Source organism: Enterococcus silesiacus, assembly GCF_001886225.1.
GTDB lineage: Bacteria > Bacillota > Bacilli > Lactobacillales > Enterococcaceae > Enterococcus_L > Enterococcus_L silesiacus.
Genome location: NZ_JXLC01000029.1, coordinates 1 through 55,426, shown reverse-complemented (window position 1 = coordinate 55,426; position 55,426 = coordinate 1). Strand labels below are relative to the sequence as shown.

The window sequence follows — 55,426 nt, the reverse complement described above, 5'->3', positions numbered from 1 at the left end:
TCAATTTTTCCTATTTTTCAGTCAGAGCTGGACGAGCCCATTACGCTTTTATATTATCTAGCTACACAGGCTAGTCTCTCGGAAAAAAGATAAATAATAAATGAGGCAAGAAGCACCTCAGTTATTATTTCCTATTTTTCAGTCGAGACTAAGCGAGCATGTTACGCTTTTATATTAAGGAGGAACCCCCATGACAATCAGTATCAAAATTCAACCCAATACCTACATTGATTCGGTATCATTAATGGCTTTATCAACAAAAGCGAATCAGTTAGCAGGTGTTGATCAAGCAATTATTGCAATGGCAACAGAGATGAATAAAGAAGTGATGAAAAATGTTGGCTTATATACAGATGAAATTGCCCACGCTCAAACGAGCGATTTAATTATCGCTTTAGATGCTAAAGACGAACAGGATTCAGTCGAATTGATTCGAAAAATCGAAACGCTGATGACAGAGAAAAAAGAAAAGTCTTCTAATCAAACGACTGAAAGCTATACCACGATCGAAACAGCAAAAAAGGCTATTCCGGAAGCAAATTTGGCTGTCATTTCTGTCAATGGACAATATGCCGCTCGTGAAGCAAGAAAAGCATTGAATAATGACCTACATGTAATGATGTTTAGTGACAACGTGAGTGTAGAAGAAGAAATCGAGTTAAAAGATTTAGCCCATGAAAAAGGCTTACTAATGATGGGACCAGATTGTGGAACGGCAATCATCAATAATGTTGGCTTATGTTTTGCGAATAATGTTCGCAAAGGGAGCATAGGGATTATTGGCGCTTCTGGAACAGGGAGTCAAGAAATCAGTGTTCGAATCCACGAGTTTGGCGAAGGCGTTTCTCAATTGATTGGGACCGGCGGACGAGATCTCAGTGAAGCGGTTGGTGGAAAAATGATGCTAGATGCAATTGATGCTCTAGAAGCAGATGAAGAGACCAAAGTGATTGTTTTGATTTCTAAACCACCAGCAAAAGTAGTGGAAGAAAAAATTCTTGCGAGAGTCAGAAAGGCGAATAAACCTATTGTTATCTGGTTCATTGGGAGTGAAACGAGAGAAAATGAAGACGGCATCTATTTTGAAAAAATGTCTAAAGCAGCGGCCTTGAGGGCTGTGACCTTAGCTGGTATCGAGCAAAATAGTTTAGATGTCCATCCCTTAAATCTACCTTTGATCGATGAAGTTCGGGGGAAATTAAATTCAGAACAAAAATACATTCGTGGGTTATTCACAGGTGGAACCCTCTGTGATGAAGCGATGTTTACTGCGAAAGAACGCTTTTCTGACGTGTATAGCAACATCGCAACTGATCAAGAACATCTTTTGCATTTCGGTGACGCAAGTAAAGCACACACTTTTATCGATTTTGGCGCAGATGAATTCACTAACGGTAAACCTCATCCAATGATCGATCCATCTAATCGAATCGCTCGTTTTACAGAAGAAGCAGAAGATCCCACAGTCGGCGTGATTCTAATGGACTTTGTATTAGGATATGGCGCTCATCAAGATCCAGTCGGTGTAATGGTGCCAGCGATGAAAGCAGCAAAGGAAAAAGCCGCTTCACTGGGGCGTCATTTGGAAATTATTGGGTATGTCTTAGGCACAGATTTAGATAAACAAAATATCAATGAACAAGTTGAAAAACTGACGTCGATCGGTGCAACCTATGCCAGCAGCAGCCAAAATGCTGGTTTGCTAGCAAGAGAATTTGTCGTGAAAGGAGCAGAACAATGAGCAAAATCACTGAACTATTTCAAGAAGAATCGGTTATTATCGACCTTGGTATTGAATCATTTCAAGAAGAATTAATCACACAACAGGTTAAAGCAACGTATTTAAATTGGGCCCCTCCCGGTCGAGGCAAAGCCAGTATTCTAGCTGCTTTAGAGAAAATTGAAACACCAGAAAATTTGGAAAAAATCAAAAAAGCGAATGAAGAGGCCGTACATCGTATCATTTCTTCTCAAATTTCGTTGATTGGCTATGATCAAGCAATTAATGTTGTACCAGGGATGACTAAAAATACGATTTTACATGCTGGACCGCCGATTACTTGGGACAAGATGAATGGTCCGATGAAAGGGGCTGTCAAAGGTGCATTGGTTTTTGAAGGGTTAGCGAAAGATTTGGATGATGCTGAAAAAGTTGCTGCATCAGGAGAAATCATATTCTCACCCTGCCATGAACATCAATGTGTCGGCTCAATGGCAGGTGTCACCTCTGCTTCTATGTATATGCATATCGTAGAAAATAAAACTTACGGCAATTTAGCTTTTACCAATTTAAGTGAACAGATGTCAAAAATCCTCAGAATGGGTGCCAATGATGAGAGTGTGATCGAACGCTTGATTTGGATGAGAGATGTTTTTGGTCCGATCTTACGTGATGCGATGAAATTGTGTACAGAAGGAATCGATTTAAAATATATGTTGGCTCAGGCTTTGCATATGGGAGATGAGTGTCATAACCGTAATAATGCAGGAACGACATTACTGATTCAAGCCTTGACACCTTATATCATTCAAACAGATCATTCTATTGAAGAAATGAAGGAAGTCTTTGATTTTGTCGCTAGTAGCGATTATTTCTCAGGACCTACGTGGATGGTAATGTGTAAAGCGGCTCTCGATTCGGCTGTTGGGATTCCATTTAGCACTGTGGTCACGACCATGGCTAGAAACGGAACGGAATTTGGGATTCATATTAGCGGTATCGAAGGAAATCCGTGGTTTGTTGGTCCATCTCAAAAGGTTATTGGCCCGATGTTTGCAGGATACAAACCAGAGGATGCAGGTCTTGATATCGGGGATAGTGCGATAACGGAAACTTATGGTATCGGAGGTTTTGCAATGGCAGCAGCGCCAGCGATCGTAGCATTAGTTGGCGGTACGATTGAAGATGCTTTACGTTTTTCTATGGAGATGCAAGGAATCACGACAGCGGAAAATCCGAATATCACGATTCCTACATTAGATTTTATGGGGATTCCATCAGGGATCGATAGCTTAAAAGTGATACAAACGAATACACTGCCGATCATTAATACCGCCATTGCCCATAAAGAAGCTGGGATCGGAATGATCGGAGCGGGTATCACTCATCCACCGATGGAAGCTTTTGAAAAAGCCATAATTGCGTTTAGTGAACAACTATAACAAGTAGAAAGGAGTAAAATCATGGATACAGTAAAAGTAGATCAAAGTCTGTTCGAAGCGATCAAATCGGGGCAAGTAGAACATATTCAGCGATTATTAAACGAAGGACATGATGTGCTGACGACTGATGAATTGGGACGTTCGCCATTAATGCTGGCGGTTCAGTGTAATCATTTGCCTGTGGTCAAAGCATTGCTGAGTTTTGGTGCAGATGTAAATCAGCGTGATAATACACTACTTACGCCGTTCATTTGTGCTGCTGCTAATGGATTTGATGACATCGTTAGTGAGATTATTCAATCAGGACGAGCGGATTTAGCCTCAGTCAATCGCTTTGGCGGAACAGCGTTGCTTCCATCCAGTGAAAAAGGCTATTTAAGAACAGTTCAGCTGTGCTTGGCCGCAGGTGTTCCAGTCAATCATGTCAATCGTTTAGGTTGGTCAGCATTGTTAGAAGCTGTGATTCTAGGAGATGGGGGATTCTTATATCAAGATGTGATCCGCGAACTCGTTCAGCAGCAAGCAGATATCGCTCAGGTAGACGATACTGGTAAAAATGCTCTGGATTATGCGAAAGTAACAGCTGATGAAGCGTTGGTTGCAATACTAGAGAAACAAGAAGTCGAGGAATCAATCTTTCGTGAGGTACGAAGCTTTTTGAGAAAAGGAGAATTGAACCGGGCTCTTAAGACACTGGCAGCACAAGATCAAACTAATCTAGAGGTATTATACTATTTAGGCTATACGTATCAACGATTAAAAGAGTATCCAACCGCAATTTCTTACTATAGAAAAGGTTGGGAAACGAGCGATCAATTTGCTTTCTATGTCGGAAATAGTTATCGTATGATGGGGGACATAGATCGTGCATTACAAATCTATGATCAAGCCATAATAACAGATAGAAGCTTCTTTTATCGCTATCATAAATCGAATTTATTAAGAGAATTAGGGCGTCATGAAGAAGCAGTCAAAATGATGGATGACTTGTTGGAAGACTATCCTGAACGAGTTGATTTCTACTTTCATAAAGCGAATAGCTTACGTAGTTTGAATCGGCATCAAGAAGCTGTCAAAGCGATGGATCGTGCCATTCAACTCAATCCAGAAAATCCATTATTTTCAGAACACCGTGCACAATCACTTCAGTTAGTAAAAAACTAAAGAAATGTATTGGAGGAAAATACGATGGAATCAGTAGAAAAACAAGTCATCACCGACTCACCGACCTATTCTGCAGAATTATTGCCAAAAACTGGGACAGATAAAAATTGGGGTATTTTTAATTATGTGACTTTATGGATGGGAGCGGTGCATAATATTCTATCTTATATGACTGTAGCGGGCTTTTTCTTACTAGGGTTAAATACCAAACAAGTCTTGGCGGCTGTTATGTTGTCTGCTGTGATCGTTTCGATTTTTTATGTTTTGAATGGTGTTGCATCGGCTAAGTATGGCTTGCCATTTCCGATGTTGCTACGTTCGGTGTTTGGCGTAAAAGGTGCAATCATTCCATCGCTCTGTCGTGGCTTGATTGCAGGGGTTGTTTTCTTTGGAACTCAAAGTGTAGTAAGTGCCCAGTCCTTAGATGTTTTATTTAGTCGGATCTTTCCTAATTATATGAATATTGGCGGTGGTATGACGATTCTAGGGATGCCTGCGCCAACAATGCTGAGCTACTTGCTCGTGTGGTGTGTAACTGTTGCTTTATTCTTAGGTGGGACGAAAGTTTTGGATAAATTTGGTAACTGGTCTTCACCAATTGTTTATGTCTTTATTATTGGAGCGGCTGTTTGGACAATTCAAATTGCTGGTGGTTTTGGTCCAATCTTAGCGTATTCACCTGCCAATGCGACAACTAGTCCGATTGTTTTTATTGCCTGTGTCAGTGCATTGGTTTCTAATTGGGCTGGACCAATCGTTAATATTGGTGATTTTACGCAAAAAGCGAAAACACCGAAAGCGATGATTATTGGCTTGCCACTTGGATTTATTCTTTCTTATATTTTGTTTGCGGTTACATGTGTTGGTTTGATTGCAGGAACTCAAATTGCCTTTGGTGAACCGATTTTTAATATTGTCAATGCCTTTGATAAAATCGATAATACGTTTGCGGTTTTCGTCTTGATCCTAGCCTTGAATATGGGCGCATTAGCCTTCGTAGTGTTCGGTAATTTATTCCCGGCAGGTTTGCAAATGTCATCGTTATTTCCTAAAGTTTTAGATGTGAAAAAAGCGGGCGTTTTAACGGCTATTATTGGTACGATGATTTTACCATGGAAGTTAGTAGAAAATGCATCAACACTATTTTATTTCTATAGTTTTATCGGTTCAATGTTTGGTCCGATTGCAGGCATCATGTTAGCTAGTTTTTATATTGAACATAAACAAGTGATCAAGTTAGAGGATATTTATGTTGAAGACGGTGATCTAGGTGCATTTAAATCAGGCTATAACACAAAAGCCATGATTACCTTAGCGACTAGTTTTGTGATCACGATGTCGGGTGCTTTTTTACAATCCGTTTCATTATTGAAAACAATCAATGACTTTGCGTTCTTTTCAGGATTGATCTTTTCGTTTGTTGTATATAGTGTTTTAAGTAAAGTAATGAAGGGGGAAAAATCATGAATTATATGAAAATGGCAGCAGATGCAACCGTTTTCGGGATGGAAAAGAAGTTTGGCGGACCTTTTGGTGCAACCTTAGTTAGAAATGGCGAAGTGATCGTTTCAGTCAGTAATACGATGATGAGAGACACGGATCCATCAGCACATGCCGAAATGGTTGCAGTGCGTGAAGCCTGTAAAAAGTTAGATACGATGGATTTATCTGACTGCGAAATTTATGCCACTTGTGAACCTTGTCCGATGTGTGTGGGGGCGATTTTATGGGCTGGGATCAAAACAGTTTATTATTCCAATACTAGAGAAGATGCTGCAAAACATGGCTTTTCAGATATGCATTTGCGCAACTATCTAGATGGAACAGATCAGTCACCACTTGCGATGATTCATACTGGAGGATGTCCTGAGTGTGATTCTTTATGGCAAACATTTGCTGAAATCAATTCAAACGGTGCCGAGAAAGTGGGCGGCAAATGAAACGTGTAGTCGTAGCATTAGGTGGAAATGCCATCTTAGAAACAGATCCGACAGCCACAGCACAGAAAAAAATCGTTCAAGATACAGCGGAATCGCTAGCAGACTTATTGACTGATGAAATGGAATTAGTGATTGTTCATGGAAATGGTCCCCAAGTTGGAAACCTCGCATTGCAACAAGCTGAATCAGATTCAGTCGAGAATCCCGCGATGCCTTTAGATACCTGCGTGGCAATGACTGAAGGCAGCATTGGTTATTGGTTAGTCAATGCGCTAACAAATGCATTTGAAAAAAGAAAAATCAAGAGAAATGCGGCAGCGATCATAACTCAAGTTGAAGTGTCACTAAGCGATGAAGGGTTTACCCACCCAAGCAAACCGATCGGCCCCTTTTTGACAGAAGCTGAAGCACAAGCGCGAATGAAGGGCTCAGATGTTTTGTATGTGGAAGATGCGGGACGAGGGTTTCGTAAAGTTGTTCCATCGCCAAAACCGATAACAATCAAAGAGAGTAAAACAATTCAATTACTTTTGGAAAATGGTGTCGTAACAGTTGCAGGAGGCGGTGGCGGGATCCCGGTTGTACGTTCAGAAAACGAGCTAAAAGGAATCGAAGCGGTTATCGATAAAGACCTTGCTGCAGAAAAATTGGCAGAGTTGATTGAAGCAGACACGTTGATTATTTTAACTGGCGTAGCGAATGTATGTGTCAATTATAACCAGCCAAATCAAAAGGCTCTGGAAGCGGTCAGCGTTTCCGAAGTGGAACAATATATCAAGGAAGGACAATTTGCCCCAGGTAGTATGTTGCCAAAAGTTGAGGCAGCGGTTCAATTTGTTAAGAACAAGCCAACGAATAAAGCAGTGATCACATCACTAGATAATCTGAAAAATCTAATGGATGATGGAGCAGGAACGGTCGTTGTCCAAAAAGAGCAGGTTACTGTTCGTTAATATACTGTGACTCGGAAAATTGCCTTTGCCATTGTCATTCGAATTTTATAGGACTGAGACGTAACTCTTCGAGCGATGTCTTAGTCCTTTCGTTGCTTTTTTTATGAGGTTTTACAAGAGTTTGCCACAAAAAAATGAATCCAAGCAACGTATTCTCTAGAATATCGCCTTGTAATCTGCTACAATGATTGAGAAGAATTTTTTTAAGAAGTACCTCTAATCTGGAGGTACTACACTAACGTTTCGATCAGACTTTGCGGTCGAACCTTAAAGAAAGAGGAGAAAATAACATGATAGCAGTAAGCGATCTTAAAGCAGGTATGACTTTTGAACAAGACGGTAAATTAATCCGTGTAATGGAAGCTAGCCACCACAAACCTGGTAAAGGAAATACCGTTATGCGTATGAAATTAAAAGACGTTCGTACAGGAACAACGACGGATACTACCATGCGTCCCGATGACAAAGTAAAAAAAGCATTTATCGAAAATAAACCTGTACAATACCTATACAGCCAAGATGATACAGCCAATTTCATGGATCTAGAAACCTATGAACAATATGAAATTCCAACGTCTGTAATCGAATATGAATTAAAATATCTTCTAGAAAATATGGAAGTTAAAATTCAATTTTACGGATCTGAAGTAATTGGGATCACATTGCCAACAACAGTTGTCTTAAAAGTAAAAGAAACACAACCATCAATCAAAGGCGCAACAGTTTCTGGTTCAGGCAAACCAGCGATCATGGAAACAGGCTTAGTTGTCAATGTTCCTGATTTTATTGAAGCGGATGAGTCATTAGAAATCAATACACAAGAAGGTACGTATTTAAAACGTGCTTCAAAATAATCAATGTAAATGAGCTGGCAGGTAGTAAGTGACCTGCCAGTTTTTTGTTATGCTTATAGTGTACTAATCTTTTCGTAACGACTAAATCTAGTTACCATGGTACAATGAGATATATGTTTTTTACAGTAGAAAGGGAGAGAAATATGGGTTTTTTATTAACATTGTGTCTGGTCTTATTATTCACTAAACTTGCTGGGCATTTTTGTAATCGCGTGGGCATTCCTTCTGTGATCGGAGAATTATTAGTAGGAATTTTAATTGGGCCAGCAATCCTCGGATGGATTAAGCCAGATGATTTTATGCATTATTTTTCTGAAATTGGTGTTATTATTTTAATGTTTATCGCAGGTCTGGAAAGTGATTTGGAATTATTAAAAAAATATTGGCGGCCAGCCTTATCGGTTGCGCTTTTAGGGATTATATTTCCTGCGGCAATGGGTTTTGGTGTAGGAGAGGCTTTTCATTTTTCCGTACAGAATTCAATTTTTTTAGGCGTTTTATTTAGTGCAACATCTGTCAGTATTTCTGTACAAGTGCTAAAGGATCTAAAGAAAATAGATAGTGAAGAAGGCGCAACGATCCTCGGTGCAGCGGTTGTCGATGACATCGTTGTGGTATTGATTTTAGGGATCATGTTGAGTTTGATGAACCGGTCTACGCCAGGTGAAGGTTTACCAATGTGGGAAGTGTTACTGTTGAAGGTCTTCTTTTTTATTGTGATCTTTGCGGCCAGCAAATGGTTGGTACCTTGGTTATTGAATATGAGTAAAAAGTTGATTGCGATTGAAGCTGTTTCAGCTATTTCCTTAGTTATTTGTTTAGGCTTTGCCTATTTTGCAGAAATGCTGGATATGGGTGCGATTATCGGGGCCTTTTTTGCTGGAGTAGCAATTGCGCAGACGGATTATCGTAAGCGCGTAGACGAGAAATTGGAGACGATTGGTTATACCGTATTTATTCCGATGTTTTTTGTTTCTATTGGGTTAAATATGACATTCGCTGGTATGTCTAAACATTTTCTATTTATCATTGTTTTAACTGTAGTTGCAGTATTATCGAAATTACTAGGCGGAGCTTTAGGGGCACGTGTAACTGGATTCAAAGGTATTTCTACGTTGATCATTGGCTCAGGAATGATTTCTAGAGGTGAAATGGCCTTGATCATTGCTCAAGTAGGACTCACCTCAAGTTTCCTTTCAGAAGAGTATTATTCTTCTGTGATCATTGTGATTATTGCGACAACAATCATTGCGCCATTGTTGTTAAAAGCGACGATCATGAAGCAAGAAAAACAACTTCAATACTAGAATAAAAAAACAGTTTCCACTAAAGCTGAATGAAATATGCTTTGGTAGAAACTGTTTTATTTTAGTGAATAGCTCCCATTAATTTTTTGATTGGATTTTTAGACAAAATTAAAATAATACCAGTAATAACAGCAACCATTCCTACGATTCCAAAGTACGCTGCTTCTGTTTGGGGAGTGTAGAATCTTGCAATTTGAGCATTGATTGCTTGTCCAGCCGCATCTGCTAAGAGCCAAATTGCGACTGTTTGTGATTCAAAAGCTCTAGGGGCAAGCTTTGTAGTAATCGATAGACCAACTGGAGAAATACACATTTCGCCAACGATCATAATGAAAAAGCTAAAGAATAACCACAAAGGACTAACTTTTACATCGGTGCCGTATAGTAAGCCTGGCAGCATTAAAAGCATAAAAGAAAGACCAGCAAAGACTAACCCTAATGAAAATTTGACAACGGTCGAAGGTTGTCTTCTTCCTAATTTGGTCCATAAAGTAACGAAGATAGGTGTTAAAAAAACGACGAAAATTGGGTTTAATGATTGGAACCAACTTGGTGCAATCGATAGACCAAATAACGTATCATTCGTCCGTTCATTCGCAAATAATGCCAAAATAGAAGAACCTTGTTCTTCGAGTGACCAAAAAACGATTCCAGCTAGGAATAACGGAATATAACCAAGCACTCTAGGTTTTTCTTCGTCGGTTACGTTTTTAGAAGTCAGCATCTTAATAAAATAGTAAACAGGTAATAGAATGCCAAGCCAACTCACGCTATTGATAAAGAAACTAATCGTTAAATGACCTAAAATAAATGCACCACCAAAAAGAGCAATCACAAAAATTAGAACGATTAATAATGAACGGATGAATTTTTTTCGTTCTTCGATACCAATCGGATTCGTTGGTTTTAAGCCGATACTTGCTAATGATTTTTTTCCTTGTAAGTAATATTGCACTAAGCCGAAAAACATACCGAACGCAGCTACAGAGAAGCCGACATGATAGTTATAGGTCTGGCCTAATGTTCCGACGATAAATGGGGCCAATAGTGCGCCCATGTTGATTCCCATGTAGAAAATGGAAAACCCCGCATCACGGCGTGTATCTGTTTTTGAATAAAGATGTCCGACCATACCAGAGACATTTGGTTTTAACATCCCTGTACCGATTACGATCAGCAAAATAGAAAGGAATAATGCTGAGATCCCAAACGGTGTCGCCAAAACGATATGCCCGACCATGATGAACACTCCGCCTAAGAAGACTGTTTTTCTTGCTCCTAGAACGCGATCAGAAATCCAACCACCGACAATACTGGACATAAAAACTAGAGATCCATAAATCGACATGATCGCTAAAGCAGTTTCTTTTGGTAAAGCTAACCCACCGTTTGCAACTGTATCATAGATATAATACAGTAAAATGGCCCGCATACCGTAATAACTAAATCGTTCCCACATCTCCGTAAAGAAGAGTGTAGACAATCCCTTTGGCTGACCCAAAAATGACTTGTCTAACTGCTGCTCGTCCATAAAAAATAACCTCAATTCTTTTTAATATTCAGAAAATTTATTTAATCTAGTATTTCTGAAAAAAGTATATTGAGTAATTGTATACTGTTACTCTTTTAAATATCATAAATTTCCATGGATAGAGTATAAGAAAAAAAGGGTTTATATTCATTTTTATTTCATATTTAATATGAAATAGGTATAATTTGCAATAAATATTTCAGAAAAGAAAAGAGGGGTTTTTTGGGAAAAACAACAGAAAGGCAACAAGAGTGGGTAGCGCTCAAGTATTTGATTTTATCAAAATCTCAATCAGATTATAGAATGATTGGGAAATTATGTGCAGATAATGAATGGGATGAAGAGAAAGAACAACAATTTCGAAGCTATCTACAACACGCATTAGCTGAACCGCCTAAAAAAGGCAATCTTCTAAACGCGTATCAACATGTTTGGGGATATTTTAAACATAAAGCGACAAAGGTAGAGCGAGAAAAGTATGAAGAATTGATCAAAACATTTTCATTGGAGCAAGATGAATTAGCGCCTTTTTTAAAAGAATTAACGTTAAACTATCAAGAACAATATCTATTACAGTCAAGATTACTCTTTCCTAAAGAAGAGCAATAACTGAATAACTAAAAAAAGGTGATCCAAACAATATACGAATACTTTTATATCACCGTTTATGCAGATTTAGAGCGTGAAACAAAACGGATCTTTAGTTTTGTTCCACGCTCTTGGTTTTATTTTGAGAGGTAAGTTCCAATCGGCTTTTGATAGTTCTCCCAATTATTGTTGCCTTCATTGAAATAGTTGGCTAAAAGAAAACCGATATAAGGTCCAGTTGTCAGGCCTGAGGAACCTAAGCCACTGGCTACGACAGCCGTGGGATTATCCGGTAAATAATTGAAAAAAGGCGCAAAATCGGATGTATAAGCACGAGTTCCTACGCGATAGGCAGCGGGATAGGTGTCAAAAAAAGTCGATTCAGCTAGAAAAGGAACTGTTTTTTCTTTTAGTAGAGAAAAAGCTTCTTTTGTTGGTGTTAAATCAAAGCCACCTTCATTTTCATGTGTTGCGCCCACCAGAATCTGTCCATCTTCAAAAGGAATCAAATCACTTTCGCCATCCAACATTGCAACCGGCCAACTGCCGCTGTTTTTGAAGGATGTTTCAAATGCTAATAGTTGTCCTTTTTGTGCTCTAATATCGGTTGTGTAACCTAGAGGTTCTAACAATGAAGGTAATCCTGGTCCAGCACATAGAGCAACCGCATCAAATTGCTCTGTTTCGTCAGAGGTCTGAACAAGCCATTGATCATGTATCCGACTGAGCTTCGCTGTATCAGTTTTTATGGTGATCATTTTTGTTAGTGCCCGTTGCCTTAATGTTTCTAAGTAGCTCGCACCATCTAATTTCCCGCCGCCTGTGATAAATAAGGCAGGTTGGGCTTGTAATAAAGGCAGCTTTTCTGTGACTTGTTCTGCCGTCAATAACTGGATATTTCCAATTTCAGGTGCGCTCTGTTTTCTTTCTTCTGCAAGTTGCATAAGCGACCCAAGATCTCCATCTTTTCGCAAGATCAGAGTACCGGTCTGTTGATAAACTGTATGAGGTAAAGAGAAGTCCTGAACTAATTTAGGGTAAAATGCGGCTCCGTCTTTCGCTAGTTGATACCATTTTTTATTGCGGCGTTTTGAAAGCCAAGGTGAGATGATGCCAGCGCTAGCTTTAGTAGCTTGTCCAACAGGATTATCAAACACTGTTACATTATATTTGGTTAAATCAAGGTAGTTGGCGAGGGTCAAACCGATGATTCCGCCGCCGATGATTGCTAATTTTTTCATGGATAACTCCTTTTATTTCCTTATAAAATCAAGTAATTCATTTTCACATAAGTTTGTAGCGGATGCAAGAAATTTTGTGGGTTGAACGAGTCCCACTTCATAAAAGTGTGTTTTTAGAAAAATAAAATTTGGTAAAAGAATAACATGAATTTAATGAGAAAACACTTATTTTTATGGTATGATAATGAGTGTTATATTTTTAAAAATTCCAATCATATAGGAGGTTACTAAATGAAAAATACAACTTTAGGGTATTTGTTAACTGCAGCAAGCTGTATCATTTTACTTAGCGGATGTGGTGCTAGTAATGAAAAGACTGGCGAAACCAATCAAAAATCAGCAAAAAATGAACAGACATTTTCAGTTGTTGCCAAACAAGAAATTCCATCAATCGACGCATCTGTCACAAATGATGTTGTCGGCTGGGGTGTTCTGAAAAATACAGGTGAAGGGTTATTCCGTTCAGATAAAAAAGGGAAACTGATTCCAGCAGGTGCGGCGGAAATGCCTAAAATCAGTGAAGATGGTCTGACCTATACGTTTAAATTACGGGAAGATGCTGTCTGGTCAAATGGCGATCCTGTTGTCGCACAAGATTATGTGTACGGTTGGCAGCGGACAGTTGAACCAAAAACGGCTTCAGAAGTGTCTTATTTGTTTGAACCAATCAAAAATTATCAAGCAATCATGGATGGTAAGATACCAGCAAAAGAGCTAGAGGTCAAAGCATTGGGCGATCATGAATTGGAAGTGACATTGGAATCACCCGTGCCATATATGGAATCGTTACTTTCATTACCACCCTTTTTCCCGCAAAATGAAAAAACAATCAGCGAAAATGGCGAAAAATATGCTAGCTCAAGTGACCATATGGTGTACAATGGTCCGTTTGTATTGAGTGAGTTTGATGGTGCTGGAACTGATACAAAATGGGCGTATTTAAAAAATGAGAAATATTGGGATCAAGACAATGTCACGATGGCAAAGATCAATTTTGATGTCGTGAAAGAAGATGCGACGGCATTGAATCTATTTCAAGATGGTCAAACAGATGACATCGTTGTAACGGGTGAACTAGCTCAGCAAATGGTAGATGATCCGGCCTTCTTTTCACAAGACATGTCAAATGCGACGTATGTAGAATACAATCAAGCCAAAAAAGAATTTCAAAATGAACATCTCAGAAAAGCAATTTCTTACGCTTTAGATCGTCAAACGTTAGTTGATCAAGTCTTAGGTGATGGATCGATCGCAGCCACAGGATTAGTACCGAAAAACATGTCATTTAATCCAGAAACAGAAGCTGATTTTGTAAAAGATTCTGGGAATCATTTGAAATATGATCCAGAAAAGGCCAAAGAATACTGGGCAAAAGCTAAAACAGAATTAGGGATTGATAGCCTTAAAATTAATTTACTGTCGTCAGATGCTGATTCTGCTAAAAAAGTGGTAGAATACATGCAAGGAGCAATTCAAGGAACCTTGAAAGGCGTGACAGTCGAAGTTTCATCTGTACCGCTTTCCGTTCGTTTAGAACGTGGGAATAAAGGCGATTTTGATATGATTTTAGTGGGCTGGGGTGCAGAATACAACGATCCGAGTGTGTTTCTAGAATTATTTGCATCAGATAATATCAATAATAGTGGTAAATATACGAACAAAGAATTTGATCAATACTTGAAAGCCTCTGCTACAACGAATGCTAGTGATCCAAAAGCTCGTTGGAATGATTTGATTGAAGCGGAAGATGTTTTAATGAATACGATGGGTGTTTGCCCAGTCTATCAAAAGGCTGAAGCACATTTACGTAATCCAAAAGTCAAAGGGATAGTACCATCTGGTCCGGAATATGATTATAAATGGACATCCATTGAAAAGTAACTGAACGTAGAAAAGGTGGGAATTAAATGATTCATCGCTATATAGAAGTAACAGGATCAGCATTTGAACGGGGAGTCAAGATCGGCGAAGTGTTAAAAATGCAAATCGAAACAAACTTATCCAGTCAAAAATTATTTTATAAAGATCCAGCAGATATCATGGCTAAATGGTTAACAAAAGCACAGACATATCTTAAATTTACAGAAAAATTTGCACCAGATGTAGTCGCTGAAATGCGGGGTGTTGCTAAAGGAAGCGGATTGGATTTTCAAGAGATTTTGTATCTCTATACTGTTTATGAGCGCTCTTTTTTTGACGAATTGATCAGCGATAAATGTACCTCATTTGCAGCGAAAGGGAATGCCACCTTTGATGGTTCCGTGATTTGTGGGCAAACTAATGATGAACGTCTGGATGAATATCGTTCAGAGGTTGATTGTGTTGTGCATCATCGTGATAGCGAATCTGATTTTGAATCATTGATTTATAGCCATCCGGGTATTCCAGCTTATATGGGAATGAATAATTATGGCTTAGCTGTGATGTGGACGTATATCGATAATGGTCAGCGCAAAGAGGGCGTTCCAACAGCAGGAATTATTAGAGAACTGATCAATAAGAAAAGTTTAAAAGAAGCACGGGATTATCTTTATAGTGTCCCTCATGCAGTGCCGAATCAATTTAGTTTATCCCATGCGACAGAAGGGATTGCCAGTTTTGAATGTTTTCCAAATAAGATTTATGAACACGAGCCAGCAGATGTGATGATCCATGCGAATCATAATAGTATTGCGTTAGAAGAACCAGAGGAAGGTGGCTCTAAAACCTCTCATTCTCGTTTTGAGGCGATGGAAGCGATCGTTAGTGAAAATTATGGCATCATTGATGCAGGCTTAGGGAAACAATTTCTAGCCAATCATCGTAATTTTCCAAAAAGTGTCTGCAATCATCCATCACCAGAACATCCATTATCAAAATCATTAGCTTCGATGGTTTTTGATTTAGGCAAAGGCGAAATGCATTTAGCCTTTGGAAATGCTTGTGAGCAGCCATTTCATACGTATCGATTCAAACAATGGTTTGGATAATCAAAGAGGTCAAGACAAAAGCTTATTTCCGAAGCCTTCAACTCTTAGTGCTTTAGCACTTAGAATTTGATGTGATCGAAGCGGAGCGTAGTAGCTGCTCTTTTCTCGCCGTTTATTCAGATTTAGAGCCTGAGATAAAACTGATTTTTAGTTTTGTTTCAGGCTCTTTTTTTTACTTTTCTTCTTCAAATCTGTCAATAATCGTGCTAGGTGTATCAATAACCCAGCGTAATCAGCTTCTTTAGGTTTTCTGCGGCCATACAAAGTTTGCTCATACAATTCAGTCAGCTGAATAAAACTACCGTGAAATTGCGAATAATTATGTTCAAATCGTTTCGCATAAATAGTTAAAGGTTCATTGGCTTGGCGACACAAAATATGCTCTGCTTTGCGTAATAATATAGTATAGGCTTTGCCAAACTGCCTAGGATGAACGTTTAGATACAAACTGAATCGAAGTAAGAAAAAGTATTTTTTCAAAAAGAAACTGCAGATCGCAAGTAAAACAATCAGTAAAAGCGATACGATATTGCGTAAAACTGGCCGCCATTGATTTAGTATAGAATCCTGTGTATCTTCTTTAGTTGAACTTTCTGGGCTGCTTGACGTAATTGCTGTCGTTTCTTTTGATTCAGTAGGAGTACTTGTTTCAGTGTTGGTGTTTGCAATCGTGTTTTCTGTTGTGGAATTGTGGGTAACTGCAGGCTGACTAACATCATTTGTAAAACTAGGCGTCGGTTCAAAAGGAATCCAACCATACCCTTCAAAATAAACTTCTGGCCAAGAGTGAGCATCGCTATTTCTAACGGTATATTCTTGATAGTCCGAGTTATTGTTACTCGTAATCTCACCAGGAGCGAATCCTTTGGCCCAACGACTGGAAATACCAATCGAGCGAAGTAAAATCGTCATGGCACTGGAGAAATTATCACAGTAACCGATCTTTGACTCAAAAAGAAAATAATCTACGTAATCTTCATTTTGTGGTGTAAAAGGGGTATCCGTTTTTGAGTAGCGATAATCACCATCATCTTTTAAATAACGTTCAATCGCTTTGACCTTACCATAAAGTGTTTCCTGGTTTTCCGTTAATGAAAGAGCTAATTCGTGAACCCGTTTTGGTGTAGTCATAGGGACTTGGGTCATTGGCGCATCTTGAGAAACCCGATAAGGAACCTGCTGTAGTACTTCTGGTGTAAAACTAGGCTTTTGCCACGTGAGCTTTATAGTGTCAGGGGCAGCCAAAAGATTGATCCGCTGTTTATCTTTGATGTGTCCTGTTTGGCCAACCTCACTAACTGGAATTGAGACTTGGCCATAAGGATAAGGTAAATATTCTTTTTGATTGTTGAATGATAATGTAATTGTAGTTTCAGCACCCGTTGTGTCTTGATATTCTGGATTGGTTGAAATGGTTAGAAGCGGTTCATTAGAAATAGAAACAGCTTCTGACGTATTTTTCCACCCTTTTCCAGTGAAATAATTCTTCGTTTCTACCCGCCAATAATGTTCGCTTGTTTGTTTTGCTGTAAAAAGAATCATTTGATTATCTGACATGGGACCACCTAATTGTTTATCGTTATCACTAAAACCCGATTTCGAAAGACCATTCGAACCATAGGCCTCAATTTGTTGATAAATCCCTTGCTGATTCACATAATTACGAATGTTTGCAGTTTGTGTAAATAAAAAATTCTGGGATTGAGGCAATACAATAGGAAAAAAATAAGAACCTCCTGCAAGCAAAAATAAAACAAAACCACTTAATAGGAACAATGTGCTTTTTTCTTTTCCAACGAGCGTCCGTGCAGTCTGCTTCAATCCATAAAATAGAATCGCAAAACTCGTGATCAAAATTACCTGAACACCTAAATTTAGATGATTAAAAACCGACAGCATAAGCAAATAAGTAATGAGTAGCAAACATCCGAATGTCCAACGTTCGTAAAGAATAAAAAGAACGCTTAATAGGAGCAATAAAAATAAAATAATAGACAAAGCAAAATAATCAGGTAGATAATTGATTTCACCACTGAGCATTTTCGGATAAGTCTGCAGTATTTTCTGTAAAAAGCTGCCAAGCCAGGTAAATCCAAACAGATGCCCCGATGGGAAATAATAATAGAGCGTAAATAAGTAACTAAGAAAATAAAATGGAAAAATAATTAGATGATTCTTGAAAAGCAAGGTCATAAAACAAACAGAGGCTAACATTCCAATAAAAAAAAGTGTGTTCGCTGGGGCTAAATCATAGACTTTTAAAAAAGGTAGACTAGCAGTTGTTAGTATAAAAAAACTCAGAAGTGCAAAGGGCCATTTCCCTTTTATTCTATTTACCAAGAATAGGACCTCCTATATGGATAGCGCTGACTTGATCATTCCACTGTAGACAGAGCGTTCCATCAATAAATGTGATCAAAAAAATCTCATTTTTCTGCTTTAAATCATTTAGTTGTTCAGACAGCTGATCGGTTTTATTTGGAGTGAAAATCACTAATTTTTTATTGGAAAAAGCAGGTACATAACATTCTTTTGACAACGGAGTTACCGCCGCTAGTGCATATTCTTTTGGTATAGCATCAGGAATCTCAGCGAGAATCGTTTGCTGAAAAGCCAATTTAGTTTCAACTAAACGGATAAATGAATAGTAAATAGAAAGAAGCTCTTCAAAGTTTTCATGGGATAGACCATAAAATACGAAATGAGTCTCTGATTCCATCTCATGCTCATATTCTTTAATAATCAATTCATTCCTTTTACCAGATTGTTTCCAGTCAACGGAGTTTAATGAATCTCCTGCCTGATATTGACGGAAATTACGAACTGAGAATGTCTGGTTACCAAAAGAGGAAGTGAAATTTGGCATAGATTTCAGTAATTGCTGGTAAATCAGCTCCGCTAAATCCAATTGTAGTGTAGGCATGATCACGAATGGTCCTGTTACTGCTAGTTCTGACTGCTTAGAGAACAAGTGGAACAAATCAGTACTACTCAGCACAAATGAGAGCCGCTGGAAGATTCCTCTTTGTACAGGATTCCATTCAAAAGTCACTTCCCTTTTCTGCCCTGAATAAAGTGAGAGGTATTCTTTTTTGGTGAATGAATTATTTTTGAGATTAATCATCAGTAGGGGAATTTTCAGTAAAGTTGGACGATAACGAAAAATTTCCATTTTGATGTTATTCGGGCGGTTTGCTTCATAAATTGTGCTCTCAGTTAATTGAATCTGGATTTTACTTAAGGATGGAATCATTGTGAGAAAATCTGATAACAATAAAAACGTCAAAAAGAAAAAGAATAGCCAACCTGTTGACGTATTAAAAATGATCGTATACAGAAAAACTGCAACATAAAAAATAGAAATACCTAGAGTTCGTATAAAGTTATTGAGCATGTATCGTTTCATCGCTATTTCCTGACCGGAACGGGCACTTGTCTAAGAATCTGGGCAAAAATTTCTTGTAATTGTTCGAACGATGCCAGATGTCCGCCTTTTAATAACAAACGATGACCAAATGTTGCTGGTAAAATCTGCTGTAGATCACTCGGTGTGACGTAATTTCTTCCTTCAGTCAAAGCAAAAGCCTTAGCTGCTCGAACGAAAGCTACTGATCCGCGTGGACTGATACCAAGAGCAATTCCGTCATGATTTCGAGTCGCATGAACCAATTGCAACGCATATCTAGCAACAGCCGAATCAACATAAATATCTTCAACAATTCTTTTTAATTGAGCGATTTCAGAAGCATTTAAGATTTGCTGTATTGAATTTAATTCTTGACCTGTTTGATTCAATATCAAGTTTAGTTCATCCGTAAATTCAGGATAACCGATATGAAGCTTAAATAAAAAACGATCTAGTTGCGCTTCTGGCAGAGGATAAGTTCCTTCATATTCGAGTGGATTTTGCGTGGCCAATACAAAAAAGTGTTCATCCAATGGATAAGTATGATTATCGATTGTCACATGCCCTTCAGACATTGCCTCTAATAGAGCGGCCTGTGTTCTCGGTGTGGTTCGATTGATTTCATCAGCTAGTAAAACCGTTGTAAAGATAGGGCCGTGATGAAATTCAAATTGTTGAGAAGCTATATTGTAAATTGAAACACCTAAAATATCGCTGGGAAGCAGATCCGGTGTAAATTGAACTCTGTTAAATGTACCGTGAGTGGCTTTAGCTAAGGTTTTGACCATCATTGTTTTTCCCACTCCGGGGATATCTTCAAATAAGACGTGTCCGCCGGCTAAAAAAGCGGTAACAGTTAATTGAAGTACTTCGCGTTTGCCTAAAATGACTGTTTCCATTTCATCAATTAGTGCGTTGATTTGTTTGTGTGCCGATTCGAGCATATAAAGTGTTGCCTCCTTATTGTTAAAACTGAATTCTGTCGTTAGAACAAGGGATTCAGTGATGATTCGTTTTTTAGATAACGAGTGTATTTATTTTATTGTATAGATAACTCCATTTCAGCACAAGGTATCCTAAGTATTTCTTAAGATAGCTTTAAAAATTTTGGTTGATGGGCGTAATTGTTTTAACTGAATTTCGTTGGAAAAAATATATTCGCTGGTCAGACATTATCTAAAAAAAACAGGTGACGTTGCTAGTTTTTAAAGCAAGGGCTTACAATTTTGATTGTAAAAATGTGGTGAAATAATTATAAATTTCTCATTTTTTTTGAGAATCGAGAAATTAAATGAGAATTTTTTTATTCATTTTGTGCTATGCTTAAAGTCAATATTTTTTGAAAGAAGGATGAAAAATGAAAAAATCATTAAAAGGGATTGTTTTAGCTTCATTGATCAGTACTCAAGTGTTAACTGCACCACTTTCAGCCTGGGCAACCAATGTTGAAACACCGGAAATAACTGAAAATAGTGAACAAGTTGGGTTACAGCATCTGGACGAGGAAGATCTGGATCCAAAAATAAACGAAGAAAAAACAGAAACACCAACTAGTGCGGAGACAACAGATCAAGGAGAAGCGGTTGAGTCTCCCTTAGAAAGTGAAGCGGAAACACCTATACCAGAACCATTACCAGAAGCGCCAGAAACCCCAGAAACTCCGATAGAAGAAATGCCAACAACAACCGCTAGTGAAGCTAAAATACAAGAGGTCAAAGATGCTGTTGTTAAAGCGCAAGCAATACTGGATGAAGGGACGTACTTAGCTGAAACAACACTTCCGCTAAAAATGGCCATGTCCGCAGCAACGACGCTGATAAACCAAGCTGGTGTGACAGATGAACAGTTGGACAACGTAATCACCGATATTAACGAGAAAGTTTTAGGGTTAATCAAAGCTGAGGTTGAATTAAGTTTTGTAGTTAATTTAATTACGGCAATCGATGAAGCGACCCAAATCATCAACAACACAGATAAGTTTAAAGATATTTATACACCAGCCTCTGTAGCGGCTAAAAAAGTTGCGATACAAACAGCTGTGGATGCTGGAAAAATGATTTTAGCAGGAGTTATTGATGCACAAGGCAAGTTTGATCCAGAAGCATCAGTTACTAACAGAGCAGCCATCATTGCAGCAGCAGATGCAATTATTACTGCGATTAATGACGGTAATGGTTTAGTTCGTAGAGATCATTTGGTAGATATTTTGATCGAAGCTAATGGCTTAGAAGGAGCGAAAGTTGCTTCAGATGAAAATACAACGGACTTTGAAAATGCTGTTGAAAATGCAATTAAAGCGCTAGATAATGCTTTGACTGATGCTGAGGCAGATGCTGCGGTGAGCGCATTGAGAGCTGCGATGGATAAATTGCATTTAGTAGTTGTTGTATCTGCAGTCGATGAAGCGGGAAATTTAATTGTGGATCAGACAACTACATCATTAAGTGGATTATACAAGACGGCTTGGAGTGTTGAACCACCAGTTGTTGAAGGATATGAATATGTTTCTTCAAACAATCAGCCAGTTACGTTTGCCAGAACTTCTGGCCAAGTCGTGTCAGGAACCTTCGGTGATGGGACAAATGATGTCACTTTCGTCTACAAAAAAGCTGTAGACCAATTTGAACCACCTTATGAAGCACCTGAAGTTCCTACATCTAAAGCTCCTGTTGACAATTTACTGAAACAACCAGCTGTGATTGGGTTGACAAACGATCCGGTGAGTAATACAACGAATAGTAACAATACGTACTACTCAAAGAAAAAATTACCTCAAACAGGGGAACAAACAAGTGCAATGACTAGCTTTGGCTTGATGGCGATAGCCGTAGGTACATTGGCATTTTTCAAAAAAAGAAAAATCAAAGAGTAAATGACTTGATCAAAAATAAACTGATCTAGAAATAAGAGGGGACTACTCTCGCTCCAACCGTTTATTTGGATTTTTTGAGGCTAGAATATGACTCGTAGAGTGATGTTCTAGCTTCTTTTTTGAGTATAAGGCAAATCAATTTCAATCTTAAAAGATTAGGTTCATACTAATTAATAAAGAACGAAAAGGTGGGAAAACGAATGCATACAGATAAACAAATGAAAGCTGCCGGTTTTTTTGAAGGACTACCGATTACAAATGAAGCCAGTTTTTTAGACGAAAGTACATTGATCCCAAGCCCAAACCCGCATGATATTCTTGTGAAAATCAAGGCAGTTTCTGTAAATCCAGTCGATTTGAAGTTAAGAACGAGTACTAAAAAACAAAATCAGTTAAACGTTCTAGGTTTTGATGCGATTGGAGAAGTGGCTTCAATTGGTGCAGAGGTTAAAAAATTTACCGTTGGGGATCGCGTTTTTTATGCAGGAACAACCAAACGCGCGGGTGCTAACCAAGAGTATCAATTAGTAGATGAAGCGATTGCGGCTATCGCTCCTAAAAATCTAAGTGATGAAGCGGCAGCAGCATTACCGTTAACCTCATTGACAGCGTATGAATTATTATTTGATAAATTTGGTTTGAAAGCACAAGAAAATGCCAACCAAGGGAAAACAATTTTAGTGATCAATGGGGCCGGCGGTGTTGGGTCGATGTTAACCCAGCTTGCTCATTGGGCGGGATTAACCGTTTATGCCACGGCTAGTCCTAATAATTTTGACTGGTTAAAAAGAAATGGAGTCGATCATCGGCTTGACTACCATCAAGACCTTAAACGTAGTTTGGAAGAATTAGGAATTCAGACAGTTGATTATGTAGCGGTTTTGTTTGATATCGTTCCATACTTTGATGCTGTAGCTGAATTGATCAAACCTTTTGGCCATATAGGGACTATTGTTGGTTTAGATGAAGCACTGGATATCAGTCGTCTGAAAAATAAGTCCGTCAGTTTTGATTGGGAATATATGTTTGCTAAAACAGATTTTAATTATCAAATGGAGACGCAAGGAGCGGCCTTAGCTTTAATCGCCCAACTTGCAGAAGAGGGGAAAATAACGACAACTGTGAGTAAAGTTTATAGAAATGGGATTAATGCTGCAAATATAAAGAAAGCCTCAACAGATGTTGAAGCAGGTCATATGAGAGGAAAAGTTGTAGTAAGCGGTCCTTTTAATGGAGAAATAAAAGAGGTGAAGTGATCAAAAGCCGCCTTGTGAGGCAGTTGGAAATGTCAAAATTAAGATCAAAGCAAAATTTTAATGGTCTAAGTTCATCTGAATAATAAAAAAAGCTGAGTAAAAGTATAAAAATGCTTTTTGCTCAGCTTATGTTTTTTTCAATAATGAGTTATTTTTCTTGTCTTACTCTCTTCAATACATATTTATACTGAACAAATCCGATGAGAACTAGGCCAAGGAATACCCATGCGTAGCTTGACTGTTCACCAGTAGCAGGAAGTTTCTTTTTAGCCGATACATTCGCTTTTGCCTCCGCCTGTGATACTTGTCTATGGCTAGAAGAGGTTGTTGTTTGATCAGTCGAATGGCTCGTTTCTTTGCTAGTTGTTGTTTTTTCAGTGTTAGAAGTGGTTGTTTCAGTCGTTTCGGAAGAATCAGTAGAAGAAGTAGGCCCCGTTTTATCTTCATCTTTGGTATAAACATAAGTTACTTTCTGATCTTCTTTAGTAAATGTGCCTGCTGTACTGCCTTTGACTTCTTTAAATGTGTACCCTTTAAATTCAAGTTGTTCTGTAGTAAAAGTTTTTCCAATGGTGTCAGTATATGGTATTGGCTCTCTAAGCTTCACACCAGTTGTATCTACATAATAAGCGATTACTGTTCCTTCTAAATCAACGATTGGTGCAGTAATTTTTTTGTACACAAAAGTTACAGTTTGTGCTTGATCGGAGTAGTTGCCGGTTGCATTGCTAGGCATTTCTGTTAACTCATACTCAGGAATTACAGGAGCTGGAATTTCAAACGTTTGACCAACTAAACCTGAGCGCGTTTCGCTAGCTAATAATGTTGTTCCGTCTGTATCTTGATAATGGATCGTTACAGTTTGACCGTCATCAAGGACGTTGAATTGGTGTAAATAGGTTCCACCTGAAATAGCATAAAACGTAAAACCAGGTGGTTGTTCGTAAGACCCTGCTAAATTATCTAAACGAGCATTGTATTCAAAACGAGCAAGATGCTTAAATTCCTCTTCCGTTACACCTGAAACGGTGATTCCTTGAGCTGTGATTTGTAACCGACTCGCCGGTAATTGAATATCATTAAAATCTAAGTAAGTATTACTAGCAGAATTTGATGTTGTAAATGGCGGAACATGGCCGTCAAAGTTTGTCATCCGATTTGGCATCATGGAAAATGGCAAGAATAATGTTTGCTTATCAAAATCATAATCTAAGGAAGAACGGCCAATAGTAGTTGGCGCATCTTTTCGTCCAGTATTTTGCCCAAAAGCAGCTAAATCACTAAGGACAGGAAATTCGTTGATTACAGTAAAGTCCGTGATTCCACAAAACTGAGTGGAAAGTGATGTTAGATTAGGTAATGATTTTAAAGGAGTAATCGTCGTAATCGTCAGATTTGAATCCATATAGATTCTTTTTAAAGAGGTTAGTTGAACAATTTTAGGAAAGATATCATTATCAATACTAGTAGAGCCTAAACCAAGATTAGTGAGCCCGGTATTTTTGCTCAGATCTGGGAAGTTAGCACTAGTTAAGCTTTTTGTTTGAAGTGTCACATATGTTAACGAAGAGAGTTGCTCTAATGGGCTAAAGTCGGTTACGTTATTATTTGTATTGATATAAATCGAACTTAAGTTTATTGCATGTTCTAGCCCAGAAAGACTACTAAGCTGGGCAGAGTTGATCGAAAGATTGGTTACGCGTTCCAGGTCTGCTTGAGCTAGCTCACTTCCAGCAGGTAAGCCTAAAGTGGTTAGAATCGCTTGTTTTAAAATCGGATCTGCAATAGTAATAGTATCGCCTCTAGGAGCAATCACAGCTCGGACCGTTTCTTCAGTCATTGTAGAATTGGTTGTCGAAATAGTCGGTTCGTTTTCTCTTGGAATTTCGTTTGATGCCCCAGTTTCTGCAGCAGTAGAACTCTCTACAGTTGCAGAAGATTCAAGAGTTGATTCTGTTGTATCTGTGCTTTCTTGTGGTTCTGAAAGAGTCGTTTGTTCAGTAGCAGGCAAGGTATCTTCAGCGAAAACAAAAGATGTCGAAAGGAAAGTCGGAGCTAAAAGAGTAAGTAGCATCAGAGTATGGATCGTTTTTTTCTTATGTGTTGGTAGAATAAACTTGTTTTTCATATGTATTTCCTCCGTAATTCAAGATAAAATGCGTATTAATGATAAAATAATATTATCACAAACCATTTTATCATAAAAATACTATTAAAATTCGTTAATTTTTAAAATAAAGATATGTTTTTGTTATAAAAATGCGTTTATCTTTGTTTTAAAGGCTTTGCGAGATTTTTTGTGATTAAAAAATGATTAAAAAAATATTTATTTGAGGGTGAATAGTAAGTTTAGATCAAAATTAAAAAGATGACAAAATTTTGTTAGGTAGATTATAATGAGGTGATCTGTTGAATAAAGAAATGAATGAGCTTGTATAGCATTTAAAATGATCTAGCTTCACAGAACAGATTCCTCAGCAAATAGATAAATCACTTGAAAGTCTAAAAGCGACTTTAAAGTGATTTCCTAATTTGCTCGGAAACTGGGCGGTTCTGTTCAGCTTTTAAATAAGGAGTATACGCAATGACATTAAAAGAAAAAATTATAGCGGAAAGTAAACGTTTGGGGATCGATAAGATTGGTTTTGCTTCGGCGGAGCCTTTTTTTGAATTGGAGGATTCCTTGAAAGAGCAAAGAGAACGTGGGTTTAATTCTGGGTTTGAGCATCAGGTGATTGAAGAACGGATTTATCCTGAAAAAACTTTCGAAAATCCTAAAACGATTATCGCCATTGCGCTGGCCTATCCAACTAAAATTGAGGGGAAAGTACCACGTGATGAAAAGAGAGGGATGTTTGCTCGAGCGTCTTGGGGGATTGATTATCATGATGTTTTACGCGATCGATTGTCAAAGTTGATCGACTTTATTCAATCACAGACCCAGAATTTAGAAGAAACTGAAAGCTGGCGTTTTGCTCCGCAAGTGGATACTGGAGAATTAGTGGATGTAGCGGTTGCCCAACGTGCTGGTTTAGGGTTTATCGGCAGAAATGGGTTGTTGATCACTGAAGAATTTGGTTCATTTGTTTATTTGGGCGAAATCGTCACAAATATTGATTTCGAAGTGGATCAACCTGTTCCATTTGGCTGTGGTGACTGTACAAGGTGTGTTACAGCTTGCCCCACACAAGCACTTTTAGGAAATGGCAGTATGAATGCCAAAAAATGTTTGTCTTATCAAACGCAAACTAAAGGGATGATGCCGGAAGAATATCGAAAAAAAATGCATAATGTCATCTATGGCTGTGATATCTGTCAGCTAGTTTGTCCGTATAATCGAGGCAAGGATTTTCATTTTCATAAAGAAATGGAACCAGAAGTCGATACTGTTTACCCTAAATTAAAGCCGATGCTCAGCATTTCTAATAAAGATTTTAAAGAAACGTTTGGGCATCTTTCAGGTTCTTGGAGAGGTAAAAAGCCACTACAAAGAAATGCCTTGATCGCATTAGCGAATTTAGGTGACCGCAGTGCGTTACCAGAAATCTTTGTTTGTGCAACGGAAGACGTGCGCCCTGTCATCAGGGGAACGGCGGTCTGGGCAATCGGAAAATTAGGAAATAAGGAAGCGGAAAAATGGTTAGATGTTTTACGCGAATTGTTAGAGGTAGAACCAGAGGAAGAGGTGCTTGAAGAAATCAGAAATGCCATCAAGCGATTAGAAAAATAAATAGTAATTATATAGGAAAGAGGTTGACAAAAAAAACAGCATCTTCGGAAAATAAACCGAAGGAGCTGCTTTTTTGCCACCATTTATATGGATTTTAATAGGCTGAGATGTAACTCTTCGAGTTGTATCTCAGCCTATTGATAGTCAATGAATAAAATTAAGCTTTTGCAGCTTCTTTTGGTTCGCGGCCCAAAATAGCTTGTAAGACTGTTAAGACACCATATGAAGCTAGAATTGTGTAAATCAAGCTTGAATAAGTTGTAATATCGAAATCCCACGTTTTGTAAATAACTAAAACAATTGCTAAAACAATAGCTGCAAGCACGTTGAAGAATGCGAACGCCCATAGATTTCCATTTTCTTTACGTGAAAGATAATAGATTGAAAACCATAAACTTAATACGCCCCAAGCGATACAGACTAAAATAGCTGCCCAATAAATAATAAATGCTACCACGAAGTTTCACCTCACTTTTGTACATTAGTATTCTATCACGTTCTCTTTTGTTTGTCATGAAAAGACAGTGAAAAAGCTTGGTATAGGTATCCGGTAAACTAGCTATTTGTCAGACCTCATGTATTCAACAGTGAGTCACTCTAACTGGTTAAGCAGATTTTTTCCAGTTTTGTGTAAAGGACTTCTTAACAATAAAATAAAACTAGAATAACCAGTTGCAGATCAAGGTAGCAGCTAGGATATTCTAGTTTTATTTTCGTTTGATCCGAATAATTTTTTCTATCTGATGGTTATTTAGGCTATAATAAACCTAGCGGGAGATGAAATGATGCAAACGATTGATGAGAAAAAAGCCATAGACCTGATCGAGCAAGCACAGAAAATCGTATTTTTAACGGGAGCAGGTGTTTCGACAGCTTCTGGTATACCGGATTATCGTTCGTTATCTGGTATTTATCATGGCATTGAACGGCCTGAATATTTGCTAAGTCAGACTTGCATGAGGGAAGAACCAGAGAAATTTTATTCATTTGTCAAAACAATGTATCATCCAAAGGCAAAACCAAATAGGATTCATTTGAAAATAGCGGAATTAGAAAAAGTTAAAGATGTCGGGGTCATTTCTCAAAATATAGATGGCCTTCATAAGGCAGCGGGCACTCAGCATTTAGTCAATTTTCATGGAGATTTATATGATTGCTACTGTCGGAAATGCGGGCAAACTATTTCTGCAAAATCGTATTTATTATCTGATCAACACGCTCAGTGCGGGGGGCAAATTCGTCCAAATATTGTTTTATATGAAGAAGGATTGGATGAACAAGTGATAGCAACAGCGATTAAAGCTATTGCGGCAGCAGAGTTGATTGTAATTGTTGGAACGAGTTTTCAAGTGCATCCATTTTGCGACTTGATTCACTACGCTTCAAGTCAGGCAGAAATCCTAGTGATTAATCAAACGCCTATCCCATTAAATCAACAAGCCTATTTTCTAAAAGAAGATGCACTTCGGGTTTTTGAAAATCTAATGATAGAGGAGCTTTAATATGGAAGAAATTAAATCAGAGCGACAAAAAATGATCGACGGGGAGTTGTATTTTGCAGCGGATCCAGAATTAACCACTGCACGGAAGTTTGCCCGTGAACAAATGAAGTTAATCAATAAGGAAGAAGATCGATTGATTCGTAAACAATTAGTTGAAGAAACCTTTGGGACAGCTGGCACTGGTAGTTACATCGAACCGACAATCAGCTTTGATTATGGCTTTAATATTCATGTAGGGAAAAACTTCTATGCCAATTTCAATAGTATTTTCCTAGATATTTGCCCAATCACAATTGGGGATAATTGTATGTTCGGACCGAATGCGCAATTATATACAGCAACGCACCCGTTACACCCCGTTAAAAGAAATAGTGGGTTAGAGTATGGTAAACCGATTACTTTAGGAAACAATGTCTGGCTTGGCGGCGGTGTCGTAATCACTCCTGGCGTAACTTTAGGCGATAATGTCGTTGTGGCAGCTGGCGCTGTGGTGACAAAATCATTTCCAGATAATTGTGTGATTGGCGGTAACCCAGCAAAAATCATCAAAGAAATCGAGTTAGACGAAAAACGCTCACCACTAACAATTCAGCGGGATAAAATCAATGCACTGGATAAACAGATCGTGACTTTATTAGAAGAACGTCTAAGCGTTGTTGACGCGATTGTAGGGATCAAAAAAGCAACAGAGAAACCAATCTTGGATACAGCAAGAGAACAAGAAGTTCTAGAGACGATCAGTGACTATGTTGGAAACGATCGCTACAAAGAAGCTATCAAAGAAACTTATCAAGGAATTATGGATGTGTCAAAACAGTTTCAACAACAGCAGACAGATTAAGCTTGCAGGGGGAAAATGAATGGACGGAGAACAAAGACGGACCTTGATTTTACTTGAGTTAGAAACGGCTGAAAAACCAGTCAGTGCCAGTCGTTTTGCTGAAAAGTTCAATGTCAGTCGCCAGATTATTGTCGGCGATGTGGCGCTTTTAAGGGCATCAGGTCGTGAAATTATCGCAACAGCCAGAGGCTATTTACTGGAAACAGAGCAAGCACGGCAAGGTATCATTAGGAAAATTGCTTGCCAGCATGCACCAGAACAAACCGCTGACGAAATGCAGACAATTATCTCTTTAGGCGGAGAAATCATTGATGTTGTAGTGGAACATCCAATCTATGGTGAGTTAACAGGCGGACTACATATTCGCACAGAAAAAGAAGTAGAGGAATTTATCAAAGCTTATCAAAATAGCCATGCTTCGTTATTATCTGAGTTAACAGCTGGGATTCACTTACACACGATTCGTTGCGAAAATGAACAGATGGTAGCAACTATCAAAAAAGCATTGGAACAAAAAGCTATTTTATATAAAGGTTAAAACAGCGCTAGACACGGACAAACTTTTAGGTTGTCTGTGTCTAGCGCTGTTTTTGCAGTGTAGTCTTATTTAATTATGAGAACGGTTAAACAAATGTTTTTTTGAATATCTCCTTTTGAATAGAATAAAACAAGGCGTTCCAATTGCTTTCTTCAAATATGTTCTCAATATAAATTATATTTTCATTACTTGCTGAAGGTTCAGCAAAATCTGCAATAACAATATCTGCTTCTGCAGTCTTTTGGACAAAGGTGATTAGCTCTTCATTGTAAATCTTCCTGATTTTATTTTGGATGAACAATTCTGAAAGTGTATCTTTGGAAAAATGAATGGCGATTTTCAATCGGTTATCGTTTGCATAGTCAATAATATAGTGAATCCATGAATAGGCGATATAATGGTATTTTTTGTCAAAAGCTAATTCTGCTGCTTCTTGGGGGTATTTCTTTTTAAATAAGGTATGAAATTTTTTGATGTCCTGACTCCGTTCTTCTAGTACGTAAGTTGGAAAAGTGACTTTTGTGAAATTTTCGGAATAATTAAACGCCTCGTAAAAGCTAATTCCCACGTAACGGATAAAAATCATCACAATAGTCGCTCGGTAAAGCAAAGTGTAGTAATCACTGTCGGATAAGTGCAATTTCCAATGATCAAGAATAGCATCAATAAATTGTTGGCTAAGTCTAATTAATGGAAGTTTAGTTTCTATAAACTTTTTAGCCAAGAAAATTTGTTCTTCAGGTGTTTCAATTGCTAAAAAGGTTCGTAAAATAAAATTTAAAAAAAGATTTTCATTAGTCAAAGTAATTTTTAAATCAGGAGAAAAGTTATCCACTTGGTAGATTGAAAGGTCATTTGTTTGTTCTAACAATTGAGCGAATGTAACGAATTGTTCATCTAATTCGATTTTTCGTTTCTTTTCAATCGTGTGATAAATACTATAAGAAATATAATGACGCAAATGTTCTTGCTTAGAAGTGGAGCTAATATAAGGATCAAGCTTATACAGCATGACTTTAGATTCATCTAAGGAACTACGATGTAATGGCGATTCCTTTGTCTTGAAAGAAGACCAATAAAAAGAAAAAATAAAGTAGCTTAGAGAAATTTCGTCAGCTAGGAAATTTGATTCATCTAAGTTTTGTGTAAATACCAGTTTAATTCCTAAAGGATTAAGTATTTTATTTAATCGAGTTAGTTGTTTGTAAACATAAGAAGAGGTCAAGTGCAGATCACCAGCCAATTCGTCTATAGAATAATAGTTTTTTTTAAATAGTGCTCGAAGAATCTCAAAAGCTGTTGTTTCCTTTAAATAATAAAGCTTCGTTATTTCCAGTACATGAATACTATCTAGTCCAGGAGCTAATACTAATTGATAATCTTCTGATACTTTAACGATTTGAGCATCATCTTTAAAGATTACGTATAAATCCTCATTCAATATAGAGATTTGTTTTTTTAGTTTATGATTGTCAATTTTTAACTCCTCTGTTAGTTTTTTTTGATTACGAGTTGTTGAGCAGGTGGAAAAGCGACTAAGTATTTGTAATTTGAACAAGTTGTTTTTTTTAAGTAAGATATTCATTTTTTATACCTCCTGTTTAAAATGTATAGATATATTCAAAGCAGTTCATTAAAAATAGATTTGTAAAAAATGGATTTTTATATTTTTCTGTCTGAGTGAACTAATAATAATAATAAATTATATTTATTATTATTTTATACAGTTTATAAAAAGAAGAGATAAAATAAGAATTAATGCCAGTTTTTAAAGGGTTTTTCCAATAGAGAAAAACCAGCTAGTGATTTTGTTATCAATGTTATTATTTGTTAATTATACACAATTTATTTTAATTATTCTCTTTTTTATCGGGAAAATAGGAATAAAAAAGAAAAAATGGAAGGTTGAAAATCCTAATATTGCCATCTATACTGAATCACGTACTAAAAACACGTTGGATGTTACTGATTGTTTTTTTCTGTGTAGCAATTTAAGGATTTTGAAAATAGCAGCAAGGAACGTATGAATGGTTAAAAAAATTACTGCTATATATTTTTCTTTCAGGACATATTTTTTCTATACATATATCATTTCATTCTGTTTAAGCGGATGAGCTGCAACTGTATTTGGCTTAGGAAACGGGACAGATGCTGGTAAAAAGAGTAATATTTTGATGCCGTTCAATAGCTACAATAAAGTAGCAACAACCTTTATGCTACTGATAGATGACTGTTGATGGTGTAAAAGAAGCAGCAATTACTGTAAGGAAATTATAATTATCAGAATGTTGGGACGATTTTCGGGGAACAAATTATCTTCAATAATGATTGTGAACCTAAAAGAACTGGCGTTCTTCATTGATGCTAGCATATAGAGTGGCGATAAGATACAGGCTTATTGTTTGAACTATTTCCAGGATCATACTTAGGAACAGAGCAGGGGGAGTTTGGCTAGGCTAGCAGATGTTCCTAGCAATAACTGAAAAAAATGCGTATTACAAGGAGACTGTTACTGAGTAAGAAGTAATCAAGCTGCCTTGTTTTATATATAACTTATTTGGAAAAGAGGAAGAAAAAATGAAAAAGATCATTTTTGGAACATTATTATCAACTGTTTTATTAACTGGTGGAGTAGTTGTTCATGCAGAGGGGCAAACGGAGGGACAAGACTGGACAACAACTACAGGAACTCCAGACGGAAAAGGCGCAACGTCTCATGCGCATATGACATTACAACCAGGGGATGGAACAACTGACCCGACTGACCCGATCGACCCGAGTGAACCAGGTGGGGAAACTGGAAACAAAGGACCATTGACAATCGACAACGTAACACCTCTAGAATTTGGTGAACATAAATTAGCTGGTGGAGAATCAATCTACTCTTCAACAAGTGAGCACCCTAATGTACAAATTACAGATAGTCGTGGAGAAGGGAAAGGTTGGACTCTGCAAATCACCTCTTCTCAATTTACAGATATAAAAGATGCTAAAAAAACACTAAAAGGTGCCGTGTTGACGTTGCCTGCAGGTGAATTGAAAACAATTGATGGTAACGTATCTGGCAAACCAACAACGAAAGAAATCCACTTAGCAACTGACCAGCCAACTGCCGAAGTGTTAATGGTAGCGAAAGATAAAACAGGTATGGGTACTTGGGAAGATCTATTCAACGAAGAAAACGTAACAGTTAAAGTACCAGCAGGTAACTTTTCTGGTGAATATGTATCAACCTTAACATGGACAATGTTAGATACGCCAAAAGCGTAATTATGAGTGAAGTAGAAAACTTAGGAGGAATCATTTTGAAAAAATTAAATCTATTATCAGTAGCAGCAATTTTAAGCATGAGTCTATTTACCGCTACAACAACTTTTGCTGAAGAAGTAGAGCCGCCAGTAGATGACGCAAAAAAAGCTGAGTCTCACGTAAAAGTTGGCATCGAACCTGGAGATGATAAAGAACCGACTAATCCGATCGATCCAGAAGATCCTGATAATCCAGGAGAAGGCGGTACAGGTCAAACTGGTAATTTAACAATCGATATGGTTACAAATCTTGATTTTGGTGCGTTTAAATTAAGCTCTGAAGCGACTACACTTACTGCCAATAAAGAAAACAAAGCTAACCCGACAGCCCAAGTGACCGATAAACGTGGGACAGGAGCTGGTTGGACTTTAGGCGTAGAGATGTCAGATTTCAAAAGTGCAGATGAACATATTTTAAAAGGTGCTCAATTAAGCATTCCTAAAGGGGAACTAAAAACAAACAATACTGACAAAACATTAGCCCCAGAAAACTTTGCTTTAGTTGTTAATAAAGAACAACAAGTGATCATGACTGCTAACAAAGATAAAGGTTTAGGAACATGGGCGGATAGCTATGATAAAGAACAAACAAAACTAGCAATTCCAGCAGGAAACTATGTTGGTGAATATGCTTCTACATTAACATGGACGTTAAGTAACGCACCTAAATAAACAGCGTAAATAAAGAACGAAAGAGGATTGAATAATGAGAGCATCTAAAATAGTAAGTACAATCGTATTAGCAAGTATTTTTTCATTAAATGGAGTTGTAACATTTGCAGCAGAGGATACAAAACCTCTAGGAGCGAAATCTAAAACACATATCTCATTTACAGCAAGTGAAGAGCCAACAGGTCCTGTTGACCCAACAGACCCAAATAAACCAGTTGACCCTGATCAACCGATTGATCCAACTGACCCAGAAAATCCAGGTACTGGTAACGAAGGTGCGTTGGCAATTGATTATGTATCAAATATTGTATTCGGCGAAAAAGAAATCGAATCTGGCGATACTATCTATAACGCTATGAATGAAAACCCATTTGTACAAGTTACTGATAAACGTGGGACAGGCGCTGGCTGGACTTTAAGTGCCCAAACAAATGGATTCAAAACAGAAGCAGGCAAACAATTAAAAGGTGCTGAGTTAAGTTTCAAAAATGGACATGTAAAAACAAGAACCGATAATGTATCTACAGCACCAATCGGAAATGATGTAGTATTCAGTAACGCAGATGCTAAAGTAATTATGTCTGCTAAAAAAGATGCAGGTCGTGGTACTTGGCTGGATGTCTTTTCTGGTGAAGCGGACAACAATGAAAATGTTCAACTAAAAGTCTTAGAAGGTTCAGCAGATGCCAACATTGAGTATTCAGCAGAAATTAACTGGACATTAGCAAACGCACCAAAATAATCAAGACAAATCCAACTATTACTATGAAATAAGGTTAAGAAAAATATAGAAACAATCGAATAAGGCCCCCACCTTGTTCGATTGTTTTGAAACTCGGAGGAAAATTGTGAAGAAAAAATATTTATTCCCTTTATTTACGATTGTCGTTGCCCTGTTTTTCTCAGTTGACACTAACGTTTTTGCAAGCGATATGAATTTTTCAGTTGAAGCAAACATTCCAGAGAACCAAGTGGATAAATCACAGACTTATTTTGATTTAAGAATGAAACCTGAACAAGAACAAGATATCTCAATTACGATTAAAAATGGTTCAGACGAACAAGCGACATTTATAGTAGAGCCTCATATTGCCGTTACGAATCAAAATGGTGTGATTGATTATAGTAAAGATCTACCGAAGGATTCGTCTTTGAAGCACAGTTTGACTGAGGTTATTTCTGGTGAAACGAAATATACACTTAAAGGAAAAGAGACAAAGAAAGCGGTCTTTCATTTAAAGATGCCTAAAGAATCTTTTGACGGAATTATTTTAGGCGGGTTCCAGATTCACAAAGAACAAAAAGATACTGAAAAAGATGAGAAACAAGCGGTTCAAATCAAAAATCAGTATGCGTATGTTATTGGTGTGAAGCTGAGCGAAAAAGATCAATCAGCGACGCCGGAACTTGTTTTGAATAAGGTTAAACCTGGGTTGCAAAACTACCGAACAGTTGTTACAGCCAACTTGCAAAATACTCAGCCTATCATTATCAATGGCCTAAAAGTTGATGCGAAAATCAGTAAAAAAGCTGGCGGACAAGTGTTGCATACGACAGCGAAACAAGATATGAGCATGGCGCCAAATTCTAACTTTGATTTTCCAATTTCTTGGGATAATCAAGAATTAAAAGCAGGTACATACCACCTTGCAGTAGTTGCCGAAGATGATAAAGGGAACAAATGGGAGCTGGAAAAAGACTTTGATATCAAAGGAAAAGAAACCAAAACTTTAAACAAAGACGCGGTTGAACTTGAAAAAGATTACACGATGTGGATCATTATCGGTGTTATCGGGATTATTGTACTGCTGATCATTGTCTGGTTCATTGTCAAAAAAAGAAATGAGAAAGCAGAAAAAATCCGTAAACAATCGCAAGCAAGAAAGAAAAAAGCTCTTCTAAGAGAAAAGAAAATAGCAAGAAAAAGAAAAAAACAAGCAGTAAGTGATGTAAGCTAGAATTCCCCTAAAAAGTACAGATAATAAAGGCTAAGGATTATCGCGCAATTACACACTCGAAAAAACATGCCTACGTTATATTTCGAGAGTCAAAATCGACGGGATTGGGTTTAGAGGAGGGATAAAGATGTTCAAAAAATCAAAATATTTATGGCTTCTGTTGTGTGTAGTGAATGCTTTCGTTTGTTCTTCGGTTGCTGTCTATGCGGATGAGGCGAGTCAAGCGACTTCAAAAGCAGGAATCAAATTTGTTGATAGAAGACCGCATGATGAAACTGATTTTAGTTCAGGTCCGACTGATAATGAACAAGAGTCAGGTAAAGTGACAAACAAATATCCCAAAGACCTTCCTAGCACAAATGAGAAACCAGCAGTATATGCAACTATCTTGGGCGTAGTAATCGTTACTGGTTCTGTGGCGATTTGGCTGAAGCGCAACAAAGATGAGGATAAAAAATGCTGAATATATAGCTACTATTAAGGAAACAGATCGGTTGCTCAAATCCCTAAAAATCGACCCATACACAATTTTACTGAGCTTACTTACCTTAACTATTCATAGTAAATAGTGGAATTTGAGGCAAAAAGAAATTTTTTGTTGGTAGTTGTCAATCTTCTGACAGAATTTTTGCTTCTATTCTCATCATTTATCTGGATTTCATTAGTTTGGCGTGTGACTTTCGAGTTATGCACCAGACTTTTTTTATATATACCAATTGTGACCGTTTTAAAATTTCTTATAAAATATCCAACTTCTATTTACTTTTTTGTTTTTAAAGATATAATGTAAGCGTAACCAGAAAAGAAGGGGTGGTTTTTTTAGTGAGTAGATCAATCAATATTTACAACACGACGGATGACACTTACCAATTGTACATTGACGGTAACTGGACAAAAGGCTCAGGAGATCGTCTGATCACCAGTTACAATCCCAGCAATGGTGAAAAACTGGCTGATTTTATTGATGCAACTCATGCGGATGTTGATCAAGCAATCAAAGCAGCACAAGTTGCCTTTGAGACCTGGAAAGATGTAGATGTTATGACGCGCAGTAGACTATTGTTAGATATAGCTGATTTGATCGATGCAAACACAGAACATTTAGCCTTAGTTGAAACGTTGGATAACGGCAAACCGTTGCGTGAAACGTTATCGATTGATGTTCCAGCCACAGCTGATCATTTCCGTTACTTTGCTGGTGTGATTCGCGGGGAAGAAGGTACAGTGAAAGACTTTGATCAGGATACACTATCTCTGGTAATCAAAGAACCAATTGGTGTTGTGGGGCAGATTATTCCGTGGAATTTTCCGTTACTGATGGGAGCTTGGAAGCTAGCGCCGGCTATCGCAGCTGGCAATACTGTGGTGATCCATCCTTCTTCAACAACGTCTCTAAGTCTACTTGAATTATTCAAACTACTGGATCAAGTTTTGCCGAAAGGTGTTGTAAATTTGATCACAGGTAGAGGATCTGATTCAGGAAACTATATGCTGGAACATCAGGGATTTGATAAATTAGCCTTTACAGGATCGACAGAAGTCGGTTATACAGTTGCAAAGGCGGCAGCAGACAAATTAATTCCGGCAACTTTGGAATTAGGTGGAAAATCAGCGAATATTATTTTTGATGATGCAAATTGGGAACGTGCGTTAGAAGGGGTTCAATTAGGTATTTTATTCAATCAGGGACAAGTTTGCTGTGCAGGTTCTCGTGTCTTTGTTCAAGAAGGAATTTATGACAACTTTGTTGCGGCACTCAAAGAGCGTTTTGAAAAAATAAAAGTAGGCCTACCTTGGGAAGAGGGCATACAAATGGGCGCTCAAATCAATGAAAAACAATTAAAAGACATCTTAAAATATGTCGAAATTGGGACAAAAGAAGGAGCTAAGTTGATTACAGGTGGACATAAAATTACTATAGATGGACTGGATAAAGGCGCTTTTTTAGAGCCGACATTATTGGCTGATGCCAATAATGCGATGTGTATTGCCCAAGAAGAAATATTTGGACCCGTAGCAACAGTTATGAAGTTTAAAACGGAAGAGGAAGTAATTGCCTTGGCAAATCAATCTGATTATGGCTTAGGCGGAGCTGTCTTTTCACAGGATATCAATACCGCGCTGCGTGTGGCGCGTAAAGTGAGAACTGGACGGATGTGGGTTAATACGTATAATCAACTACCTGCTGGCGCGCCATTTGGCGGCTATAAAAAATCTGGTATTGGGCGCGAAACCCATAAGTCGATGCTGGATGCCTATACTCAAATGAAGAACATTTATATTGTGACAAAAGAGGAACCGGATGGTTTGTATAATTAACGAAAAAAGAATCGCAACCGATTGGCTGCGATTCTTTTTTTAGTTAATTATTTTCAGCTTCAAATTTCTCGAAAGCGGATTTGATAACTTCCTTCAACGCATTTGCAGAAGCATTCATACGATCTTTTTCGGAATCTGTCAACGGAATTTCAATGACTTGTTTGATTCCTTGGCGATTGATGACAGCAGGTGCACCGATATAAATATCATTTTGACCATACTCACCATCTAAGTAAACAGAAAGTGGGAAAACAGAATCTTCATCATCTAAAATCGCTTTGGTGATTCGAGCTAAGGCCGCTGCGATTCCGTAGAATGTAGCACCTTTTTTCTCAATGATTGAATAAGCCGCATCTCTTACATTGAAGAACAAATTGACCATCGCTTCTTCATCAACATCTGGATTGTTTTTAACCCATTCATAAATTTGTAAACCAGCAACATTAGCATGAGACCAAACTGGAAATTCAGTATCGCCGTGTTCACCTAGAATGTAAGCATGGACGTTACGAGCATCTACGTCAACTAATTCAGCGATTGCTTGACGGAAACGAGCAGAATCAAGTGAGGTGCCTGAACCGATAACGCGTTCCTTTGGAAATCCTGAGAATTTCCATGTAGAATAAGTTAAAATATCAACTGGATTAGCAGCGACTAAGAAAATACCGCTAAAGCCAGAATCAACGATTGCAGTCACGATTTGTTTATTGATTTTCAAGTTTTTATGCACCAAATCAATTCTTGTTTCGCCAGGTTTTTGTGCGGCACCAGCTGTTAATACAACCAGATCAGCATCATGACAATCGTCATAAGTAGCGGCATAAATCTTTTTAGGAGAAGTGAAAGCTAATGCATGAGATAAATCAGCGGCATCTCCTTCGGTTTTCTTTGTATCTATATCAATAATACCAACTTCTTGGGCAATATTTTGAGTAACTAAGGCAAAAGCATAACTAGATCCGACAGCGCCATCTCCAACTAAAATTACTTTTTGGTGGTCTTTGTTTCCTACTGCTGCAGTCATGTGTATCATTCCTTTCAGATAATTGTTTTATCACAATGATAATACCACCGTTTGTGAGGTTTGTCACGTTTTTTGTTTGTTAAAATAATACAGTTTTTAGAGGTGTTTCATAAGAAAACTCTTTCATGTGCGGTATTTCACTATTTCTTGTTTTTATGAATTTTTTTCTTTTTAATTGAATAAATGAAGCTTACGGCTTTTTTAAGAATTTAAATGAGCCGGAAATCGCTTATTTTATGGTATAATTATAAAAAACTGGGCAAGGGATACTCCTGCCCAGATATTTTGTGTTGGAGAATGAATAAATGGTGGTAAAATAGCACCTCTTATTAAGGAGAATATAAATAGATGAAAATGATTGTCGGATTAGGTAATCCAGGAAGTAAATATCAGGAAACAAAACATAATATCGGCTTTATTACTGTAGATGAAATCGCTCACCGATACAATGCAACCTTTAATAGAAGCCAATTTGAAGCAGATATTGCTGAATTTTTTATAGGAACAGAAAAAATTATGTTGGTCAAGCCACTTACATTTATGAATGAGTCCGGCCGTTCAGTGGGTCCTTTGATGACCTATTATGGTGTAGAGGAAAAAGACTTGATCGTTATTTATGATGATCTAGATTTAGAAATCGGTAAAATCCGTTTACGTGAAAAAGGCAGTGCTGGCGGACATAATGGCATAAAAAGCTTGATAGCACATTTAGGAACAAATGTGTTTCCGAGAATCAAAATCGGTATTGGACGCCCGATTGGCAGTAACACGGTTGTCCATCATGTATTGACAGGTTTTCCTAAAGAGAAACATGAAGAGATTTTATTAGCGGTGAAAATTGCAGCAGATGCCGCAATTTATGCTTGTGAAGGACATACGTTTGTTGATACGATGAATCAATTTAATGGAAAATAAGCACAATAAAAAGTATAGAAGGAGGAGCCTGTTTTGAATATCATTGAACGGATTGGCGCAAGTGAACTAGCCCGAGATTGGCAAATGCAGTTAACAGGAAATACCCGCCAATTGATTACCGGTTTAGCTGGCTCTGCCAAAACATTGGTCATGACCAGTGGGTTTAAACAAAAAAATAAAAAAGTTATTGTAGCTGTTCCTAATCTTTATTATGGCAATCAGCTCGTTGAAGACTTTCGTAATATTTTGTCGGACGAAGAAGTGTATCTATTCCCTGTGGACGAAGTTTTATCAGCTGAAATGGCCTTTTCTTCGCCGGAAGCAAGAGCAGAAAGAGTAGCAGCGCTTAACTTTCTTTTAACAGATCAAGCAGGAATCGTCGTGGTTCCGGTAGCTGGTTTAAGGAAGTATCTACCGAGCAAACAAACGTGGGAACAAGCCCAGCTGCATTGGGAACTTGGCGGAGAAATCGAGCTAGATACTTTAGCCCAACAGTTAGTTTTAATGGGGTATGAACGCGAGTCCTTAGTTGGCAAGCCAGGTGATTTCAGCATTCGAGGAAGTATTGTTGATGTCTATCCGCTGAACTCTGATTATCCAGTTCGAGCAGAATTGTTCGATATTGAGATCGATTCTTTGCGTTATTTTGAAGCAGATACGCAGCGATCAGTCGGCAACATTGAGTCTGTGACGCTGTCTCCAATGACCGACCTAGTTTTCTCAAAGGAAGATTTAGCGTATGGCGAAAAACAATTAGCTAGCGCATTAGAAAAAAGAGTAGCAATCGCCAAAGATGCGACTGAAAAGGAATTTCTTCAAGATTATTTTGGCCAGCTAGCAACGGCATGGAGTCAAGGGATTCCCACTGACACAGCCCATTATTACACCGACTTATTATATGAAACAAAAACGACATTGCTTGATTATCTATCAGAAGATAGTTTGATATTTGTTGATGATTATGCCCGTATTTTAGAAGCAGAACGTGAAATTATACGTGAGGAAAATGAGTGGCAAGTTCTTAAATTAGAAGAAATGCGGGTTTTCCCTGAACAGTCATTCGGGATAGAATTTCATGAACAAGTAAGAAAAATGACGTTTGCAACGACTTTCTTTTCGCTATTCCAAAAAGGTATGGGCAATCTGCGTTTCCAAGCAGTCCATAATTTTCAATATCGCTCGATGCAGCAGTTCTTTGGGCAAATGCCGCTATTAAAAACCGAAATGGATCGTTGGCAAAAACAAGATCAGACGGTTGTGGTGTTTGTACCAACCAAAGAACGCAGTCAAAAAGTCGAAGAACTATTTCGTGATTTTGATATTTCAAGTGTGACAGCTTCAGCTGATAAGATAATAGAAGGAAAAATTCAAATCGTTGAAGGTTCATTGCAATCTGGTTTTGAATTACCTGTAGAAAAAATTGTAGCCATCACGGAAAAAGAAATTTTCCATACAACAACGAAAAAAAGAGCACGACGTCAAACTGTTTCAAATGCAGAACGCTTAAAAAGCTATAGTGATCTAAAAAATGGCGATTACGTTGTTCATGCAAATCACGGGATCGGTAAATATATTGGGATGCAGACCTTAGAAGTCGATGGTGTTCACCAAGATTACATCACGATTTTATATCAAAATGACGATAAGCTGTTCATTCCAGTTACGCAACTGAACCTGATTCAGAAATTCGTAGCATCAGAAGCCAAATCGCCGAAAGTCAATAAATTAGGCGGCAGTGAATGGAGCAAAACAAAGCGTAAGGTTACATCTAAAATCGAAGATATCGCAGACGACTTGATTCAGCTCTATGCATCAAGAGAATCGGAAAAAGGCTATGCTTTTCCACCAGATGACGCTTATCAGAAGGAATTTGAAGACGCATTTCCATACAGTGAAACAGATGATCAACTGCGCAGTACCGCTGAAATCAAACATGATATGGAAAAAACACGTCCAATGGATCGCCTATTGGTTGGTGATGTGGGCTACGGTAAGACAGAAGTTGCCTTACGAGCAGCATTTAAGGCAATCAATAACAATAAACAAGTCGCTTTTTTAGTTCCCACCACGATTTTAGCTCAGCAACATTACGAAACCATGCTGGACCGTTTTGAAGGATTTCCAGTTGAAGTAGGCTTGTTAAGTCGCTTTAGAACGAAAAAACAACAAAGTGAAACCATTGAAAAAATCAAACACGGCCAAGTGGATATCGTTGTAGGAACCCATCGTTTACTTTCTCAAGACGTGAAATTTAGTGATTTAGGTTTGCTGGTGATTGATGAAGAACAGCGCTTTGGTGTAAAACATAAAGAGCGTTTAAAACAATTGCGAGCACAAGTCGATGTTTTGACGTTGACTGCCACACCGATTCCAAGAACATTGCACATGTCGATGCTTGGGGTACGTGACCTTTCAGTGATTGAAACACCACCGGAAAATCGTTATCCAATCCAAACCTACGTCATGGAAAATAACCCAGGCGCAATCAGAGAAGCAATCGAAAGAGAAATGGCACGAGATGGACAGGTTTTTTATTTGTATAATCGCGTGGATACGATCGAGCAAAAGGTTGAAGAGATTCAAGTGTTGGTGCCAAATGCTAGAATAGCTTATGCTCACGGGCAAATGACAGAAGTTCAACTGGAAAATACGTTATTTGATTTTATTGAAAGACAATATGATGTATTAGTGACAACGACAATCATTGAAACCGGTGTTGATATTCCGAATGCCAATACATTATTTGTAGAAAATGCTGATTATATGGGCTTATCTACTTTGTATCAACTACGAGGCAGAGTTGGCCGAAGCAATCGTGTCGCCTATGCTTATTTTATGTATGAACAACAAAAGATTTTAAATGAAGTTAGCGAAAAACGTTTAGAAGCAATTAAGGACTTCACTGAATTAGGTTCTGGGTTTAAAATTGCGATGCGGGATCTATCGATTCGCGGAGCAGGTAATTTGTTAGGTGCGCAACAGCATGGTTTTATCGACTCTGTCGGTTTTGATATGTACTCACAAATGCTTTCAGAAGCCGTTGCCCGTAAACAAGGGAAAAATATCCAAGATCAAAAAACATCTGTTGAGATCGATTTGGGTATTGATGCATATTTACCAACCAGTTATATTTCAGATGAGCGTCAAAAAATTGAAATCTACAAACGAATTCGTCAGTTGGAAAATATGGATATGTATGATGAGCTTGAAGCGGATCTGCTTGATCGTTTTGGTGAATACCCGGATGAAGTGGCACATTTATTGACGACCGGTCAAATTAAAATGGACGGGGATCGTGCTCTGATTGAAACGATTCGTAAGAGACAGCAGGAAATTACCTTTACTTTAAGTAAAATTGGGACAAAAACATATAATGTAGAACAAATATTTGAAGCACTATCTCAGACTCAGTTAAAAGCGGATCTTGCTGTAGACAATGAAAAAATGTCAGTGCGTTTGAAAGTTCCTAAAGATATGAAAGAAGCTATTTGGCTTCAGGAAGTAGCGTTATTTACGACAGCGTTAAGACAGGAAAAGTATAAGACGATTGCTGTTGAGGAAGAATAAAGTTAGGGGCTAAACTCTCGGGAAAAAGATAAAAATAGAGTGAGGTAAAAAGCTCCTCAATCGATTTATCCTATTTTCCAGTCAGAGCTAAACGAGCTCATTCAGCTTTTAAAATAGGAGGTCAACGAATGGCACACAAGGAAATGCGGTCAATGATGCAAGGGGCTGCTATTTTAACTATTGCATCATTCATTGCCAAAGTGCTGAGTGCGGTTTATCGGGTGCCTTTTCAAAACTTAGTTGGTGATGAAGGGTTTTATGTGTATCAACAAGTTTATCCAATCTATGGTATTGCGATGACTTTAGCGTTGTCGGGGCTACCACAGTTTATTTCAAAAGTGGTAGCTGAACAACCAGAAATCAGTGGACAGAAAAAAGTTTTACAACAGCTCTTTCCTTTTGTCTTTATGATTGCAGCTTTGTGTTGGGCATTTTTCTTTTTAGGAAGTCATGAAATTGCCTTTATGATGGGCGATTATCGACTGGCATCGTTAATTCAAGTTGTTTCTTTTACCTTTTTATTAGTGCCTATTTTGTCTTTTTACCGTGGAAACTTTCAAGGGCATTTTATGATGATTCCAAGTGCAGTTTCCCAAGTGGTGGAACAACTTGTACGGGTGGGAGTGATCTTAATTGCAGCATATTCCTTTAGCCAATTCGGTTGGTCGGTCTATCAAACAGGGACAGTTGCGATGGGTGGTGCCTTGTTTGGGGGTGTCGTTGCTGCTGGAATTCTTTGGTATTATGATCGGAAAATCCGTGTAGGTAGCTCGTCTTATCTTACTCAGTGGAAAGTTGAAAAAGGCTCGGGAAAATTATTTGGACGCTTATTAGTAGAAGGTGGCATTGTCTCTTTATACAGCGCGTTTTTGATCTTCTTTCAATTGATCGATTCTTTTTTTGTTAAGAACTCTTTGGTTGCAGCAGGAATCAGTGATTCAGTAGCGAAAATCGATAAAGGGGTCTATGATCGTGGGCAGCCTCTCGTTCAATTAGGTTTAGTTGTTGCATTGGCATTGAGTTCAAGTTTTTTACCCGCGCTAACAAAATATTTCATGAGTAAAGAAAAAGGGCGATTCTTGCAAGCAGCTAAAATCTTTTTACGCTTGACCACAACGATTGCAGCAGCAGCTTCAATAGGTTTGGCATTATTATTACCCTATATAAACTTTGCTTTATTTAAAGATTATAAAGGCAATGGCGTTCTAGGCGTATATGTTTGTTCGATTGCATTTATGGCAGTTATCCAAGCTTATCAAAGTATCTTGCAAAGTCGGAATCAATTTGTCACATCGATGTTTTCAGCTGGCATAGGGTTATTGGTCAAGCTCTTTCTAACAAGTTCTTTGACGTATGTTTGGGGGACGCTTGGTGCGAGCGTTTCAACGATTGCTGGGCTGTTAGCTACTTTATTTTTATTGATATTTTTTTCAAAAAGAGAAATCAATCGTTTTATTGTTGAAAACCATTTCTTTAGAAAGTTAATTCTTAGTTTAGCAACGATGGGAATTGTGTTACTCTGTTATCAAGGTGTGATTGCGATTCTTTTAGGAGCTGTTGAGCATCGTGGGCAAGCATTAGTTATTGCGATAGTTGGCGTCTTGATAGGCGGTGCAACATTTATTTATATTATTATTAAAATACAATTGTTTACAATTCGGGAATGGCTGACATTACCATTTGGAGCGAAAATATTAAGAATGAAGAGGTAAAACACATGCGTTTAGATAAATTTTTAAAAGTTTCACGCATTATTAAAAGAAGACCTGTAGCCAAAGAAGTTGCAGACAAAGGTCGGATTCAAATCAATGGCATCTTAGCAAAATCATCTAGCAATGTAAAAATTGGGGATCAGGTGAAGATCCAATTTGGAAATAAAATCTTAGAAATCGAAGTACTTGAACTTCGCGATTCAACGAAAAAAGAAGATGCTGAAAAGATGTATCAGATTATTTCAGAGAAAAGAGTCGAAAATAGTGACAATTTAGATTAGACAAGCTTCTTAGATGTTGGTATAATAAGACAGACAAACCAAAAACGAGTGGAGCGGAAAACATGGGAAAAAAGAAAAAGGACGTGGAGAAAGTTGCTGCATTAGATAATGAGTATACAAAAGAACAGTATGCCGAATTTCAAAAACAGCAAAAGCAGTTGATTTTTAGACGCCGCCGTCTAGCAGTTGTTTTTCTCGTGGCGTTTGTGATTTTTATCGTTTCAGGTGTTCAGCTAATGAAAGACTATCAGCAACTAAATGCCTTCAAAAAACAGCATGAAGAAGCTGTGGCTGAGTCAGCAGAAGTTGATAAGAAGTTAAGTCGTTTAGAACAAGACGTTACTCTTTTAAGAGACGAGGATTATGTGGCAAAATTAGCCCGCAGTCGTTACTTAGTCTCAAAAGATGGCGAACAAATTTACAACATTCCAGAGTTAGGCGGAACGACTAACTCCAGTAATGAGCAAAAACAATCATCGCAAGAGAGTCAATCACAGTCTCATTCATCTGATAAACAATCAGGTGAATAGCTGCAGATATAATAGGGTAAATAATAGGAGGAACATTTTTTTTATGTCAATTGAAGTAGGAGCGAAGTTGCCAGGAAAAGTGTCTGGTATCACTAATTTTGGTGCCTTCATCGATTTAGGTGAAGGAAAAACAGGGTTGGTTCACATTAGTGAAGTATCAAATGGATTCGTTAAAGATATCCATGATGTATTGACCGTAGGGGATGAAGTAACAGTAAAAGTTACCTCAGTCGGTGATGATGGCAAAGTAGGTTTGTCCATTCGTAAAGCACAAGAGCAAGCGGCAGAACCAAAACGTGAATATCAACGTCGTGAGAACAATGAGCATCAAGGGAACCGTGATCGCAACTCACGTCCAGCACCTAAAAAACAATTTACAAGAGCACAGCCAATGAACTCAAAACAAGATTTTGATTCATTAATGAGCTCATTTTTAAAAGATAGTGATGATCGTTTAACGTCATTAAAACGTAACACAGAAGGAAAACGTGGCGGTCGTGGCGGTCGTCGTAACTAACGAATAAACAATTGAAGCTGAGCGAAAGCTCGGCTTTTATGTTTTGCAAAATATTTAAGCGATGACTTACGAAGTAAAGAGGTGAACAGATGTTTCAAGCATTTTACGATCATTGTAAAAGAAATGACTACTGGCAGCCACATCAAAAAATATTATTAGCGATTTCCGGCGGCGTCGATTCGATGGTGCTATTAAATTTAATGCAAAGAGCAGCAGAAAAGGATCATCTAACAATAGCCGTTGCCCATATCAATCACCAATTGCGTGGAGAATCAGAGGCAGAAGCAAGTTATTTGGAAAGCTATTGCCAAGAGCAAGGACTCGTTTATTACAGTAAAGTATGGTCAGCGCTGGACAAAAGAAAAAATACCGAAGCTCGCGCTCGTGCATTTCGTTACGGATTTTTCGCTGAAGTCATGAGACAAGAAGGCTATGCGTCACTATTTACTGCTCACCACAATGATGATCAAGCTGAGACCGTTTTAATGAAACTGACAAGAGGAAGTGCCTTACCTAACTTAGTAGGAATTAGAGCGCGGCAATCGTTTGGCAAAGGAGAACTGATTCGCCCTTTCTTAATTTTTTCCAAAGATCGCTTAGAACAATTCGCCAAGTGCTCACGAATTGTGTATTTTGAAGATAGCTCGAATCAGGGTGATGCTTACATGCGAAATAGAGTAAGACATCAGGTAGTGCCACTTTTAAAGAAAGAAAACCCGCAGTTTCTACAACATATCACTGATTTTACTGAACAAATCGTATTAGCAGACGAGCTTATTCAGTCAGTTATCGAACCTAAATATGAGCGCTGGGTAAAAAAAACAGCAGCAGGTTGGACAATTCAACTAGCCGAGTTGAAACAAGAAAAAACAAGTCTACAAACGTTTTTCCTAATGATGTTGTTTCAACGAACGATCGTAGTGAAAGACATTGCAATAAGCCAATCTCAGATTCAACAGTTGCTGAATATCATTAGACAACAGGCGCCACAATTAACAATGGATCTTGAACAAGGCTGGCAAATTGTGAAAGAATATGATGTGATGTATATAAAAGAAAAACAGTTGAAGCAAGATAAAAAAATAGTTTACTTAAATGAAAATGAATCTATTTTCCTTTCAAAAAATGAGTGGCTTGGATTAGAAACTACAACCGCTAATCTGGAGATACCTGAAGCTGTGAAAGACTGGACTGAGTATTCTTTGCCCATAAGCGGACAAACACCATTACCGTTAATGATTCGTCATAGAGAAAATGGCGATCGAATTTCATTGACGCCAAACTTAACCAAAAGATTAAATCGATTATTTATTGATCGGAAAATACCCAATTTAACGAGAGAACAGGCGTGGATCATTCTTTCTGCACAGGAGAAGATTATTTGGGTTCCTAAAATTGCAAATTCATGTTTGAGTATTCCTAAAGAAACTGATAAAATACTCTACAGGCTCCTTTATAAAATAAAAGAGTAAAGACCGAAAATTACTTTTATTCAAAGAAGCAAAACAACATAAAATAATAACTAAAAAACTCAAAAGAGAAGGAGAGCAATATGTTAGAGAACGATATTAAACAAGTGTTGATCACGAAAGAACAAATTCTTGAAAAATCAACTGAACTTGGCAAACAACTAACAGAAGATTATAGAGGGAAAAATCCTTTAGTCATTGGTATTTTAAAAGGTGCAATACCGTTTATGGCTGATATCACGCGCTGTATCGACACTCATTTAGAGATGGATTTTATGGCTGTATCTAGTTATGGAAATGCAACGGTGTCTTCAGGTGAAGTAAAAATCATTAAAGATTTGGACACAAACGTTGAAGGGCGCGATATCTTGATCGTAGAAGACATCATCGACAGCGGCCGTACATTAGCTTATCTAGTTGATCTCTTTAAATACAGAAAAGCTGCATCTGTGAAAATTGTCACGTTGTTAGATAAACCAGAAGGACGTGTGGTTGATATCGTTGCCGACTATGTTGGTTTCGATGTACCAAATGAATTTGTTGTAGGTTACGGTTTAGATTATGCAGAAGCTTATCGGAATCTTCCTTATGTAGGTGTGTTGAAACCTGAAATCTACGAATCAAATTAATATCTCTCTTAGATTTAGTTATGTTACAATGTAATGGTCAGAATTGATAAAAAATAAACCGTAAAATTAAATTACGCGCAGTAATCAAAGGAGGACAGGCATGAATAAAAAGAATAGTGGCATGAAAAATGGCCTTTATTATGTATTGCTTATTTTGGCGATGGTCATGGTTGTTTATTTCATTTTTGGAAATAACAATTCCCAATCACCAGATATCGAATACTCAACCTTCAGTACCCAATTAGAAAAAGGTAAAGTGAAGGAACTGACGATCCAACCAACAAATGGTGTATACAAAATCACAGGTCAGTACAAAGAAAAACAAGAAATTAAAAATACTGGTGGTCTTTCTTTATGGGGATCAACAGAAGTCTCTACAAAAGCATTTACAACGGTTGTCTTGCCAAGTGATATCACATTATCAGGTATCCAAGATATGGCTAAAGAGAACAATGTGAAACTTACTGTGAAAGAACAATCATCAAGCGGTGCTTGGCTTTCTATCTTATTTAGTTTCTTACCGATCGTATTGTTCATCTTCTTATTCTATATGATGATGGGACAACAAGGCGGCGGTGGCGGTGGTGGCGGCCGTGTCATGAACTTTGGTAAATCAAAAGCCAAAGAAGCTGACAAAAAAGCCAACCGCGTACGCTTCTCTGATGTAGCCGGAGCGGAAGAAGAAAAACAAGAATTAGTCGAAGTAGTCGAGTTCTTAAAAGATCCTCGCCGTTTCGTTGAATTAGGTGCTCGTATTCCAGCAGGTGTTCTATTAGAAGGACCTCCAGGGACTGGTAAAACATTACTTGCTAAAGCCGTTGCCGGTGAAGCAGGCGTACCGTTCTACTCTATCTCAGGTTCAGACTTCGTTGAAATGTTTGTCGGTGTCGGTGCAAGCCGTGTCCGTGATTTATTTGAAACAGCGAAGAAAAATGCACCAGCAATCATCTTCATCGATGAAATCGATGCCGTTGGTCGTCAACGTGGTGCCGGTATGGGCGGTGGACACGATGAACGTGAACAAACCCTTAACCAATTGCTTGTTGAAATGGATGGATTTGATGGCAACGAAGGTGTCATCGTCGTTGCTGCAACAAACCGTTCAGATGTGTTGGATCCAGCGTTATTACGTCCAGGCCGTTTTGACCGTCAAATTTTAGTTGGTCGTCCTGACGTAAAAGGTCGTGAAGCGATCCTTAAAGTTCATGCTCGTAACAAACCGTTGGCTGATGACGTTGATTTGAAAGTCGTAGCACAACAAACACCAGGTTTTGCTGGTGCTGATTTAGAAAACGTCTTAAATGAAGCTGCATTAGTTGCCGCTCGTCGTAATAAGAAGAAAATCGATGCATCCGATGTGGATGAAGCGGAAGATCGTGTTATTGCAGGGCCTGCGAAGAGAGACCGTGTGATCAACAAAAAAGAACGCGAAATGGTTGCTTATCATGAAGCGGGACATACAATTGTTGGTTTAGTCTTAAGCCGTGCTCGTATCGTTCATAAAGTAACGATTATCCCTCGTGGACGCGCTGGCGGTTACATGATTGCTTTACCAAAAGAAGATCAGTTCTTAATGACTAAAGAAGACATGTTTGAACAAATCGTTGGGTTACTTGGTGGACGTACAGCGGAAGAAATTATTTTCGATGTTCAATCAACAGGTGCATCTAATGACTTTGAACAAGCAACAGGCATTGCCCGTAGTATGGTAACCGAATATGGAATGAGCGACAAATTAGGTCCTGTTCAATATGAAGGAAACCATCAAGTCTTTGTTGGCCGCGATTATGGTCAAACAAAAGCTTATTCTGAGCAAGTTGCGTATGAAATCGATCAAGAAGTACGTCGTATTTTAATGGAAGCACACGATAAAGCGCGTGAAATCATTGAATCACACCGTGCGCAACATAAACTAATTGCTGAAAAACTGTTAGAGTATGAAACATTAGATGCTCGCAGCATCAAGTCATTGTTTGAAGAAGGCGTAATGCCACAAGATGTTATCGACAGCCAATTCCCTAGTGAAAAAGCTCAAACATTTGAAGAGGCAAAACGTGCATTAGAAGAAAAAGATGCGCAAAGACAGGCCGAAGAAAAACAAGATTTTGAAGAAGCGAAAAAAGAGTTACATGACGAAACCGAAGAAGTAAAAGCGGACAGCGAAAAAACAGAAGAACAAGTTCAATCAGAAGTAAAATCTGATGAAGAACATAAAAATGATTCTGAGTATGACCGTAACAACTTTGACGATCGTTACAAATAAGCACATGAAAATCTCCGTTACACTCGTTCAATGAGTGTAGCGGAGATTTTTTGAATAGTTGCGTGCGCAACGCACGGCATTGCTGTATTTTATAAGTAGCAAGAACTAGATTTAAAGGAGAGAGTGAAATGACTTTAGGGGAAATGATTCGTGAAAAAAGAATGGAACTTGGACTTACACAACAACAGTTGGCTGACAAAGTGTATGTCACGCGTCAAACAATTTCGAAATGGGAGCTGGGGAAAAGTCAACCTGATCAGATCTCATTGAATTTATTGGAAAATAGTTTGCAGTTTAAATGTATCACAGAGAGGAAAGAAGGGAGGGCACAAACTATGTCATTGATAAGGGATCTCTTTGGTTTGATCTTTTTCGGCGTTTTATTTTTACCTTTGCGTATGATTTGGATCATGGTTAGAAAAAAATGGAAGACTCGTTTGGTACAATATATCGGAATTCCGTTAGCTATTTGCTTGTATACGGGCTATATGCACTCACTAACAGTTACAGCTTTTTATGTAGTATTGATTTGTACAATTTTACTGTATTTTGGTTTAAGAATTTATTTTCCTTTGAACCAATCGGCTGATAAATAAAAATACGTTTCATTGTCTATCGTCTATTACTCTAAAAAAAGCAAGTAGTACCTATCGATTTCAATTGGTGGTTGCGACTTGCTTTTTCTTTAGCTTAAAATTATTTAGTTGAAAAAATGGTCAAACACTAGTATTATCTGATAATGAGTTAGAAAAAGAAGCAAGTGAGAAGAGGAAAATAAAAATGGAAGATTACTTAGTTAAAGCATTATGTTATGAAGGGTCGATTCGCGCCTATGCAGTTTGCGCAACAAATACAATTTCTGAAGCACAAAAACGTCACGATACCTGGAGTTCGTCAACGGCTGCCTTAGGTCGTACGATGGTAGGTTCCTTACTATTAGGTGCGACCTTAAAAGGAGACGACAAGTTGACTGTAAAAGTTCAAGGAAACGGACCTGCAGGTAGTATTGTTGTCGATAGTGACGGTAGTGGAACGACTAAAGGCTACATAAAAAATCCTCACGTTAGCTTAACGCTAAACGAAAGTGGTAAAATTGATGTCCGTGGAGCTGTTGGAACAGAAGGAATCTTCACTGTGATCAAAGATTTAGGCTTGAAAGAAACATTTTCAGGACAAACACCGATTGTTTCTGGTGAAATTGGCGAAGATTTCACTTATTTCATGGCAGTTTCTGAACAAATTCCATCAGCAATCGGCTTGAGTGTGTTAGTTGATACAGATGAAAGTGTCAAAGCCGCAGGCGGATTTATGATCCAAGTAATGCCAGGAGCAGACGAAAAGACGATTGATTTTATTGAACAACGTTTGCAAGAAGTGCCGATGATTTCTCGATTGATCGATGAAGGTGAGTCACCTGAAGGAATTTTGGAGCGTCTACTCGGTAAAGATCAAATTGACATCTTAGAAAAAATGCCCGTTCAATTCAAATGCAACTGCTCAAAAGAAAAATTTGGGACAGCGATCATCGCCGTTGGTTTAGATGAAATCAATGCAATGATCGAAGAAGACCATGGAGCGGAAGCTGTTTGCCAATTCTGCGGGAATAAATATCACTATAGCGAAGCTGATTTAATTGAATTAAGAAATGAAGCAATCAAAAACACCCGTGAAAAATAGGAGGGAATCTATATGTGGAAAATAGGCAACATTGAAATTCCCAATCGTGTCGTTGTAGCCCCAATGGCCGGTATTAGTAATGCTGCTTTTCGTGTAACCGTTAAAGAGTTTGGTGCAGGACTTGTTGTCTGTGAAATGATCAGTGACAAAGGAATCCAGCAAAGAAACAAAAAGACCTTAGATATGCTTTATATAGATGATCGGGAATATCCATTAAGTGTACAGATTTTTGGTGGAGATAAAGAAAACTTAGTTGAAGCTGCAAAATTCGTAGAAGAACATACGAAAGCTGCAATCATTGATATCAATATGGGATGTCCTGTAAACAAAGTCATTAAAGCAGAAGCAGGAGCAAAATGGTTATTAGATCCAAACAAAGTCTACGAAATGGTAGATGCCGTTTCTTCTGCTGTAAGCTTACCTGTCACAGTTAAGATGCGTACAGGGTGGGACGAAGACCATTTGTTTGCTGTTGAAAATGCATTAGCTGCTGAAAAAGCAGGAGCGTCCGCTATCGCTATGCATGGTCGTACGAGAGTTCAAATGTACGAAGGGCAAGCGAACTGGGATATTTTAAAGGAAGTGAAACAGCACCTAACGATTCCTTTCATGGGAAATGGTGATGTTCGCACACCAGAAGATGCCAAACGGATGCTAGAACATGTTGGAGCAGATGGTGTGATGATTGGTAGAGCCGCTTTAGGGAATCCTTGGATGATTCAGCACACAAAACACTATTTAGAAACAGGAGAACTTATGCCTGAACCGACACCACGTGAAAAAATCGATACCGCCAAAGTCCATCTACAACGCTTGGTAGATTTAAAAGGTGAAAAAATCGCTACAAGAGAATTCCGTCAACATGCTTCGTACTATTTAAAAGGCATTCCGCGCGCTGCTAAAGTAAAAGTGGCAATCAATCAGGCAGAGACCCAACGAATGATGGTCGATCTGCTTGATGCTTTCGAAGAAAAAGCAGAAAAACATGCAGAAAAAGAAGCAATCGAAACAATCTAATAAAAAAAGCAGGCTGAAACAAAAATTCGGCTTGCTTTTTTTTGTTTTAATGTGGCATTATAGGGGTATGTGATTTCAGAATGGAGGAAGTAAAGTGGCAGATGAACAACAAGCGCACCAAGAAGATCTAAACGATCAAATGCTTGTGCGTCGTGAGAAAATGGAAAATTTACGTGGAGAAGGGATTGATCCTTTCGGGAAGCGTTTTGACCGTACACATAATTCAAAAGAATTACATGAACAATTTGACCAACACTCAAAAGAAGAATTAAACGATATGGATTTATCAGCAAGTGTTGCTGGACGTATGATGACTAAACGTGGCAAAGGAAAAGCAGGGTTTGCTCATTTACAAGATCGTGAAGGACAACTTCAAATCTATGTACGCAAAGATCAAGTCGGCGATGAAGCTTATGAACTATTTAAACACGCAGATCTTGGTGATTTCTTTGGTGTAACTGGACAAATTATGAAAACTGATACAGGTGAAGTGACTGTTAAGGCGAAAACGATCGTATTATTAACAAAAGCTTTACGCCCATTACCAGATAAATATCACGGCCTAACAAACATCGAACAACGTTACCGTCAACGCTATTTAGATTTGATCAGTAACAAGGATAGTTTCGATCGTTTTATGAAACGCAGCCAAATCATCAGCGAAATTCGTCGCTATCTTGATAGCAACGGTTATGTAGAAGTAGAAACTCCTGTTTTGCATAATGAAGCCGGCGGTGCTGCTGCACGTCCGTTTATCACGCATCATAATGCGCTAGACATGGACTTGTATTTACGCATTGCTTTAGAATTACATTTGAAACGATTGATTGTTGGCGGTATGGAAAAAGTCTATGAAATTGGCCGAGTATTCCGTAATGAAGGAATCGACACAACGCATAATCCTGAATTTACGATGCTAGAAGCTTATACAGCCTATACAGATTACAAGGATGTAATGGATCTGACCGAAGGAATCATCCGTAATGCTGCTGAAAAAGTTTTAGGGACAACAACGATCACTTATGATGGTCAAGAAGTTGATTTAGGATCTGAATTTAAACGCGTGCATATGGTAGATGCAATCAAAGAACAGACGGGTGTAGATTTCTGGCAAGCGATGACTGTGGGAGAAGCACGTGCTTTGGCAAAAGAACATAATGTAGAAATCAATGATAATATGTCAGTTGGGCATATTTTAAATGAATTTTTTGAAACCTTTGTGGAAGAAACCTTGAAACAACCAACATTTATTTATGGACACCCAGTAGAAGTGTCTCCGTTAGCGAAGAAAAATCTAGAAGATGATCGTTTCACAGATCGTTTTGAACTATTTATAGTAGGAAAAGAATTTGCGAATGCATTTACTGAGTTGAACGATCCGATCGATCAACGTGAGCGCTTTGAAGATCAAGAAAAAGAACGTGAGCAAGGAAATGATGAGGCTCATGGTGTTGATGAAGACTTTATTGAAGCTTTAGAATACGGATTACCGCCAACCGGTGGTTTAGGAATCGGGATTGATCGCCTAGTGATGCTTTTAACTGATGCACAATCCATTCGTGATGTCTTATTATTCCCGACGATGAGATAAACTGTGTAAGAGTAGATTATTTAATGATAATCTGCTCTTTTTTTATTTTCTGAAAATCATCAGAAAAAAACGACTAAATCATGTTGCTAGAAGCTTAAAAACGAACAATAAAGAACAAAAGTA

General features: G+C 38.1%; 45 protein-coding genes. 36 read left to right on the top strand and 9 right to left on the bottom strand.

Translation table 11 applies throughout. From position 1 onward, the window contains the following. Nucleotides 1-190: 190 nt before the first annotated feature. The 8 genes from fdrA to RV15_RS15905 all read left to right on the top strand — a co-directional run bounded on the left by fdrA (nucleotide 191) and on the right by RV15_RS15905 (nucleotide 9,380). Nucleotides 191-1,741 (top strand): acyl-CoA synthetase FdrA, encoded by a 1,551-nt coding sequence (gene fdrA, locus RV15_RS15940; RefSeq protein ID WP_071879000.1) that lies wholly within the window; start codon nucleotides 191-193, stop codon nucleotides 1,739-1,741. After that, nucleotides 1,738-3,162: a YlbE family protein gene (locus RV15_RS15935; RefSeq protein ID WP_071878999.1), complete on the top strand. Its 1,425-nt coding sequence runs from the start codon at nucleotides 1,738-1,740 to the stop codon at nucleotides 3,160-3,162. Before fdrA ends, RV15_RS15935 begins: the two co-directional genes overlap by 4 nt. Before the next feature lie 21 nt (nucleotides 3,163-3,183). Next, nucleotides 3,184-4,326, top strand: a complete 1,143-nt coding sequence (locus RV15_RS15930) for an ankyrin repeat domain-containing protein (protein WP_071878998.1) — start codon at nucleotides 3,184-3,186, stop codon at nucleotides 4,324-4,326. Between the two features lie 24 nt (nucleotides 4,327-4,350). Next, nucleotides 4,351-5,793 (top strand): cytosine permease, encoded by a 1,443-nt coding sequence (locus tag RV15_RS15925; RefSeq protein ID WP_071878997.1) that lies wholly within the window; start codon nucleotides 4,351-4,353, stop codon nucleotides 5,791-5,793. Beyond that, a complete protein-coding gene (locus tag RV15_RS15920) occupies nucleotides 5,790-6,266 on the top strand; it encodes a nucleoside deaminase (protein ID WP_071878996.1) in 477 nt (158 codons plus the stop codon). Before RV15_RS15925 ends, RV15_RS15920 begins: the two co-directional genes overlap by 4 nt. Next, nucleotides 6,263-7,219 (top strand): carbamate kinase, encoded by a 957-nt coding sequence (gene arcC, locus RV15_RS15915; protein ID WP_071878995.1) that lies wholly within the window; start codon nucleotides 6,263-6,265, stop codon nucleotides 7,217-7,219. Before RV15_RS15920 ends, arcC begins: the two co-directional genes overlap by 4 nt. Nucleotides 7,220-7,509: 290 nt before the next feature. Continuing rightward, on the top strand, nucleotides 7,510-8,073 hold the full coding sequence (gene efp, locus RV15_RS15910) for an elongation factor P (RefSeq protein ID WP_071878994.1): 564 nt from the start codon (nucleotides 7,510-7,512) through the stop codon (nucleotides 8,071-8,073). A 143-nt stretch (nucleotides 8,074-8,216) separates the two neighbouring features. Continuing rightward, on the top strand, nucleotides 8,217-9,380 hold the full coding sequence (locus RV15_RS15905) for a cation:proton antiporter (RefSeq protein WP_071878993.1): 1,164 nt from the start codon (nucleotides 8,217-8,219) through the stop codon (nucleotides 9,378-9,380). 61 nt (nucleotides 9,381-9,441) lie between these two features. Here RV15_RS15905 and RV15_RS15900 read toward each other — a convergent pair whose 3' ends face one another. Next, nucleotides 9,442-10,911: a peptide MFS transporter gene (locus tag RV15_RS15900; protein WP_071878992.1), complete on the bottom strand. Its 1,470-nt coding sequence runs from the start codon at nucleotides 10,909-10,911 to the stop codon at nucleotides 9,442-9,444. Nucleotides 10,912-11,133: 222 nt separating this feature from the next. Here RV15_RS15900 and RV15_RS15895 point away from each other — a divergent pair, with 222 nt between their 5' ends. Next, nucleotides 11,134-11,520 carry a YbgA family protein gene (locus RV15_RS15895; RefSeq protein WP_071878991.1) on the top strand — a complete coding sequence of 129 codons (387 nt, stop codon included), beginning with the start codon at nucleotides 11,134-11,136 and terminating at the stop codon, nucleotides 11,518-11,520. Nucleotides 11,521-11,636: 116 nt separating this feature from the next. On the opposite strand, the gene RV15_RS15890 is transcribed toward RV15_RS15895, so the two are convergent. Further along, nucleotides 11,637-12,740, bottom strand: a complete 1,104-nt coding sequence (locus RV15_RS15890; RefSeq protein WP_071878990.1) for an NAD(P)/FAD-dependent oxidoreductase — start codon at nucleotides 12,738-12,740, stop codon at nucleotides 11,637-11,639. Nucleotides 12,741-12,971: 231 nt separating this feature from the next. On the opposite strand from RV15_RS15890, the gene RV15_RS15885 reads away from it, so the two are divergent. Then, nucleotides 12,972-14,621, top strand: a complete 1,650-nt coding sequence (locus tag RV15_RS15885; protein ID WP_071878989.1) for a peptide ABC transporter substrate-binding protein — start codon at nucleotides 12,972-12,974, stop codon at nucleotides 14,619-14,621. A 26-nt stretch (nucleotides 14,622-14,647) separates the two neighbouring features. Further along, nucleotides 14,648-15,709, top strand: coding sequence for a C45 family autoproteolytic acyltransferase/hydrolase (locus tag RV15_RS15880; protein ID WP_071878988.1), 1,062 nt, complete (start codon nucleotides 14,648-14,650; stop codon nucleotides 15,707-15,709). Nucleotides 15,710-15,856: 147 nt separating this feature from the next. Here RV15_RS15880 and RV15_RS15875 read toward each other — a convergent pair whose 3' ends face one another. The 3 genes from RV15_RS15875 to RV15_RS15865 are packed head-to-tail and all read right to left on the bottom strand — an operon-like array spanning nucleotide 15,857 to nucleotide 20,059. Then, nucleotides 15,857-18,049, bottom strand: a complete 2,193-nt coding sequence (locus RV15_RS15875; RefSeq protein ID WP_071878987.1) for a DUF4129 domain-containing transglutaminase family protein — start codon at nucleotides 18,047-18,049, stop codon at nucleotides 15,857-15,859. Further along, nucleotides 18,039-19,115 (bottom strand): DUF58 domain-containing protein, encoded by a 1,077-nt coding sequence (locus tag RV15_RS15870; RefSeq protein WP_071878986.1) that lies wholly within the window; start codon nucleotides 19,113-19,115, stop codon nucleotides 18,039-18,041. The genes RV15_RS15875 and RV15_RS15870 overlap by 11 nt, the downstream gene beginning before the upstream one ends. Nucleotides 19,116-19,117: 2 nt before the next feature. Further along, entirely contained in the window at nucleotides 19,118-20,059 is a 942-nt protein-coding gene (locus RV15_RS15865) for an AAA family ATPase (protein WP_071878985.1), read from the bottom strand. A gap of 413 nt (nucleotides 20,060-20,472) precedes the next feature. Here RV15_RS15865 and RV15_RS15860 point away from each other — a divergent pair, with 413 nt between their 5' ends. Further along, nucleotides 20,473-21,987, top strand: a complete 1,515-nt coding sequence (locus tag RV15_RS15860; protein ID WP_071878984.1) for a MucBP domain-containing protein — start codon at nucleotides 20,473-20,475, stop codon at nucleotides 21,985-21,987. A gap of 200 nt (nucleotides 21,988-22,187) precedes the next feature. Then, entirely contained in the window at nucleotides 22,188-23,243 is a 1,056-nt protein-coding gene (locus RV15_RS15855; RefSeq protein WP_071878983.1) for a zinc-binding alcohol dehydrogenase family protein, read from the top strand. Nucleotides 23,244-23,391: 148 nt separating this feature from the next. Here RV15_RS15855 and RV15_RS15850 read toward each other — a convergent pair whose 3' ends face one another. Then, the gene (locus RV15_RS15850; protein WP_071878982.1) at nucleotides 23,392-25,371 is read right to left on the bottom strand and encodes a MucBP domain-containing protein; all 1,980 of its coding nucleotides are present in this window, start codon (nucleotides 25,369-25,371) and stop codon (nucleotides 23,392-23,394) included. 456 nt (nucleotides 25,372-25,827) lie between these two features. Here RV15_RS15850 and queG point away from each other — a divergent pair, with 456 nt between their 5' ends. After that, a complete protein-coding gene (gene queG / locus RV15_RS15845) occupies nucleotides 25,828-26,973 on the top strand; it encodes a tRNA epoxyqueuosine(34) reductase QueG (protein ID WP_071878981.1) in 1,146 nt (381 codons plus the stop codon). Between the two features lie 157 nt (nucleotides 26,974-27,130). Here the strand turns inward: queG and RV15_RS15840 are convergent, their stop codons facing one another. Beyond that, nucleotides 27,131-27,430, bottom strand: coding sequence for a hypothetical protein (locus tag RV15_RS15840; protein WP_071878980.1), 300 nt, complete (start codon nucleotides 27,428-27,430; stop codon nucleotides 27,131-27,133). A gap of 328 nt (nucleotides 27,431-27,758) precedes the next feature. On the opposite strand from RV15_RS15840, the gene RV15_RS15835 reads away from it, so the two are divergent. Genes RV15_RS15835 through RV15_RS15825 form a run of 3 tightly spaced genes read left to right on the top strand, consistent with a single transcriptional unit; the run spans nucleotide 27,759 to nucleotide 29,854 of the window. Beyond that, the gene (locus RV15_RS15835; protein WP_071878979.1) at nucleotides 27,759-28,475 is read left to right on the top strand and encodes an NAD-dependent protein deacylase; all 717 of its coding nucleotides are present in this window, start codon (nucleotides 27,759-27,761) and stop codon (nucleotides 28,473-28,475) included. A gap of 1 nt (nucleotide 28,476) precedes the next feature. Beyond that, entirely contained in the window at nucleotides 28,477-29,316 is an 840-nt protein-coding gene (locus RV15_RS15830) for a chorismate mutase (RefSeq protein WP_071878978.1), read from the top strand. 19 nt (nucleotides 29,317-29,335) lie between these two features. Next, complete coding sequence (locus tag RV15_RS15825) at nucleotides 29,336-29,854, top strand: transcription repressor NadR (RefSeq protein ID WP_071878977.1); 519 nt, start codon at nucleotides 29,336-29,338, stop codon at nucleotides 29,852-29,854. A gap of 85 nt (nucleotides 29,855-29,939) precedes the next feature. On the opposite strand, the gene RV15_RS15820 is transcribed toward RV15_RS15825, so the two are convergent. Beyond that, nucleotides 29,940-31,439, bottom strand: a complete 1,500-nt coding sequence (locus RV15_RS15820) for a helix-turn-helix domain-containing protein (RefSeq protein WP_071878976.1) — start codon at nucleotides 31,437-31,439, stop codon at nucleotides 29,940-29,942. Between the two features lie 992 nt (nucleotides 31,440-32,431). Between RV15_RS15820 and RV15_RS15815 the strand changes: the two genes are divergently transcribed. From RV15_RS15815 to RV15_RS15790, 6 genes are all read left to right on the top strand, one after another. Beyond that, on the top strand, nucleotides 32,432-33,124 hold the full coding sequence (locus RV15_RS15815) for a WxL domain-containing protein (RefSeq protein ID WP_071878975.1): 693 nt from the start codon (nucleotides 32,432-32,434) through the stop codon (nucleotides 33,122-33,124). 35 nt (nucleotides 33,125-33,159) lie between these two features. Further along, a complete protein-coding gene (locus RV15_RS15810; protein WP_071879002.1) occupies nucleotides 33,160-33,834 on the top strand; it encodes a WxL domain-containing protein in 675 nt (224 codons plus the stop codon). 34 nt (nucleotides 33,835-33,868) lie between these two features. Continuing rightward, complete coding sequence (locus RV15_RS15805; protein ID WP_071878974.1) at nucleotides 33,869-34,576, top strand: WxL domain-containing protein; 708 nt, start codon at nucleotides 33,869-33,871, stop codon at nucleotides 34,574-34,576. A gap of 106 nt (nucleotides 34,577-34,682) precedes the next feature. Next, nucleotides 34,683-35,792, top strand: coding sequence for a WxLIP family cell surface protein (locus tag RV15_RS15800; protein WP_217265834.1), 1,110 nt, complete (start codon nucleotides 34,683-34,685; stop codon nucleotides 35,790-35,792). A 127-nt stretch (nucleotides 35,793-35,919) separates the two neighbouring features. Next, entirely contained in the window at nucleotides 35,920-36,255 is a 336-nt protein-coding gene (locus tag RV15_RS15795; RefSeq protein WP_071878973.1) for an LPXTG cell wall anchor domain-containing protein, read from the top strand. 359 nt (nucleotides 36,256-36,614) lie between these two features. Continuing rightward, nucleotides 36,615-38,111, top strand: coding sequence for an aldehyde dehydrogenase family protein (locus RV15_RS15790; protein WP_071878972.1), 1,497 nt, complete (start codon nucleotides 36,615-36,617; stop codon nucleotides 38,109-38,111). A 43-nt stretch (nucleotides 38,112-38,154) separates the two neighbouring features. Here RV15_RS15790 and RV15_RS15785 read toward each other — a convergent pair whose 3' ends face one another. Then, nucleotides 38,155-39,135: an L-lactate dehydrogenase gene (locus RV15_RS15785; protein WP_025873392.1), complete on the bottom strand. Its 981-nt coding sequence runs from the start codon at nucleotides 39,133-39,135 to the stop codon at nucleotides 38,155-38,157. A 348-nt stretch (nucleotides 39,136-39,483) separates the two neighbouring features. Here RV15_RS15785 and pth point away from each other — a divergent pair, with 348 nt between their 5' ends. From pth to lysS, 13 genes are all read left to right on the top strand, one after another. Continuing rightward, nucleotides 39,484-40,050, top strand: coding sequence for an aminoacyl-tRNA hydrolase (pth, locus tag RV15_RS15780; RefSeq protein ID WP_071878971.1), 567 nt, complete (start codon nucleotides 39,484-39,486; stop codon nucleotides 40,048-40,050). Nucleotides 40,051-40,083: 33 nt separating this feature from the next. Continuing rightward, nucleotides 40,084-43,617, top strand: coding sequence for a transcription-repair coupling factor (gene mfd, locus RV15_RS15775; protein WP_071878970.1), 3,534 nt, complete (start codon nucleotides 40,084-40,086; stop codon nucleotides 43,615-43,617). 128 nt (nucleotides 43,618-43,745) lie between these two features. Beyond that, nucleotides 43,746-45,329: a putative polysaccharide biosynthesis protein gene (locus RV15_RS15770; protein WP_071878969.1), complete on the top strand. Its 1,584-nt coding sequence runs from the start codon at nucleotides 43,746-43,748 to the stop codon at nucleotides 45,327-45,329. Nucleotides 45,330-45,334: 5 nt separating this feature from the next. Continuing rightward, nucleotides 45,335-45,610 (top strand): RNA-binding S4 domain-containing protein, encoded by a 276-nt coding sequence (locus tag RV15_RS15765; protein WP_010763793.1) that lies wholly within the window; start codon nucleotides 45,335-45,337, stop codon nucleotides 45,608-45,610. A 62-nt stretch (nucleotides 45,611-45,672) separates the two neighbouring features. Continuing rightward, nucleotides 45,673-46,140: an FtsB family cell division protein gene (locus RV15_RS15760; RefSeq protein ID WP_071878968.1), complete on the top strand. Its 468-nt coding sequence runs from the start codon at nucleotides 45,673-45,675 to the stop codon at nucleotides 46,138-46,140. 43 nt (nucleotides 46,141-46,183) lie between these two features. Next, entirely contained in the window at nucleotides 46,184-46,657 is a 474-nt protein-coding gene (locus RV15_RS15755) for a S1 domain-containing RNA-binding protein (protein ID WP_071878967.1), read from the top strand. An 89-nt stretch (nucleotides 46,658-46,746) separates the two neighbouring features. Then, a complete protein-coding gene (tilS, locus tag RV15_RS15750) occupies nucleotides 46,747-48,129 on the top strand; it encodes a tRNA lysidine(34) synthetase TilS (protein ID WP_071878966.1) in 1,383 nt (460 codons plus the stop codon). A gap of 80 nt (nucleotides 48,130-48,209) precedes the next feature. Further along, nucleotides 48,210-48,755, top strand: a complete 546-nt coding sequence (gene hpt / locus RV15_RS15745; RefSeq protein ID WP_071878965.1) for a hypoxanthine phosphoribosyltransferase — start codon at nucleotides 48,210-48,212, stop codon at nucleotides 48,753-48,755. Between the two features lie 100 nt (nucleotides 48,756-48,855). After that, nucleotides 48,856-51,018, top strand: a complete 2,163-nt coding sequence (ftsH, locus tag RV15_RS15740; RefSeq protein ID WP_071878964.1) for an ATP-dependent zinc metalloprotease FtsH — start codon at nucleotides 48,856-48,858, stop codon at nucleotides 51,016-51,018. 128 nt (nucleotides 51,019-51,146) lie between these two features. Further along, nucleotides 51,147-51,614, top strand: a complete 468-nt coding sequence (locus RV15_RS15735; protein WP_071878963.1) for a helix-turn-helix transcriptional regulator — start codon at nucleotides 51,147-51,149, stop codon at nucleotides 51,612-51,614. 184 nt (nucleotides 51,615-51,798) lie between these two features. Then, nucleotides 51,799-52,695, top strand: a complete 897-nt coding sequence (gene hslO, locus RV15_RS15730) for an Hsp33 family molecular chaperone HslO (protein ID WP_071878962.1) — start codon at nucleotides 51,799-51,801, stop codon at nucleotides 52,693-52,695. A gap of 12 nt (nucleotides 52,696-52,707) precedes the next feature. Then, the gene (dusB, locus tag RV15_RS15725; protein ID WP_071878961.1) at nucleotides 52,708-53,712 is read left to right on the top strand and encodes a tRNA dihydrouridine synthase DusB; all 1,005 of its coding nucleotides are present in this window, start codon (nucleotides 52,708-52,710) and stop codon (nucleotides 53,710-53,712) included. A gap of 94 nt (nucleotides 53,713-53,806) precedes the next feature. Further along, the gene (gene lysS / locus RV15_RS15720; RefSeq protein ID WP_071878960.1) at nucleotides 53,807-55,303 is read left to right on the top strand and encodes a lysine--tRNA ligase; all 1,497 of its coding nucleotides are present in this window, start codon (nucleotides 53,807-53,809) and stop codon (nucleotides 55,301-55,303) included. Nucleotides 55,304-55,426 lie beyond the last annotated feature (123 nt).

Bases quoted from the DNA above. Each gene is read 5' to 3' on its own strand.
- fdrA (WP_071879000.1), top strand. From the start codon at position 191: ATGACAATCAGTATCAAAATTCAACCCAATACCTACATTGATTCGGTA.
- RV15_RS15935 (WP_071878999.1), top strand. From the start codon at position 1,738: ATGAGCAAAATCACTGAACTATTTCAAGAAGAATCGGTTATTATCGAC.
- RV15_RS15930 (WP_071878998.1), top strand. From the start codon at position 3,184: ATGGATACAGTAAAAGTAGATCAAAGTCTGTTCGAAGCGATCAAATCG.
- RV15_RS15925 (WP_071878997.1), top strand. From the start codon at position 4,351: ATGGAATCAGTAGAAAAACAAGTCATCACCGACTCACCGACCTATTCT.
- RV15_RS15920 (WP_071878996.1), top strand. From the start codon at position 5,790: ATGAATTATATGAAAATGGCAGCAGATGCAACCGTTTTCGGGATGGAA.
- arcC (WP_071878995.1), top strand. From the start codon at position 6,263: ATGAAACGTGTAGTCGTAGCATTAGGTGGAAATGCCATCTTAGAAACA.
- efp (WP_071878994.1), top strand. From the start codon at position 7,510: ATGATAGCAGTAAGCGATCTTAAAGCAGGTATGACTTTTGAACAAGAC.
- RV15_RS15905 (WP_071878993.1), top strand. From the start codon at position 8,217: ATGGGTTTTTTATTAACATTGTGTCTGGTCTTATTATTCACTAAACTT.
- RV15_RS15900 (WP_071878992.1), bottom strand. From the start codon at position 10,911: ATGGACGAGCAGCAGTTAGACAAGTCATTTTTGGGTCAGCCAAAGGGA.
- RV15_RS15890 (WP_071878990.1), bottom strand. From the start codon at position 12,740: ATGAAAAAATTAGCAATCATCGGCGGCGGAATCATCGGTTTGACCCTC.
- RV15_RS15885 (WP_071878989.1), top strand. From the start codon at position 12,972: ATGAAAAATACAACTTTAGGGTATTTGTTAACTGCAGCAAGCTGTATC.
- RV15_RS15880 (WP_071878988.1), top strand. From the start codon at position 14,648: ATGATTCATCGCTATATAGAAGTAACAGGATCAGCATTTGAACGGGGA.
- RV15_RS15870 (WP_071878986.1), bottom strand. From the start codon at position 19,115: ATGAAACGATACATGCTCAATAACTTTATACGAACTCTAGGTATTTCT.
- RV15_RS15865 (WP_071878985.1), bottom strand. From the start codon at position 20,059: ATGCTCGAATCGGCACACAAACAAATCAACGCACTAATTGATGAAATG.
- RV15_RS15860 (WP_071878984.1), top strand. From the start codon at position 20,473: ATGAAAAAATCATTAAAAGGGATTGTTTTAGCTTCATTGATCAGTACT.
- RV15_RS15855 (WP_071878983.1), top strand. From the start codon at position 22,188: ATGCATACAGATAAACAAATGAAAGCTGCCGGTTTTTTTGAAGGACTA.
- RV15_RS15850 (WP_071878982.1), bottom strand. From the start codon at position 25,371: ATGAAAAACAAGTTTATTCTACCAACACATAAGAAAAAAACGATCCAT.
- queG (WP_071878981.1), top strand. From the start codon at position 25,828: ATGACATTAAAAGAAAAAATTATAGCGGAAAGTAAACGTTTGGGGATC.
- RV15_RS15835 (WP_071878979.1), top strand. From the start codon at position 27,759: ATGCAAACGATTGATGAGAAAAAAGCCATAGACCTGATCGAGCAAGCA.
- RV15_RS15830 (WP_071878978.1), top strand. From the start codon at position 28,477: ATGGAAGAAATTAAATCAGAGCGACAAAAAATGATCGACGGGGAGTTG.
- RV15_RS15825 (WP_071878977.1), top strand. From the start codon at position 29,336: ATGGACGGAGAACAAAGACGGACCTTGATTTTACTTGAGTTAGAAACG.
- RV15_RS15820 (WP_071878976.1), bottom strand. From the start codon at position 31,439: ATGAATATCTTACTTAAAAAAAACAACTTGTTCAAATTACAAATACTT.
- RV15_RS15815 (WP_071878975.1), top strand. From the start codon at position 32,432: ATGAAAAAGATCATTTTTGGAACATTATTATCAACTGTTTTATTAACT.
- RV15_RS15805 (WP_071878974.1), top strand. From the start codon at position 33,869: ATGAGAGCATCTAAAATAGTAAGTACAATCGTATTAGCAAGTATTTTT.
- RV15_RS15795 (WP_071878973.1), top strand. From the start codon at position 35,920: ATGTTCAAAAAATCAAAATATTTATGGCTTCTGTTGTGTGTAGTGAAT.
- RV15_RS15785 (WP_025873392.1), bottom strand. From the start codon at position 39,135: ATGACTGCAGCAGTAGGAAACAAAGACCACCAAAAAGTAATTTTAGTT.
- pth (WP_071878971.1), top strand. From the start codon at position 39,484: ATGAAAATGATTGTCGGATTAGGTAATCCAGGAAGTAAATATCAGGAA.
- RV15_RS15770 (WP_071878969.1), top strand. From the start codon at position 43,746: ATGGCACACAAGGAAATGCGGTCAATGATGCAAGGGGCTGCTATTTTA.
- RV15_RS15765 (WP_010763793.1), top strand. From the start codon at position 45,335: ATGCGTTTAGATAAATTTTTAAAAGTTTCACGCATTATTAAAAGAAGA.
- RV15_RS15760 (WP_071878968.1), top strand. From the start codon at position 45,673: ATGGGAAAAAAGAAAAAGGACGTGGAGAAAGTTGCTGCATTAGATAAT.
- RV15_RS15755 (WP_071878967.1), top strand. From the start codon at position 46,184: ATGTCAATTGAAGTAGGAGCGAAGTTGCCAGGAAAAGTGTCTGGTATC.
- tilS (WP_071878966.1), top strand. From the start codon at position 46,747: ATGTTTCAAGCATTTTACGATCATTGTAAAAGAAATGACTACTGGCAG.
- hpt (WP_071878965.1), top strand. From the start codon at position 48,210: ATGTTAGAGAACGATATTAAACAAGTGTTGATCACGAAAGAACAAATT.
- ftsH (WP_071878964.1), top strand. From the start codon at position 48,856: ATGAATAAAAAGAATAGTGGCATGAAAAATGGCCTTTATTATGTATTG.
- RV15_RS15735 (WP_071878963.1), top strand. From the start codon at position 51,147: ATGACTTTAGGGGAAATGATTCGTGAAAAAAGAATGGAACTTGGACTT.
- hslO (WP_071878962.1), top strand. From the start codon at position 51,799: ATGGAAGATTACTTAGTTAAAGCATTATGTTATGAAGGGTCGATTCGC.
- dusB (WP_071878961.1), top strand. From the start codon at position 52,708: ATGTGGAAAATAGGCAACATTGAAATTCCCAATCGTGTCGTTGTAGCC.